Annotated in this window: 54 protein-coding genes and 1 riboswitch (2 of these 55 only partly in view); of the genes, 36 read left to right on the top strand and 18 right to left on the bottom strand. The window is 60.5% G+C overall.

Annotated elements, in window-relative coordinates:
- The 3 genes from pta to EDF70_RS16275 form a co-directional block, all read right to left on the bottom strand.
- Positions 1-1,329: the 5' portion of a phosphate acetyltransferase gene (gene pta, locus EDF70_RS16265; protein ID WP_132275506.1), read on the bottom strand. It extends 813 nt beyond the left edge of the window; only the first 1,329 of its 2,142 coding nucleotides appear in the window; it begins with the start codon at positions 1,327-1,329; its stop codon lies beyond the left edge, outside the window.
- Positions 1,330-1,446: 117 nt separating this feature from the next.
- Positions 1,447-2,661: an acetate/propionate family kinase gene (locus EDF70_RS16270; protein ID WP_132275509.1), complete on the bottom strand. Its 1,215-nt coding sequence runs from the start codon at positions 2,659-2,661 to the stop codon at positions 1,447-1,449.
- Positions 2,662-2,761: 100 nt separating this feature from the next.
- The gene (locus EDF70_RS16275) at positions 2,762-3,097 is read right to left on the bottom strand and encodes a hypothetical protein (protein WP_132275512.1); all 336 of its coding nucleotides are present in this window, start codon (positions 3,095-3,097) and stop codon (positions 2,762-2,764) included.
- A gap of 345 nt (positions 3,098-3,442) precedes the next feature.
- On the opposite strand from EDF70_RS16275, the gene EDF70_RS16280 reads away from it, so the two are divergent.
- On the top strand, positions 3,443-4,492 hold the full coding sequence (locus EDF70_RS16280; protein WP_132275515.1) for a P1 family peptidase: 1,050 nt from the start codon (positions 3,443-3,445) through the stop codon (positions 4,490-4,492).
- Between the two features lie 29 nt (positions 4,493-4,521).
- Positions 4,522-5,388, top strand: a complete 867-nt coding sequence (locus EDF70_RS16285; RefSeq protein ID WP_132275518.1) for a D-amino-acid transaminase — start codon at positions 4,522-4,524, stop codon at positions 5,386-5,388.
- A 56-nt stretch (positions 5,389-5,444) separates the two neighbouring features.
- Here the strand turns inward: EDF70_RS16285 and EDF70_RS16290 are convergent, their stop codons facing one another.
- The 7 genes from EDF70_RS16290 to EDF70_RS16320 form a co-directional block, all read right to left on the bottom strand.
- A complete protein-coding gene (locus tag EDF70_RS16290; protein ID WP_132275521.1) occupies positions 5,445-6,329 on the bottom strand; it encodes a LysR substrate-binding domain-containing protein in 885 nt (294 codons plus the stop codon).
- Between the two features lie 62 nt (positions 6,330-6,391).
- Positions 6,392-7,891, bottom strand: a complete 1,500-nt coding sequence (locus EDF70_RS16295) for a serine hydrolase domain-containing protein (protein ID WP_132275524.1) — start codon at positions 7,889-7,891, stop codon at positions 6,392-6,394.
- Between the two features lie 152 nt (positions 7,892-8,043).
- Entirely contained in the window at positions 8,044-8,787 is a 744-nt protein-coding gene (locus tag EDF70_RS16300) for an ABC transporter ATP-binding protein (protein WP_132275527.1), read from the bottom strand.
- Positions 8,784-9,611 carry an ABC transporter ATP-binding protein gene (locus tag EDF70_RS16305; RefSeq protein ID WP_132275530.1) on the bottom strand — a complete coding sequence of 276 codons (828 nt, stop codon included), beginning with the start codon at positions 9,609-9,611 and terminating at the stop codon, positions 8,784-8,786. Before EDF70_RS16305 ends, EDF70_RS16300 begins: the two co-directional genes overlap by 4 nt.
- Before the next feature lies 1 nt (position 9,612).
- Positions 9,613-10,515, bottom strand: a complete 903-nt coding sequence (gene nikC, locus EDF70_RS16310; RefSeq protein ID WP_132275917.1) for a nickel transporter permease — start codon at positions 10,513-10,515, stop codon at positions 9,613-9,615.
- Positions 10,512-11,525 carry an ABC transporter permease gene (locus EDF70_RS16315; protein ID WP_132275533.1) on the bottom strand — a complete coding sequence of 338 codons (1,014 nt, stop codon included), beginning with the start codon at positions 11,523-11,525 and terminating at the stop codon, positions 10,512-10,514. Before EDF70_RS16315 ends, nikC begins: the two co-directional genes overlap by 4 nt.
- Positions 11,522-13,120 (bottom strand): ABC transporter substrate-binding protein, encoded by a 1,599-nt coding sequence (locus EDF70_RS16320; protein ID WP_132275536.1) that lies wholly within the window; start codon positions 13,118-13,120, stop codon positions 11,522-11,524. The genes EDF70_RS16315 and EDF70_RS16320 overlap by 4 nt, the downstream gene beginning before the upstream one ends.
- Before the next feature lie 205 nt (positions 13,121-13,325).
- On the opposite strand from EDF70_RS16320, the gene EDF70_RS16325 reads away from it, so the two are divergent.
- Entirely contained in the window at positions 13,326-14,360 is a 1,035-nt protein-coding gene (locus tag EDF70_RS16325; protein ID WP_132275539.1) for a dipeptidase, read from the top strand.
- A gap of 6 nt (positions 14,361-14,366) precedes the next feature.
- On the opposite strand, the gene phnF is transcribed toward EDF70_RS16325, so the two are convergent.
- Complete coding sequence (gene phnF / locus EDF70_RS16330) at positions 14,367-15,095, bottom strand: phosphonate metabolism transcriptional regulator PhnF (RefSeq protein WP_132275542.1); 729 nt, start codon at positions 15,093-15,095, stop codon at positions 14,367-14,369.
- A 105-nt stretch (positions 15,096-15,200) separates the two neighbouring features.
- Between phnF and phnG the strand changes: the two genes are divergently transcribed.
- From phnG to EDF70_RS16410, 15 genes are all read left to right on the top strand, one after another.
- On the top strand, positions 15,201-15,659 hold the full coding sequence (gene phnG, locus EDF70_RS16335; protein ID WP_132275545.1) for a phosphonate C-P lyase system protein PhnG: 459 nt from the start codon (positions 15,201-15,203) through the stop codon (positions 15,657-15,659).
- A complete protein-coding gene (gene phnH / locus EDF70_RS16340; RefSeq protein ID WP_132275548.1) occupies positions 15,659-16,279 on the top strand; it encodes a phosphonate C-P lyase system protein PhnH in 621 nt (206 codons plus the stop codon). Before phnG ends, phnH begins: the two co-directional genes overlap by 1 nt.
- Before the next feature lies 1 nt (position 16,280).
- The gene (locus tag EDF70_RS16345; RefSeq protein WP_132275551.1) at positions 16,281-17,372 is read left to right on the top strand and encodes a carbon-phosphorus lyase complex subunit PhnI; all 1,092 of its coding nucleotides are present in this window, start codon (positions 16,281-16,283) and stop codon (positions 17,370-17,372) included.
- On the top strand, positions 17,369-18,262 hold the full coding sequence (locus EDF70_RS16350; RefSeq protein ID WP_132275554.1) for an alpha-D-ribose 1-methylphosphonate 5-phosphate C-P-lyase PhnJ: 894 nt from the start codon (positions 17,369-17,371) through the stop codon (positions 18,260-18,262). Before EDF70_RS16345 ends, EDF70_RS16350 begins: the two co-directional genes overlap by 4 nt.
- Positions 18,259-19,032: a phosphonate C-P lyase system protein PhnK gene (gene phnK / locus EDF70_RS16355; protein ID WP_132275557.1), complete on the top strand. Its 774-nt coding sequence runs from the start codon at positions 18,259-18,261 to the stop codon at positions 19,030-19,032. Before EDF70_RS16350 ends, phnK begins: the two co-directional genes overlap by 4 nt.
- Positions 19,033-19,034: 2 nt before the next feature.
- Positions 19,035-19,769: a phosphonate C-P lyase system protein PhnL gene (gene phnL / locus EDF70_RS16360; protein WP_132275560.1), complete on the top strand. Its 735-nt coding sequence runs from the start codon at positions 19,035-19,037 to the stop codon at positions 19,767-19,769.
- Positions 19,769-20,389 (top strand): DapH/DapD/GlmU-related protein, encoded by a 621-nt coding sequence (locus tag EDF70_RS16365; protein ID WP_132275919.1) that lies wholly within the window; start codon positions 19,769-19,771, stop codon positions 20,387-20,389. Before phnL ends, EDF70_RS16365 begins: the two co-directional genes overlap by 1 nt.
- An 85-nt stretch (positions 20,390-20,474) precedes the next feature.
- Entirely contained in the window at positions 20,475-21,317 is an 843-nt protein-coding gene (phnC, locus tag EDF70_RS16370; protein ID WP_132275563.1) for a phosphonate ABC transporter ATP-binding protein, read from the top strand.
- Between the two features lie 28 nt (positions 21,318-21,345).
- Positions 21,346-22,341: a phosphonate ABC transporter substrate-binding protein gene (gene phnD / locus EDF70_RS16375; RefSeq protein WP_132275566.1), complete on the top strand. Its 996-nt coding sequence runs from the start codon at positions 21,346-21,348 to the stop codon at positions 22,339-22,341.
- A gap of 242 nt (positions 22,342-22,583) precedes the next feature.
- A complete protein-coding gene (gene phnE, locus EDF70_RS16385; RefSeq protein ID WP_245519195.1) occupies positions 22,584-23,381 on the top strand; it encodes a phosphonate ABC transporter, permease protein PhnE in 798 nt (265 codons plus the stop codon).
- Positions 23,382-23,454: 73 nt separating this feature from the next.
- Positions 23,455-24,594 (top strand): alpha-D-ribose 1-methylphosphonate 5-triphosphate diphosphatase, encoded by a 1,140-nt coding sequence (locus EDF70_RS16390; RefSeq protein WP_132275574.1) that lies wholly within the window; start codon positions 23,455-23,457, stop codon positions 24,592-24,594.
- Entirely contained in the window at positions 24,584-25,159 is a 576-nt protein-coding gene (gene phnN, locus EDF70_RS16395; RefSeq protein WP_132275577.1) for a phosphonate metabolism protein/1,5-bisphosphokinase (PRPP-forming) PhnN, read from the top strand. Before EDF70_RS16390 ends, phnN begins: the two co-directional genes overlap by 11 nt.
- 99 nt (positions 25,160-25,258) lie before the next feature.
- The gene (locus EDF70_RS16400; RefSeq protein ID WP_132275580.1) at positions 25,259-26,293 is read left to right on the top strand and encodes an ABC transporter ATP-binding protein; all 1,035 of its coding nucleotides are present in this window, start codon (positions 25,259-25,261) and stop codon (positions 26,291-26,293) included.
- A gap of 140 nt (positions 26,294-26,433) precedes the next feature.
- A complete protein-coding gene (locus tag EDF70_RS16405; RefSeq protein WP_132275583.1) occupies positions 26,434-27,456 on the top strand; it encodes a Fe(3+) ABC transporter substrate-binding protein in 1,023 nt (340 codons plus the stop codon).
- A 202-nt stretch (positions 27,457-27,658) separates the two neighbouring features.
- Complete coding sequence (locus tag EDF70_RS16410; RefSeq protein ID WP_132275921.1) at positions 27,659-29,344, top strand: iron ABC transporter permease; 1,686 nt, start codon at positions 27,659-27,661, stop codon at positions 29,342-29,344.
- A 4-nt stretch (positions 29,345-29,348) separates the two neighbouring features.
- Here the strand turns inward: EDF70_RS16410 and EDF70_RS16415 are convergent, their stop codons facing one another.
- Positions 29,349-30,020 (bottom strand): FadR/GntR family transcriptional regulator, encoded by a 672-nt coding sequence (locus EDF70_RS16415; RefSeq protein WP_132275586.1) that lies wholly within the window; start codon positions 30,018-30,020, stop codon positions 29,349-29,351.
- 173 nt (positions 30,021-30,193) lie between these two features.
- Between EDF70_RS16415 and EDF70_RS16420 the strand changes: the two genes are divergently transcribed.
- From EDF70_RS16420 to EDF70_RS16475, 12 genes are all read left to right on the top strand, one after another.
- The gene (locus tag EDF70_RS16420) at positions 30,194-31,726 is read left to right on the top strand and encodes a sugar ABC transporter ATP-binding protein (protein WP_132275923.1); all 1,533 of its coding nucleotides are present in this window, start codon (positions 30,194-30,196) and stop codon (positions 31,724-31,726) included.
- Between the two features lie 8 nt (positions 31,727-31,734).
- The gene (locus tag EDF70_RS16425; protein WP_132275589.1) at positions 31,735-32,784 is read left to right on the top strand and encodes an ABC transporter permease; all 1,050 of its coding nucleotides are present in this window, start codon (positions 31,735-31,737) and stop codon (positions 32,782-32,784) included.
- Positions 32,785-32,893: 109 nt separating this feature from the next.
- Positions 32,894-33,838: an ABC transporter substrate-binding protein gene (locus EDF70_RS16430; RefSeq protein WP_132275592.1), complete on the top strand. Its 945-nt coding sequence runs from the start codon at positions 32,894-32,896 to the stop codon at positions 33,836-33,838.
- Positions 33,839-33,903: 65 nt separating this feature from the next.
- On the top strand, positions 33,904-34,911 hold the full coding sequence (locus EDF70_RS16435; RefSeq protein ID WP_132275595.1) for an aldo/keto reductase: 1,008 nt from the start codon (positions 33,904-33,906) through the stop codon (positions 34,909-34,911).
- 4 nt (positions 34,912-34,915) lie between these two features.
- On the top strand, positions 34,916-35,728 hold the full coding sequence (locus EDF70_RS16440; RefSeq protein WP_132275597.1) for an amidohydrolase family protein: 813 nt from the start codon (positions 34,916-34,918) through the stop codon (positions 35,726-35,728).
- Between the two features lie 11 nt (positions 35,729-35,739).
- The gene (locus EDF70_RS16445) at positions 35,740-36,069 is read left to right on the top strand and encodes an L-rhamnose mutarotase (protein WP_132275600.1); all 330 of its coding nucleotides are present in this window, start codon (positions 35,740-35,742) and stop codon (positions 36,067-36,069) included.
- Between the two features lie 13 nt (positions 36,070-36,082).
- A complete protein-coding gene (locus EDF70_RS16450) occupies positions 36,083-36,817 on the top strand; it encodes an SDR family oxidoreductase (RefSeq protein ID WP_132275603.1) in 735 nt (244 codons plus the stop codon).
- 48 nt (positions 36,818-36,865) lie between these two features.
- Positions 36,866-37,711 carry a fumarylacetoacetate hydrolase family protein gene (locus EDF70_RS16455; RefSeq protein ID WP_132275606.1) on the top strand — a complete coding sequence of 282 codons (846 nt, stop codon included), beginning with the start codon at positions 36,866-36,868 and terminating at the stop codon, positions 37,709-37,711.
- A gap of 39 nt (positions 37,712-37,750) precedes the next feature.
- Positions 37,751-39,040: an L-fuconate dehydratase gene (locus EDF70_RS16460; RefSeq protein WP_132275609.1), complete on the top strand. Its 1,290-nt coding sequence runs from the start codon at positions 37,751-37,753 to the stop codon at positions 39,038-39,040.
- 7 nt (positions 39,041-39,047) lie between these two features.
- Positions 39,048-40,217 (top strand): fumarylacetoacetate hydrolase family protein, encoded by a 1,170-nt coding sequence (locus EDF70_RS16465; RefSeq protein ID WP_132275612.1) that lies wholly within the window; start codon positions 39,048-39,050, stop codon positions 40,215-40,217.
- A 67-nt stretch (positions 40,218-40,284) separates the two neighbouring features.
- A complete protein-coding gene (locus tag EDF70_RS16470) occupies positions 40,285-40,530 on the top strand; it encodes a type II toxin-antitoxin system VapB family antitoxin (RefSeq protein ID WP_132275925.1) in 246 nt (81 codons plus the stop codon).
- On the top strand, positions 40,530-40,934 hold the full coding sequence (locus tag EDF70_RS16475; protein WP_132275615.1) for a type II toxin-antitoxin system VapC family toxin: 405 nt from the start codon (positions 40,530-40,532) through the stop codon (positions 40,932-40,934). The genes EDF70_RS16470 and EDF70_RS16475 overlap by 1 nt, the downstream gene beginning before the upstream one ends.
- 44 nt (positions 40,935-40,978) lie before the next feature.
- Here EDF70_RS16475 and EDF70_RS16480 read toward each other — a convergent pair whose 3' ends face one another.
- The 3 genes from EDF70_RS16480 to EDF70_RS16490 are packed head-to-tail and all read right to left on the bottom strand — an operon-like array spanning position 40,979 to position 44,644.
- Positions 40,979-42,505, bottom strand: a complete 1,527-nt coding sequence (locus EDF70_RS16480) for an altronate dehydratase family protein (RefSeq protein WP_132275927.1) — start codon at positions 42,503-42,505, stop codon at positions 40,979-40,981.
- A 13-nt stretch (positions 42,506-42,518) separates the two neighbouring features.
- Positions 42,519-43,529, bottom strand: coding sequence for a zinc-binding alcohol dehydrogenase family protein (locus EDF70_RS16485; protein WP_132275617.1), 1,011 nt, complete (start codon positions 43,527-43,529; stop codon positions 42,519-42,521).
- A complete protein-coding gene (locus EDF70_RS16490; protein WP_132275620.1) occupies positions 43,526-44,644 on the bottom strand; it encodes a mannitol dehydrogenase family protein in 1,119 nt (372 codons plus the stop codon). The genes EDF70_RS16485 and EDF70_RS16490 overlap by 4 nt, the downstream gene beginning before the upstream one ends.
- A 230-nt stretch (positions 44,645-44,874) precedes the next feature.
- Here EDF70_RS16490 and EDF70_RS16495 point away from each other — a divergent pair, with 230 nt between their 5' ends.
- From EDF70_RS16495 to EDF70_RS16515, 5 genes are all read left to right on the top strand, one after another.
- Positions 44,875-45,765, top strand: a complete 891-nt coding sequence (locus EDF70_RS16495; protein ID WP_132275623.1) for a GntR family transcriptional regulator — start codon at positions 44,875-44,877, stop codon at positions 45,763-45,765.
- Between the two features lie 85 nt (positions 45,766-45,850).
- A riboswitch (cobalamin riboswitch) is annotated at positions 45,851-46,082 on the top strand.
- A gap of 163 nt (positions 46,083-46,245) precedes the next feature.
- The gene (locus EDF70_RS16500) at positions 46,246-47,274 is read left to right on the top strand and encodes an ABC transporter substrate-binding protein (protein WP_132275626.1); all 1,029 of its coding nucleotides are present in this window, start codon (positions 46,246-46,248) and stop codon (positions 47,272-47,274) included.
- An 11-nt stretch (positions 47,275-47,285) separates the two neighbouring features.
- Positions 47,286-48,314: an iron ABC transporter permease gene (locus tag EDF70_RS16505; protein WP_132275628.1), complete on the top strand. Its 1,029-nt coding sequence runs from the start codon at positions 47,286-47,288 to the stop codon at positions 48,312-48,314.
- Positions 48,311-49,111, top strand: coding sequence for an ABC transporter ATP-binding protein (locus EDF70_RS16510; protein ID WP_132275631.1), 801 nt, complete (start codon positions 48,311-48,313; stop codon positions 49,109-49,111). The genes EDF70_RS16505 and EDF70_RS16510 overlap by 4 nt, the downstream gene beginning before the upstream one ends.
- Positions 49,108-49,560 carry a pseudoazurin gene (locus EDF70_RS16515; RefSeq protein WP_132275634.1) on the top strand — a complete coding sequence of 151 codons (453 nt, stop codon included), beginning with the start codon at positions 49,108-49,110 and terminating at the stop codon, positions 49,558-49,560. The genes EDF70_RS16510 and EDF70_RS16515 overlap by 4 nt, the downstream gene beginning before the upstream one ends.
- A 93-nt stretch (positions 49,561-49,653) precedes the next feature.
- Here the strand turns inward: EDF70_RS16515 and EDF70_RS16520 are convergent, their stop codons facing one another.
- Complete coding sequence (locus EDF70_RS16520; protein WP_132275637.1) at positions 49,654-53,565, bottom strand: hypothetical protein; 3,912 nt, start codon at positions 53,563-53,565, stop codon at positions 49,654-49,656.
- Positions 53,566-54,295: 730 nt separating this feature from the next.
- Between EDF70_RS16520 and EDF70_RS16525 the strand changes: the two genes are divergently transcribed.
- Positions 54,296-54,796, top strand: coding sequence for a cupin domain-containing protein (locus tag EDF70_RS16525; protein WP_132275640.1), 501 nt, complete (start codon positions 54,296-54,298; stop codon positions 54,794-54,796).
- 50 nt (positions 54,797-54,846) lie between these two features.
- On the opposite strand, the gene EDF70_RS16530 is transcribed toward EDF70_RS16525, so the two are convergent.
- Positions 54,847-55,878: an L-idonate 5-dehydrogenase gene (locus tag EDF70_RS16530; protein ID WP_132275643.1), complete on the bottom strand. Its 1,032-nt coding sequence runs from the start codon at positions 55,876-55,878 to the stop codon at positions 54,847-54,849.
- Between the two features lie 226 nt (positions 55,879-56,104).
- A protein-coding gene (gene dgoD, locus EDF70_RS16535; RefSeq protein WP_132275646.1) for a galactonate dehydratase crosses the window boundary here: on the bottom strand, positions 56,105-57,072 show its 3' portion. The gene runs 181 nt beyond the window's last position; only the last 968 of its 1,149 coding nucleotides appear in the window; the start codon falls outside the window, past its right edge; its stop codon occupies positions 56,105-56,107.

Consider the following 57,072-nt stretch of genomic DNA (forward strand, 5'->3'; position numbering starts at 1 on the left):
TTCCAGATCGTCCGGCAGGTCCAGCTTCTGGGCCTTGGCCATCGCATGAATGGTTTCGGGATTGCCGAGCAGCACGCAGCGAGCAATGCGCTTGCGGTGGCAAATGACGGCCGCCTGCAGGGTGCGGGGTTCCTCGCCTTCCGGCAGCACGATGCGCTTGTTGGCGCGGCGGGAGAACTCGATCAGCTGATTGCGGAAGCGCGGCGGCGACAGGCGCAATTCGGATGGTGAGCCGATCTTCTGACGCAGCGAACGGGTGTCGATATGTTCGGCAATGAACTCGATCACCTGTTCCATATGGCCGCCATCGTCGCGGCTGACATGGTAGCTCAGGTGCGACAGGCGTGATGCCGTGGCATAGGTGTCGTCCGGGGTCGACAGGATCGGCAACGTGGCCGGCCCGGAGGATGTGATCAGTTCGGCGACCGGCGGGGCGAGAAGCGCGCCGCAGGTCAAGAGCATGCCGGCGATCGGGATGCCGCGCATATGCGCCAGTGCCGTTGCCAGCGCGATATCGCTGCGGTCACCCGGCATCACCACCAGCGTCATAGGGCCAAGGCGATCGATGATATTTTCCACCGAGCGGGCGGCAACGACGATCTCGCCGACGCGGATGGCATCCAGATCGTCGCCCTGCTCGACCTTGAGGTCGAGCGAGGACACGATGTCCGACAGGCGTGGTGCGTTGAGGCTGGGGCGATAGGGGATCGCGCCGATCACCTCGCAATCGCCCATGTCGGCCGCGGCCAGCGCACCGGTGAGCGCCTGACGATTGGCGGTTTCAGGCAGCTTGTTGACGAGCAGACCTGCAAAATGGTGGTTCGCCTCACGCATGTACTGGCGGCGGGCAAGTGTGACGGCATCGGTGAGGCGCTTGCCGTCATTGTCGCTGCCGTTGACGACAGGCACGACTTCCGCGCCGAGGCTGCGGGCAATCTCGACATTGAGGCGCGGTGCAATCTGCAGGTCGGCGAAAGGGATCAGGCCCTCGACCACCACAACATCATGATCGGCGCGCAGCGCTTCCGTCATCGTGGCGACCTCTTCCAGCAGGAGGTCGAGTTCGCCCTTGCGCAGAAGGTCTTCCGCATAGGCGAAGGCAATCGGCTCCGGCGCTTCCGTCAGGCAAAGCGTGCGGGCGAAGTGGCTGGAGGTTTCCGTTGTTCGGAGCGTGGAGCCCGGATGTTCGCTTGCCGTCGGCTGCGCAATCGGCTTGACGAAGCCGACCTTCAGGCCGTCGCGCTGCAGGGCGCGTACGAAACCGAGTGCGACCGAGGTCAGGCCGACGTCTTGCGCCAGTGGCGCCAGGAAGATGACACGTGCCGTCATGAACTTTAGCCTTTCGATAAAATCTGTCTGTTCCGGCGAAGCCGGGGAAAATGCATTTTTTGCAGGCGCCCGATCCCGATATGAGCCGGGCGCCGTGATCGTATGGACGTGGGTCGCTCAGCCGGCCTTGCGGATTTCCTGGCCGATGTAGGGGCGCGCCTCGTTGGCGATTGCCCATTCCTCGTTGGTGGCGATGACGGCTGCGACGGCTGCGGAACCTGCAGCACTGATGACGCCGCAACGCCCGCCGAACATGCCGCCATTGGTGGTTTCGTCGAGCTTGATGCCAAGCGTTGCCAGACGCGCGATGGTCTTGGCACGCACGAAGGACGAATTCTCGCCGATGCCGCCGGTGAAGATCACGGCATCAAGGCGCGGCAGCGAGGTGGCGAGGCCACCGATATAACGGGCAAGGCGATGAACCATGACGTTCATGGCGAGGATCGCACCCTCATGACCTTCGCCCGCCGCACTTTCCAGCGTGCGGCAATCATTGGACAGGCTGGAAAGGCCGAGAAGACCGCTCTTGCGGTTCAGCAGTGCGTCGAGATCGTCGATCGACAGCTTGTCCTGACGGGCGATATGGAAAATTGCGCCGGGGTCGATGTCGCCGGAACGGGTGCCCATGACCAGACCTTCAAGCGGCGTCAGGCCCATGGAGGTGTCGACGCTTTCGCCGTTGAGAACCGCAGTCGCGGACGAGCCGTTGCCGAGATGGGCGATGACAAGGCCGTGGTTCTCGGGGTCGAGGCCCAGCAGTTCGACGGCTTCCTTGGCGACGAAACCGTGGCTGGTGCCGTGGAAACCGTAGCGACGAACGCCGGCCTCACGATATTCATGCGGGATCGCGTAAGTATGGGCGGCCTGGGGAATGGTCATGTGGAAGGATGTGTCGAACACCGCCACATGCGGTACCCAACCCAGCACTTCCATTGCAACCTTCACGCCAAGCACATTGGCCGGATTGTGCAGCGGGGCGAGGTAGGAGAGTGCTTCGATCTCGCCAAGAACCTCGGCATCGAGGCGGGTGGCTTGCACAAAACGCTCGCCACCATGGACGATGCGGTGGCCGACCGCGCCGATGGCATCCAGAAGACCGCGCTCCTTTAGTTCTGCCATCAGGCGGCGCAGCGCCGCATCGTGGCTGCCGCCATCGAGCGCAATGGTTATCTTGGCGTCATTTTCCTTGAGGATCAGCCGGCTTTCCGCCTGGCCGAGATTTTCCGCCAGACCCGACAGAATGGCGGAACGGTCGGTTCCGGCAAACAGACTGAACTTCAGCGACGAACTGCCGCAATTGATAACCAGTACATGCGTACGATCTTCGGCCATGCATAAATTTCCTTGTAAAATAGTCTCTTGGTCTGTGGAAACAACGAGGCGGCCTCGAAGGCTTTGAAATGTCGGCCGCCCGGCTTTTTTCAAGCGCTGGTCAGGCTGCGGACGGAATTCGCTCGCTATCGAAGGCGGCTGCGATCTGCCCGTCGATCAGGAAGCCATCGAATTCGACGAAATTCGAACTGTCATCGGCATCTGGTGACGTCGTCGCATGAAGCGCATCGAAAGCGGGCTGGTCGGCGGAACTGAAAGACTGGGCTGCAACCGCCTGCGTTGCGGGAATCGCCCATCGGCGCGCCAGAAAAACTTGCCCCGCGAGAGCTTTCGCAGCGTTTGTGTCAGGCGTTTCGCAACGGCCTGCATCGCTGTCGGGGATGTAACTCTGCAGCCGGGGCTGTGTCAGAGGAAACCGGTCGGAAAGGATGCCCATCTGTCTGTCTTTCTGTAAGGCACGTGGTCAAGGCTCCTCCTCCCCACGGCCCGACATCGAAACATCCGGCCGTGTGCTTCATTCGCGATCCTAAAGACGTCATCGGTGCAGGCATTGATCACGATCAACGGCCCGTCGCGGCGTCATGCCGCAATGATACCACCCGTTTGGTAATCGGCAAATTAATATGAGTTATATGATCAAGTATTGATGCGCTGGCAGGTTTTGCCTCTCCGCCGCAGCGCGGATGTTGCAAAGCCGGCATGAAACTATTCCGTTTTTGTTGTGCCCGCGGGCGCTGCACTCAAGTAGGCTTGCCGCAATTCGAGACTGGAACCTTACGCGATGACCTTGGAAAACCGCATGCGTCTGCGTGCGCTGGGCATGTCTATCGGCCATTACGAAACCGGCGCGTTGAACGCGATCACGGACGTTGCGGGCGTGGCTGTCGGTCATGTGACCTGCATTGAAGGAGACCGCACGCGAACCGGCGCGACGGCCATTTTGCCGCATGACGGCAATCTGTTTCAGGACAAGGTTCCGGCGGCGCTCGCCGTCTTCAACGGCTTTGGCAAATTCGCCGGTTCGACCCAGATTGCCGAACTGGGTGAGATCGAGACGCCGATCCTTCTGACCAACACGCTTGGGGTCGGGCGTGCCATCGAAGCCATCAATCGCCATACGCTGGCGCAGGTCGGCAATGAACGTGTCGTTTCACTGAATGCCGTCGTCGGCGAAACCAACGATTCCCGCCTGAACGATATTCGTGCTGCTCGTCCAACTGTCGATGAAATGTCGCAGGCACTTGCTGCTGCAAAGGTCGGCCCTGTGGAGGAGGGCGCCATCGGCGCCGGGACCGGCACGGTCGCCTTCGGTCTCAAGGGCGGCATCGGCAGCAGTTCGCGGGTCGTCTCCACCGCTGGCGAAACCTATACGATCGGCGTTCTCGTTCAGTCGAACTATGGCGGCAAGCTGATGGTGGCCGGTCAGCCTTATGAGGCAGACGGCGCACATGACAAGGACGGCTCGATCGTGATGATTGTCGCGACCGACGCGCCGTTGTGCTCGCGCAATCTCAAGCGTCTCGCGGAGCGCTGTTTTGGCGGCTTGGCGCGCACCGGGGCGGCGCTCAGCAACGGATCGGGTGATTACGCGCTGGCGTTTTCCACGGCCGAACAGGTTCGCCGCACGCCGGAGCGTCGCAAGGCGGTCGCCAGCTATCCGGTTCTTTCCAATGATGTCGTTTCGCCGCTGTTCGAAGCCGTCATCGAAGCCAGCGAGGAAGCCATCCTCAACTCGATGACCATGGCGACGACGACCCACGGCTACAATGCCGGCACGAACAAGCCTTCGACAATCCAAGCCATTTCGCTCGACGCTCTCAAGCGCCGTTGATCATATCTGAAAATTCGCACGGAGTTCCCATGCCTGCCGCAACGCCTCGCACCGTTTATCTCAACGGCGCCTTCCTGCCCGAAAACGAAGCGCATATCTCGATCTTTGATCGCGGTTTCCTGTTCGGCGACGGCATTTATGAAGTCACGGCGGTGCTGGACGGCAAGCTGATTGACAGCCCGCTGCATATGGCGCGCCTGGAGCGCAGTGTGCGGGAAATCGGTGGCCATCTGCCGATCACAACGGACGAGATCGTTGCCATCGAAAAGCGTCTGGTCGAAGACAACAAGCTGACCGAAGGCGTGATCTACCTGCAATACACGCGTGGCGCCGAAGACCGCAATTTCCTCTATTCGGAAAATCTCGAGCCGACGCTTCTGCTCTTCACGCAGGAAAAGACGCTGGAACATGTCGCGGCCGTTGAGAAGGGCCTGAAGGTCAAGGTCGTGCCGGACCAGCGCTGGGAACGTCGCGACATCAAGACCGTCTGCCTGCTGCCGCAGGTTCTGGCCAAGCGTATCGCCAAGGCCGAAGGCTGCGATGAAGCCTGGATGGTGGAAGACGGTTTTGTCACCGAAGGCGCGTCGTCGACGGCCTATATCATCACCCATGACGACAAGATCGTCACCCGTGGCAATGGCACGGCCATCCTGCCGGGCTGCACGCGTCTCGCCGTTCTCGATCTTGCCCGCGAACAGGGCCTGACCATCGAGGAGCGTCCGTTCACGGTGGAAGAAGCGATGGCGGCGCGCGAAGCCTGCCTCACCAGCGCATCCAACTTCATCGTGCCGATCACCTTTATCGACGGCAAGCCGGTCGGTGATGGCAAGGCCGGCCCGATGTTCCAGCGCCTGCGCACGCTTTACATGGACAATGCCCGCCGCACGGCGGTCTGATTTTCAGGAATTCGTATCGCTTCAGGAAACAATCCCCGTTTTGAAGCGGTACGAAATTAGCCGGCGGCCACAACATCCCAGATTTTTCTGACGATGGGTCGCCGGTTTTCTTTTGACCGGTAAAGCCGGATCTCCACCTCGATATCCCATTCGGTTTCTGCCGCGCGCACCAGCCGGCCATCCGCCAGTTCTGCGTTGATGAGGCTTTCCGGTATCCAGGCCAGTCCCCAACCCGATAGCGCCATGGCTTTCAGGCCGACCGAATGGCTGCCGACATGCACGCGGTTGTCCGTCGGCAGGCGTGAGGCAAATGCGCCGGCCACCAGCTGGCCGAAAAACGACGTCTTCTGATAACTGACATGGGAAAATCCCGGCTCCAGCTCGTGCTGTGGCCGGCCATCCGCATCCGGCACACTGACGGGAATGATGGTTTCGGCACCAAGCGTGTGATGTTCGAACTGCGGATCGAGCAGCATCGGCACATGCAGGTTCTGATAGGTCAGCAGAAAATCGGAATCGCCGTCGATCAGCGAATTGAGATTTTCGTCCATGCTGCCCGAGTCGGGGCGCATATGCGACACGAGCGGTCCCAGCTTGCCGCGCAGATCGCTCAGCCAATCGGGAAAGAAGGTGAAGGACAGCGTGTGCAGCGCCGTCAGTGTGACAGTTCGGGCATCATTGCCCTCTTCGTGCTGCAGGTTGCGGCGCGCCTGATAGAGACCTTGCAGCGTCTGTTCGGCGATCGGCACGAAACGTTTGCCGGCTTCGGTGAGGCGTGAGGGATAGGTGGCACGGTCGATCAGGCTGGTGCCGACCCAGGCTTCCAGCTGCCGGATGCGGCGGCTGAAGGCGGATTGGGTGACGTTGCGCTCGTCCGCTGCCTTGGAAAAGTTCAGCGTCTGGGCGAGCGCCAGAAAATCTTCAAGCCATTTGACTTCCACCGAACACTCCAAAACAAAACCGGCTGCGGTTTTTCATTGGTCCGATTGGTGGCAAAATGCAATCACGCGTCTCGGCTATATTCGATCATTCGTGCGCGAGACAGAACCAGTTCGACCTGGTTTTCGGCAAGAACGTGCAGGCAGACGCGCTTGGTCCAGGGGCCGTCCTTCAGCGTGAACAGGAAGCGTCCACCGCCCAAAACCGTGAGCGGCATGCGGTGACGAACCGGCCCGACGCCCATGACGACGGCATCGCCATCGATCTCGAAATAGGCGCCTTCATCGGAGAACCAGCGGCCGGCAAGCGTGGCTGGTACACCTGTGTCGACGGCGGGCAGGAACTTGCGTGGCGGATGGCCGATCTGGCCGACGATCGCATCGCCCTCCATCTTCAGGCGCATCGGCGACGAGGCGGAGAAGGACGAAACGTAACCGTCAACATCTTCATAAGCGGTATCGTCGGCGTCGAGCCAGGTGACGGTCGATCCCTTGACCTCGATCCAGAAGGGACCGGTTTCGGTGACGTAGAGACCATCGCTCAGGGCAGGGGCCGCGACGGGTAGGGCGAGATCGAACAGGGCAGCCATGGCTTCCTGTGCGATCTTGTTGCCATTGGTGTCTTCGCGGTTGGAGACGATGACGAAACCGCTTTTGCTTGTCTGGTCGATGAGGAAATAGGTCTTGTAACCCGGATGCGAACCGCCATGGCCGGTGAATTCGCGACCACCGAGGACGGTGCGGCGCAGGCCGAGGCCGTAACCGCTTTCGGAGCCGTCGGCCAAGGCACGTGGTGCCGCGAGATTGTCGAGAATACCGGCGAGCGATCCCTCGCCGAGAGTCAGGGCACGCACCCAATTGGCAAGGCTGGTGGCGCTGCCGGTCATGCTGCCGGAGGCGGAGATATGCAGACCGGCGGCCGAGAGTTGCCATTTTTCGCCGTCGTGCCAGTAACCGGGTACAAGGCCGGCAACGGCATCGTTCCAGACATCCGGGGCGTCGAGCGTGGCATCGGCTTTTGCGCCGGCATCGCGGATGAAATCGCGGAAGAACAGGCCCTTGCGCTCAAGTGCTGTTTCAACGAGGCGGTAGCCGGTGTTGGAATAGGAAACTTCGGTGCCGGCCTCGTAGTTCAGGCGCGTCTGGCGGGCCAGAAATTCCATCAACGGGCCGGCCTTGGTTTCGGTGTAGACCGAAAGACCGAGCAGGGAGAGGCATTCGCGCGTGTCCGGCAGACCGCCGCTCATGTCCAGCGCACGTCCGACGGTGACGCTTGCCATCGGCTCCTGCAATTCGGGCAGATGCTGGCCGAGCGTGTCTTCGAGGGAGATTGCTTCAGGATGCGACAAGACCATGGCGCAAAAAGCGTGTTTGGTGACGGAGGCGTAGCGCACCACCGTATCGGCGGAGAAGGGCGCCATGGTCGAGAGGTTCTCGACGCCACCGACTTCTGCGAAGCGGATGCCATTGGCATCGAAACCGATCACGGCGCCGCCGGGCTGGTCGCTGCCCCATGCGCCGGTAAACTTCCTGGCGGTTTCCTGTGCTTTTTCCCAGTTGGCCATCGATGTCTCACTTCTCCAATGACGAGAATTGAACCTCTCCCACGTCATCCTCGGGCTTGTCCCGAGGATCTAAGCCCTCGCCAGGCATTCGACGTGGTTGGATGCTCGGGACAGGCCCGAGCATGACGGCGGAAAGCGCAAAGGCCTTGTTGTCAGGCCGGTTCTTCGAGTTCCACGCTCAGGCTGCGCAGTTCGCGCGTGTGAGCGTGGCTGACATTGCCGAGCCTCAGATCCTCGGCGGTGACCTGTTCCACCATATGGCCATCGATCATCACACCCACTTCGGTGCACAGATGGGCGATGACGCTGAGATTGTGGCTGACCATCACATAGGTGAGGTTCCGCTCGGCTCGCAGGTCCGCAAGAAGGTTCAGGATTTCCGCCTGAACCGAGACGTCGAGCGCAGAGGTCGGCTCATCGAGCAGCAGCACTTCCGGTTCGGCGATCAGCGCGCGGGCAATCGCCACACGCTGGCGCTGGCCGCCGGACAGCTGGTGCGGATAGCGGAAGCGTGCCGTCTGCGGCAGGGCAACGGCAGCCAGCACCTTGGCGATGCGGTCGTCGATATTGTCCATGCCGTGCACGAGCGGCAGTTCCGACAGGATGCGGTCGATCGTCTGGCGTGGATGCAGGGAGCCGTATGGGTCCTGAAACACCATCTGCACCTTGCGGAAGAAGGCCGGCGGGCGAAACAGCGGGGCATCCTCGCCGGAAAAGGCGATGCGGCCCGACCATTCGTTGTTGAGGCCGGCCATGGCGCGCAGAACGGTGGATTTGCCCGAGCCGCTTTCGCCGACGATGCCGAAGCTGGCGCCCTTGGCGACGTTGAAGGACACGCCCTTGACGACTTCCTTGTCACCGAAGGCGATGCGCAGATTGTCGATCTCGATGGTCATTTCAGCCACTCCGGATCACGGGTAAGGACAGGCAGGCGCTCCTTGGGATGGATCAGCGAGGGCATGCAGTTGAGCAGCCCGCGCGTATAAGGATGCTGCGCGGACAAAAGTTCGGATGCCTTCAGTTCTTCCATCACACGGCCGGAATACATGACGGCGACGCGGTCGCAGAAATGCGAGACCAGCGGCAGATCGTGGCTGATGAGCAGCAGGCCCATGCCGCGTTCCGACACCAGTTCCTCGATCAGGCGCAGGATTTCCGCCTGCACCGTGGCGTCAAGCGCCGAGGTCGGTTCGTCGGCGATCAGCAGTTCCGGATCGGGTGCCAGCATCATGGCGATCATGACGCGCTGGCCCATGCCGCCCGAAACTTCGTGCGGATAGGCGCTTGCCACCTTGCGTGGATCGCGGATTTTCACCATTTCCAGCAGGTTGATGGCGGCTTCAAGGGCTGCACGCTTGCTGCCGCCCTTATGGGCGCGCCAGGATTCGGCCACCTGGCTGCCGATCGTTTTCACCGGGTTCAGCGAATATTTCGGGTCCTGAAGAATGAAGCCGGCCCGCTTGCCGCGGATCGTGCGCATCTGCTTTTCCGACGCCGACAGGATGTCGATGCCGTCGAATTCCAGCTTGTCGGCTTCGATCCGCGTCTGTTTGGGCAGAAGCTTCATAAGGGCGCGGGCGGTGAGGCTCTTGCCCGAGCCGCTTTCGCCGACGATGCCGAGCTTTTCGGTGCCGAGCGTCAGCGACACGCCCTTGACGGCGGGCGCAAAGCCGGTGCGGCTTTCAAAGCCGATATGCAGGTTCTTGATTTCAACGAGCATATCAGGCCGCCTTCGGATCAAGGACGTCGCGCAGCGCGTCGCCGAGGAAGTTGAAGGCCAGCGAAACCATGAAGATCGCGATGCCGGGAATGGCGGCAACCCACCACTGTTCGAAGATGAAGCGCTTGGCAGTCGCAATCATCGCACCCCATTCCGGCGACGGCGGCTGCGCGCCCATGCCGAGGAAGCCGAGCGAGGCGGCGGTGATGATGATCGAGGACATGTCGAGCGTGACGCGCACGATCAGCGTCGGCACGCAGAGCGGCATGATGTGGCGGAAGATGATGCGCCACGAAGAGCCACCGGTCAGGCGGTAAGCCGCGATGAAGTCGCTGCCGCGAACGGTCAGCGTTTCGGCGCGTGCCATGCGGGCATAAGGCGGCCATGCGGTCAGCGCGATGGCGAGCACGGCGCTTTCGACACCGGGCTGCAGGGCGGCCACGAAAGCGAGCGCCAGAACCAGACGCGGGAAGGCCAGAAAGATGTCGGTGATGCGCATCAGGATGGTATCGACGACGCCGCCGAAATAACCGGCGATGCAGCCGATGGCGAGCCCGATCGGAGCCACGAGAACCACGACGGCGATAACCATGCCGAGCGTGACGCGGCCGCCGTAGAACAGGCGCGAATAGATGTCGCGGCCGAGTTCGTCGGTGCCGAACCAGTGAGCGGCACTCGGCGCGGCCAGACGATTGGCAAGATCCTGCGCTGCCGGATCATGCGTTGCCAGCAGCGGCGCGAACAGGGCGATGCCGATGAAGATCAGGATGATGGTCAGGCCGATCATGCCGAGCGGATTGCCGCGCAGGTTCAGCCAGATGCGGTACCAGTTGCCCCAGGCGGCCTGGCGGCGCGAGGACGGATTTTCGTCCAGCGCCCAGTTTCGGAAGGTGGCGATCATTATTGTACCCGTGGATCGAGGACGCGGTAGAGAATGTCCGCAATCAGGTTGAGGCCGACATAGATGAGGCCGATCAGAAGCGTGGTGCCGATGACCGGGTTCATGTCCGCATTCATCAGCGAAACGGTCAGATATTGGCCGATGCCCGGCCACGAGAACACGGTCTCTGTGACAACGGCGCCTTCGAGAAGGCCGGCATAGGTCAGCGCGATGACGGTGACGAGCTGCACGGCAACCGTCGGGAAGGCGTGACCCCAGATAACCGTGGTCAGCGACAGACCCTTGGCGCGGGCGGTGATGACATACTCACCCTTCAGCGCGTCGATCATGAAGGCGCGCGTCATGCGGGCGATATAGGCCATCGAAAAATAGGCAAGGATGATGACCGGCTGCGCCATATGCGCCAGCGCGTCCCGGAAGGCATCGAAATCGCCGGCAATCAGCGTGTCGATGGTCAGGATGCCGGTGACCGTATCGATCATGCCGTCAAAGATGATGTCCTGCCGGCCGGGGCCGGGGGCGATATCGAGCCACGAATAGAAGATCAAAAGCGAGATCAGCGACAGCATGAACACCGGCACGGAATGGCCGGCAAGGCAGACGACGCGGATGGCCTGATCGGTCAACGAGCCCTGACGGACGGCCGCCCAGACGCCGAGCGGAATGCCGATCAGTGCCGCCAGCAGCAGGGCTGCGGTGGCAAGCTCGAACGTCGCCGGGAAAAAGCGGACGATATCGGTCGCGACCGGGTTCTTGGTCAGAACCGACATGCCGAAATCGCCATGGATCAGCTGGTTGAGATAATGCAGGAACTGCACCGGAATGGGCTGATCAAGGCCCATCTCAGTGCGTACGCGAAGAATGACATCCTCCGGTGCATTGTCGCCAACGGCGGCAATGACCGGATCGACCGGCATGACCCGGCCGATGAGGAAAGTCAGCACAGTCAAACCGAACAGCGTCAGGAGGACGCTGCTCAGTGTTGCTGCAAGGCTTTTGAAACGCTTGTTCACGCCTTGGAAGTCTCCAGATAAGAATTGCCTTCAGACAGAACGCCGAGCTGGAAGCCGGTGGTGTTCTTGCGGCAGGCAGCTGTCTTGGTGGTCTGGAACATGACGGCGAACGGGCTGTTTTCCATGAACTCGCGCTGCAGGGCTTCGTAAAGTTCCAGACGCTTTGCCGGGTCCTTCTCGTCGCGGGCAGCTTCTGCCTTGGCGGCCAGGTCATCGTTCTTGAAGCTGGAGCGCCATGCGAACGGCTTCTTCTTGGCGTCGTCCGAATTGTCCTTGTTGATGCAGAACACTTCGGCGTTCGAGTTCGGATCGAAATAGTCCGTGCCCCATGCCGACAGTGCCATTTCATGGCCGCGGGCGCGCATCTTGGTGAGAACCTGACGGTTTTCAGCCGACTGCAGCTTTACGCGGATGCCGATGGCGCCGAGGTTGGCCTGGATCGCCTGTGCGAGATCCGGGTAGGGCTGGGCCGCATAGTGGTCGAGGGTGATGTCGAAACCGTCTGCGAGACCGGCCTCGGCCATCAGTGCCTTGGCCTTTTCGACGTTCTGCTTGAACGGCGTGTCGGTGACGGTGCCCGGGAAACCGGCAGGCTCCATGCTCTGGTGAACGACGTGCGTCAGCGGCACGATGTTCTTCTGCATGCCTTCGTAATCGAGCGCCCACTTCACAGCCTGCCATACCTGCGGCTTGGCAAGGTTGGCATTGTTCTGGTTGAGCGAGATCAGCACCAGCGAAGCGATCTGCTTGCGCACCAGCGTGACGTTTTCGTCAGACTGCAGCGCCTTTAGCTGTTCCGAGGTCAGGTCGCGGGCAATATCGACGTCGCCCTTCTGGAGCATCAGCATCTGCGAGGACGGATCGACAACGTGGCGGATGATGACACGCTTCAGGTTGCCCTTGTAAGGACCGTGTTCGTTCAGCGTCAGCGCGATGCTTTCCGAAGCCTTCCAGGCCTGCAGCTTGAACGGGCCGGAACCGGCGCTGTTCTTCTGCAACCAGGCATTGCCGAGGTCGCCGTTCACTTCGTTTTCGAGAACGGTCTTCTTTTCGACGATGGCGCCGATGTTCGCCGACAGGCAGAACAGCAGGAAGGAGATCGCGGTGGGTGTTTCGGTCGTCAGCGTGACGGTCTTTGCGTCCTTGGCGACGATGCGGGCTTCAACATTGTCAGCCGTGAAGCCGAACTGGTTGATGATGAAGGCCGGGCTCTTGTTCATCTTGATGGCGCGCTGCAGCGAGAACGCAACGTCGTCGGCCGTGACGGCAGCGCCGGAGGCGAACTTGGCATCGGCCAGCTTGAAGGTGAAAACCTTGTTGTCGGCATCGGCTTCCCAGGAAGCGGCAATGACCGGGGTCACGGTGTCGGGGTTGTCGCTGTTGGCGCGTACCAGCTTCTGGTACATGTTGCTGATCATCTCGCCGCCGACGGCCTCAAAACCCTCATGCGGGTCAAGGCTGGTCATGTTGTCGAGCTGCTGTGCAACGACCAGAATATCCTTCGGCGTGGCCGCAAAAGCGGTTTCGGCCAGTTCGAGATAGGACAGGAACGGGACGGCTGCGCCGCCGATCAGAAAGTTGCGTCTTGATACCATTGCTATATTCCCCTTGATAAGCCGGCCCCTGGGATTTGAGGGGCAGGCAAGATTTTGCCGCAATTTTCGGCGGTCTTAACAGTGCGTTTAAAAACCGACCAATTCCATTTTTCGCATAGGTTATGCGCGGTTTGCATTTGCGACCGCGCCACCACCTACTTACGGATAACCGAAACCTCAATGCTCCGGCGGGACACTTCAGAAAATGTTGAACAATTTTCTTCCGATCTTCGATGGCCATAATGACGTGCTGCTTCGCCTGCGACGCGACGGCGGCGCTGATCCGGTAAAGCGTTTTCTCGAGGGAGAAGATGTCGGGCATATCGACTTGCCGCGCGCCAAGGCCGGCGGTCTGGCCGGTGGCCTCTGCGCTATCTACGTTCCTTCGCCAAGCATGACGAAGGACGCGAACGGTGATTACCCGACGCCGACGCAGCCGGATGCCATCAATGAAACGCTGGCGATGGCGCGGTTGTTGTTCGATATCGAGGCACGGTCGCAAGGTGGTGTGACGGTGTGCCGCACGGCCGATGATATCCGCCGCTCGATCGAAACCGGCAGCTTTGCCGCGGTCTTCCACATCGAGGGCGCGGAAGCGGTGGCCGCCGATCTTGATGCGCTTTACGTGCTGCATCAGGCAGGCCTGCGCACACTCGGCCCGGTCTGGAGCCGCCCGAACGTCTTTGCCTATGGTGTGCCGTTCCGTTACCCGTCGACGCCGGATATCGGCCCGGGCCTCACTGAGGCTGGCCGCGATCTCATCCGCGCCTGCAACGAGCTGAAAATCATGGTTGACCTGTCGCACATGAACGAGGCCGGCTTCTGGGAAATTGCCAAGCTTTCGAATGCGCCGCTGGTCGCCTCGCATTCCAACGTGCATGCGCTGTGCAACCACAGCCGCAACCTGACCGACCGCCAGCTCGACGCCATCCGCGATACGGACGGTCTCGTCGGCATCAATTTTGGCGTTCTGTTCTTGCGTGACGACGGCATTAAGGATGCCAATACCAGTCTCGACCTGCTGGTGCGCCATGTCGCCTATATTGCCGAGCGGATCGGCATCGACCGCGTGGCGCTCGGTTCCGACTTCGACGGCACTACGATCCCGAACGAAATCAAGGATGCAGCCGGACTGCCGCGTCTGGTCGAGGCGCTGCGCAAACATGGCTTCAACGACGCGGAATTGAAGAAGATCGGCCACGAGAACTGGATTTCCGTTCTCGAACGCACTTGGGCCTGAGAAGGTTCAGTCCACGTCCGGCTTGAACGAAAGCTCGAACCGGTCCGCGAGAAAGCGCGTGCGCACGCTCTGGACCGGTTTGTCCTCCATATCGACATCGACGGCATTGCTGATCAACACGATGGCGTCGGCTGCGCATTGCAGCAGTTCGGCGTCATGGGGTGACACGCGCTCGGCGGTGATGCGGGTTTCGCGGCGGCGGTAATCGCTGACGCCCGATTTTTGCAATGCCTGCGTGATCGAGCCGGTTTCCGCGTAAGCCGAAATGATGTCTGGAAAACGCTCCACCGAAAACAGCGAGGTGGAGCGCGACATCGGCATGCCATCCACCACGGCCAGCCGCTCCAGCCGGTGCAAAGGCGCGCCGACCGAGATATTCAGCAATGCCGCCTGCCGCGCATCGGCGGCCACACGCTCTGCGCCGATCAGCCGGCCTGACGGCTCGATCGACTGTTTCATCATGTTTTCGCGAAAACGCACGCGCTCGCCGATCGGATAGATGACGCGTGGCGGCTGGGCGTTGACAAATGTGCCGCGACCGCGCTCGGCGCGCAGCAATCCCTCGGTCGAGAGAGCCGCAATGGCGCGGCGCACCGTATGGCGGTTGACGCCATGACGTTCGGCAAGCTCGACCTCGGGCGGAAGCTGCTGTGCGATCACGCCGGAAGCGATGTCGGCGCGGATGGCGTCGGCGACGCGGCGCCAGCGGGAAATGCCGTCATCGAGGGCGTGCATGAGGGTAGTCCTTAAAAAATGCGAAATGTCATCAAGCTGTCACTGGTCAGGCTCTATAACCTCGATTAGATTAGTTGTCTACACAAATAGACAAATAGGTGCGACATGACAGCAGAAACAGCGAATGCGCGGAGAAAGCGGGCCCTGGATGCGATGGCGTCCATGCCGGCCAGTTTGCTCCATGAACTTTACAATCAGAATACAGCCGGCGCGCCCGGCGCCATTGCGGTTCGTGGTCCGGAAATCGGCGCCATCATGCTGCGCGGCCGGATCGGCGGCGGTGGTGCGCCGTTCAATCTCGGCGAGGCCAGCGTGACACGCGCCACGGTGCGGCTGGAGAGCGGTGAACTCGGCCATTCGATCGTGCTCGGTCGTGATGCCGACAAGGCGCGTATGGTCGCCCATCTCGATGCGCTGCGCCAGCTGCCGGACTGGGTGGCCCGCGTGGAAAAATCGATTGTCGAGCCGGCGCTGCAGCATGCCCGCGATCAGGCCGCAATTCAGGCTGAAGAGACGGAAGCGACGCGTGTCGACTTCTTCACCATGGTGCGGGGAGAAGACTGATGAGTGTTTCGATCAATGCGCGTTCGGAAGGCCATGTCTTTGAAGGTGGCTTTGCCAATCCGGTGATGGATAGTCAGGCCGTATTTCGTCGTGTGATGAATGCGCTGGCGCAGCCGGGCACCATTGCCGATCTCGCCGGCTTCGTTACCCCGCCGGCACCAATGTCGCAGGCAGCAGCCGCCATCCTGCTGACGCTTGCCGATTACGATACGCCCGTCTGGTTCGAAAAGCCGGAAAACAATGACGACGCCATCGGCTGGATGTCGTTTCACACCGGTGCGCCGCGCACGGCCGATGTTCTTCGCGCCGGTTTTGCCGTGCTGGAAAAGGCAAGTCCCGTTTCAGCATGGGCATCCTTCCCGATCGGCACCAGCGATTACCCGGATCGTTCCGCCACGCTGCTTCTGCCGGTCGAAAGCCTTGTCGGCGGTCAGCCTCTGACACTCACCGGCCCCGGCATCGAAACGCAAACGGTGATCGCACCTAGCGGCCTGCCGGAGGGATTTGTCGCCGTCATGGCGGAAAACCGCGCCGCTTATCCGCTCGGGCTGGATGTCGTGCTGGTTTGCGGCGGTGAGGCGATCGCGCTCCCCCGCACGACGCGGATCGAGGAGTTCTGACATGTATGTAGCCGTAAAAGGCGGGGAAGCCGCCATTGCCAATGCCCACCGTCTGCTGGCCGATCGTCGTCGTGGTGATCGTGATGTACCGGCGCTGACGCTGGAGCAGATTACCGGCCAACTGGCGCTCGCCGTCGATCGTGTCATGGCCGAAGGTTCGCTCTACGATCCAGATCTCGCCGCCATGGCCGTGCGCCAGTCGCGTGGCGACATGATCGAGGCGATCTTTCTGCTGCGTGCCTACCGCACCACGCTGGCGCGTTTCGGAAATTCGCGGCCGATCGATACCGCGAAGATGCGCATCGAACGCCGTGTCTCCGCCACCTATAAGGATATTCCGGGTGGCCAGCTTCTGGGGCCGACCTTCGATTACACCCACCGCCTGATCGATCCGGCCATGGCTGGAGACGCGCCGGTCGATGAACCGCTGCGCCGTGCCCGCGAGGATGAGCGCCGCGCACCTCGGGTGACCGACATTCTCAACGATGAAGGCCTGATCGAGCGCGATGTTCTGTCCGACGAAGAGCCGGGTGACCTTACCCGCGATCCGACCGCTTTTCCGGCCGATCGCGATGTGCGCCTTCAGGCTCTGGCGCGTGGCGACGAGGGTTTTCTCCTCTCGCTCGGGTATTCGACGCAGCGCGGTTACGGCCGCACCCATCCGTTTGTCGGTGAAATCCGCATCGGTCTGGTCGATGTCGAGATCGATGTGCCGGAACTCGGTTTTGCCGTCTCGCTCGGCAGCGTTCGGGTGACCGAATGCCAGATGGTGTCGCAGTTCACCGGCGGCAGCGAAGAGGGCGCAAAGTTCACCCGTGGTTACGGTCTGGTTTTCGGCCAGTCCGAACGCAAGGCGATGGCCATGAGCCTCGTTGACCGCGCCCTGCGCGCCGACGAATTCGATGAACAGCGGCTGGCGCCGGCGCAGGATGAGGAATTCGTGCTCGCCCATTGCGACAACGTGCAGGCGACAGGTTTCGTCGAACACCTGAAACTGCCGCATTACGTCGACTTCCAGGCCGAACTCGACCTGTTGCGCACGTTGAACACGGCCAAGGCCACTAACGACGAGATGAGGGAGGCCGCGGAATGACCCTTCCAGAGTACAATTTCGCCTATCTGGACGAACAGACAAAGCGGATGATCCGCCGCGCGATCCTGAAAGGCATCGCCATCCCCGGTTATCAGGTGCCGTTCGCCTCGCGCGAAATGCCGATGCCATATGGCTGGGGCACCGGCGGTGTGCAGGTGACGGCGGCGATCCTCGGGCCCGACGATGTACTGAAGGTTATCGATCAGGGCGCCGACGACACCACCAATGCAGTTTCCATCCGCGCCTTTTTCGCCAAGACTGCCAATGTGGCGACGACGACGAAAACAGCCGACGCAACGGTCATCCAGACGCGACACCGTATCCCGGAAGCGCCGCTCTCCGCCGGTCAGGTCATCGTCTATCAGGTGCCGATCCCGGAACCCCTACGTTTCCTCGAGCCGCGCGAGACCGAAACCCGTGTCATGCACGGGCTGGAGGAATACGGCCTCATCCATGTAAAACTCTACGAGGATATTGCCCAGCACGGTCATATCGCCACCACCTATGCCTATCCGGTCAAGGTCGAGGATCGGTATGTCATGGACCCATCGCCGATCCCGAAATTCGACAATCCAAAGATGAACGGTTCGCCGGCCTTGCAGTTGTTCGGTGCCGGTCGCGAAAAGCGCATTTACGCGCTGCCGCCCTTCACCCATGTCGTCAGCCTCGATTTCGAGGATCACCCGTTTCAGGTGCAGAAATTCAAGCAGCCCTGCGCGCTCTGTAACGCCACCGGCGTCTATCTCGACGAAGTGGTGACCGATGATCGCGGCGGCCGCATGTATGTCTGCTCCGATACCGACCATTGCGAAACGCGCCGTCAAGACGGCCATCACGGGACGGGCCTGCCGATTGCGGGCCAAGAGACCGTCAAGGAGGACGCGGCATGACCTCTCCCATCCTTTCCGTCCGAGACCTTGAGCGCCGTTACGGCGATTTCATCGGCTGCACGGATATCTCCTTCGATGTCTGGCCGGGCGAAGTGGTCGCTATCGTCGGTGAATCCGGCTCCGGCAAGACGACGCTGCTCAACTGCATTTCCGGTCGGCTGGAGCGTTCCAGCGGCAGCATCCAATACCATATGCGCGACGGTCGGTTTCCTGATTTGGCCGACCTGTCGGAAGCCGAGCGGCGCTTTCTGATGCGTACCGACTGGGGTTTTGTGCACCAGAACCCCGCCGATGGTCTTCGCATGCGGGTTTCCGCCGGTGCCAATGTCGGCGAACGCCTGATGGCGATCGGTGATCGCCATTATGGCGAGATCCGCGATACCGCCACCGAATGGCTCGGCCGCGTGGAAATCGCCGGTGACCGTATCGATGACAAGCCTGTCGCCTTTTCCGGCGGCATGCGTCAGCGCCTGCAGATCGCCCGCAATCTCGTCACCCGCCCGCGCCTGATCTTCATGGACGAGCCGACCGGTGGTCTGGACGTCTCGGTGCAGGCGCGTGTGCTCGATCTTTTGCGTGGTCTCGTCAGCGATCTCGGGCTTGCGGTGGTGATCGTCACCCACGATCTGGCAGTCGCCCGCCTTCTGTCGCAGCGGATGATCGTCATGAAGAATGGGCGCATCGTCGAAACCGGTCTCACCGACCGCGTGCTCGATGATCCGCATCATCCCTATACCCAGCTTCTCGTCGCCTCGATCCTGGAGTCGTGATCATGACCGTTGTAATCCAAGAGACAGGCAACGCGCTTCTTTCAGTGCGGCAGGTGGCAAAGTCCTTCACCATGCATCTGCGTGACGGCGTCATCCTGCCGGTCGTCAATGATGTGAATTTCGAACTGTTTGCCGGCGAATGTGTCGTGCTCGGCGGACCGTCGGGCGTCGGCAAGTCGTCGATCCTGCGTATGGTCTACGGCAATTACGCCATCGACAGCGGCGAAATCCTGATCCGCGACAGGACATCGGGCGAGGCTCGTGATCTCGGTGCCGGTGATCCGCGTCTTGTGCTCGATCTGCGGCGAGATTGCATCGGCTACGTCAGCCAGTTTTTGCGCGCAGTCCCCCGTGTCTCGGCGCTCGATATCGTCGCCGAACCGCTGGTGTCGCGTGGTGTCGACCGGGCTGTTGCTGCCGAAAAGGCAGCTGGCCTGCTCAACCGCCTGCATCTGCCGGAAGCGCTGTTCGACCTGCCACCCGCCACCTTCTCCGGTGGCGAAAAACAGCGCGTCAACATCGCTCGTGGTTTCATCACCGATCACCCGATCCTGCTGCTCGACGAGCCGACGGCGTCGCTCGATGCCGCCAATCGTGACGTGGTCATTTCGATGATCCAGGAAAAACTGGATGCCGGCACTGCCATCCTCGGCATCTTTCACGATCAACCGGTGCGTGATGCGGTGGCGACTCGCACCATCGATGTCTCCGCCTTCTCCGCACGAAAGGCCGCGTGATGCAAAAGCAGCTTTCCGCCACCGTTCCCTTTGTTGATCCGACCGCCGTCGTGACTGACAGCAAGCTCGGTCGTTACACTGAAGTGGCGGCCGGCTCGATCGTCACCGAAACCACAATGGGCGATTATTCCTATGTCAGGGAAAATTGCATGGTGTGGTGCGCGGAGATCGGCAAGTTCGTCAACATTGCCGCTGCCGTCCGCCTCAATGCCACCAATCACCCGACTGAACGCGCAACACTGCACCACTTCACCTACCGTGCCGGCGATTATTTCGACGGCGCCGAAAACGAGGCGGACTTCTTTGCAGCCCGCCGCGCGAAGCGCGTGATCATCGGCCATGATGTCTGGATCGGCCACGGCGTGACCGTGCTGCCCGGCGTGAAGGTCGGCAATGGTGCGGTGATCGGGGCAGGGGCCGTCGTCAGCCGGGATGTGGCGCCCTACACCATCGTCGGTGGCGTGCCGGCCAAGCTGATCCGCGAGCGTTTTTCCGCCGGTATCGGCGCGCGCATGGATGCACTTGCATGGTGGGATTGGCCTCACGAACAGTTGTTCGAAGCATTGCAGGATTTTCGTGACCTGTCTGCAGAAGACTTCCTGGGGAAATACGGCGTCTGACACAGAAGTTTCACGCAAATGTCGCCGAAACATCACCAAAACATCGTCAGAGTTTCTTGAAACCCGAACCGTTCAGGGGAAGAAAATGACAGCCATTACCGTCTCTAATCTGTCGAAGACTTTTGGACGCAACCGCGCCCTCGACAAGGTGAGCCTCACCGTCGAGCCCGGCGAGATGGTGGCCCTGATCGGCGCGTCGGGCTCCGGCAAGAGCACGTTGATCCGCCACATTGCCGGCCTCGAAACCGCCGATATCAAGGGTGGCCGTATCGATGTGCTGGGCGATCTGTGTCAGGACGGCGGGCGCATCAACCCGCGGCTGAAGCGCGGCCGCGTCTCGGTCATCTTCCAGCAGTTCAATCTGGTCGGCCGTCTGTCGGTGATGACCAATGTGCTGATCGGCCATCTGGGCCGCACGCCGCGCTGGCGCGGTACACTCGGTCTCTTCAATCGCGACGAAAAGCAGGTGGCGCACCGTGCTCTGGAGCGTGTCGGTATTCCGCAGGTGTTTGCCCAGCGGTCCTCGACGCTCTCGGGCGGCCAGCAGCAGCGCGCAGCGATTGCCCGCACGCTGGTGCAGGAAGCGGAAATTCTGATCGCCGACGAACCGATCTCGGCGCTGGACCCATCCTCTGCCCGCCGCGTCATGGACGTCCTGTCCAGCATCAATTCCGAAGACGGCATCACCGTCGTCGTGTCGCTGCATCAGGTGGAATATGCGCGCCGTTATTGCCCGCGCACCATCGCCATGCGTGACGGCGCGATCGTCTATGACGGACCGTCGACTGCGCTTTCCAACGAATTCCTGGCCGAACTTTACGGTGCGGCCTCGGAAGAACTGGTCCTGCCGGATGCCCCGGCCGGTCAAGCTGCTCCCAGCGTTGCCGCGGAGCGAGAACGTCCACGGGCCGAGCTGGAGCTCGCCTGATCACTCTTTGAAAACTCGGAGAAATACGATGAACGCTCTACTGAAAAGCATGGCGACGATGTCCGTCGTCTTCACCATGAGCTCCGCAGCCTTTGCGGCAGACACGATCAATTTTGGCATCATCTCGACCGAATCCCAGCAGAACCTGAAGACCAGCTGGCAGCCGCTGCTCGACGACATGAAGGAAAAGACCGGCCTCGACGTCAAGCCGTTCTTCGCCTCCGATTACGCCGGCATCATCGAAGGCATGCGCTTCAACAAGGTGCAGATGGCCTGGTACGGCAACAAGTCGGCGATGGAAGCCGTCGATCGCGCCGATGGCGAAGTATTCGTGCAGAGCGTCGCCGCCACCGGCGAGCCGGGCTACTGGTCCGTTGTCATCGTTCCGAAGGACAGCCCGATCCAGAACATCGATCAGGTCCTGAAATGCGACCAGTCGATCAACTTTGGCCTCGGTGACCCGAACTCCACCTCCGGCTTCCTCGTTCCGATGACCTTCGTGTTCTCCAAGAACAATATCGAGCCGAAGAAGTGCTTCAAGAACGTCACCAATGCCAACCACGAAACCAATGCCATGGCCGTTGCCAACAAGCAGGTTGATGCTGCTGCCAACAACACTGAGAGCATGGCGCTGATCAAGCAGAACAATCCGAAGGCTTACGACAACATCCGCGAAATCTGGCGCTCGCCGCTGATCCCGGCTGACCCGATCGTCTGGCGCAAGGATCTGTCGGAAGAAAACAAGGGCAAGATCCGCGAATTCTTCCTGACCTACGGCACCGACAAGTCGAAGGGCAATGTCGAGGAAGAAAAGAAGATCCTTGCTGGCCTGAAGTGGGCACCGTTCCGCGCCTCGAGCGACAACCAGCTTCTGCCGATCCGCGTCATGGAACTGACCAAGTCGATCAGCCAGACGCAGGGCGACGCCAAGCTGGACGCTGCCGCCAAGGAAGCCAAGATCAAGGATCTGACGGCCCAGAAGACCAAGTTCGAAGCCGAACTCGCCAAGGTCAGCACCAACTGATTTCAGTTGGTCTGAACGATCGCGGGGCAGGCTTTTGGGCCTGCCCCGGCTAACGCCGAAGGGCGCAAGTCTCTCCGCCGTCATCCTCGGGCCTGTCCCGAGGATCTGCAGCTGCCTGATATCAGGCACGTGGTTAGATCCTCGACACAAGGCCGAGGATGACGGAATTCAACTGGTCGGCTTGCCTCTTGGAGGGCTGGCCCTTCTTCCGGCACAACCCCCACACAATGAGCGACGCGACGATGACCTCCACCACCGCCACGACCAAGCCGCTGCCGAAACAACCCGGCAGTGCGCGCAATGGCCTGCTCCTGCTGACGGTGATTGCCGCGCTCGCCTATAGCTGGGGGCCGGCCGAAATGGGCCGCTGGACCTACCTCTTCACCGATGCCGGCAATATGGCCGAATATGCCAGCGGCTTCCTGAAACCCGATTTCAGCGAGTGGCGCTTTTATCTCGAGGAAATGGTCGTCACCGTGCAGATCGCACTCTGGGGCACATTTCTGGCCGTCGCTCTCTCCGTGCCGCTTGGCATTCTTTCGGCCAACAACATGGCGCCCTGGTGGATCAACCAGCCAGTCCGCCGCCTGATGGACATGTTCCGCGCCATCCATGAAGTGGTGTTTGCCGTTCTGTTCGTCGTCGCCGTCGGCCTTGGTCCGTTCGCGGGCGTCATGGCGCTGTTCATCCATACGACCGGCACGCTGTCAAAACTCTTTTCCGAAGCCGTCGAAGCCATCGATCCGCGCCCGGTCGAAGCGATCCGCACCACCGGTGCCTCGCGCGTTCAGCAGGTCCTGTTCGGCGTCATTCCGCAGGTTCTGCCGCTCTGGATCTCGCTGTCGCTTTATCGTCTGGAATCCAACATCCGCTCCGCCACCGTGCTCGGCGTCATCGGCGCCGGCGGCATTGGCCAGGTTCTGTTCGAAAGCATCCGTGGTTTTTATTACCCGCAGGCCTCGGCCATGCTCATCATCGTCATCATCACCGTCAGCCTGATGGACCTTCTGTCCCAGCAGTTGCGCAAACTGGTGATCTGACACTTTCCGCATTCTTTTCCTTGAGCGTATCGAAAACGCTCCGTAAGCTGTGAATCACACCATGACCCCAGACATGAAACAAGAAACCATCTTCACCAATTGCGCCATCGTGCTGGCCGACGAAATCGTCACCGGCAGCGTGCAGGTGCGCGACGGCAAGATCGCCGACATCTCCACCAGCCCTTCGGCCAATGGCATCGACCTGAATGGTGATTATCTGCTTCCCGGCTGCGTCGAACTGCATACCGACCATTTGGAAACCCATTTCCAGCCGCGCCCGAAGGTGCGCTGGAACATGGATGCGGCGCTTCAGGCGCATGACGGTCAGGTGGCAAGCTCCGGCATCACCACCGTCTTCGATGCGCTGCGTGTCGGCATCGACGACGATACCGATCTCGGCCCTGCCGACATGGCGGCGATGGCGTCGAAAATATCGCAGGCCAATGCCGCCGGTCGTTTGCGCGCCGAACATTTTATCCATCTGCGCTGCGAAGTCTCGATGGCGGATGTCGCCGAACAGTTTGCGATGATGGAAGGCAATGACCGTGTGCGGCTGGCCTCGCTGATGGATCACGCGCCGGGCCAGCGCCAGTTCGTCAGTCTGGAAGCCTATCGCATCTATTATCAGGGCAAGAAAAAGCTTTCGAATGCGGAGTTCGACGCGTTCAGCGCCCGCCGCATCGCCGAATCCGAAGCCAATTCCGACCGCAATCGCAAACGTATCGCCGAACTTTGCCATGAAGCCGGTATTTCGATTGCCTCGCATGACGATGCGACCGCCGCCCATGTGGCAGAAGGTGTCGAACTCGGCATCGCGCTTGCCGAATTCCCGACCACGATCGAAGCCGCCGTCCTGTCGCGTGAAGCCGGTTTGCAGGTGCTGATGGGTGCGCCGAATGTGGTGCGCGGCGGTTCGCATTCCGGCAATGTCTCGGCGCTCGACCTTCTCGAAAAAGGCGCGCTCGACATCCTGTCATCCGACTATATTCCGTTTTCGATGATGCAGGCGGCGTTCGTTCTGACCGATCGCGGCCTTGCCGACCTGCCGCAGGCCGTGCGTCTGATCTCCGACAATCCGGCCCGTGCCGCCGGTCTCAACGATCGTGGCCGTATCGAAGTCGGCCGCCGCGCCGATCTGGTGCGTGTGCGCGCCGAGCGCGACCTGCCGCCGGTCGTTTCCGGCGTCTGGCGGGAGGGCAATCGTGTCTGCTGAGAAAAAGGGCCTGTTTGTTGCCGTCGTCGGCCCGAGCGGTGCCGGCAAGGACACGTTGATGCGGGCCGTGGCAGCGCGTTTGAGCGATCGCCCGGATATCCGTTTCGCCCAGCGTGTCATTACCCGCGATGCTGATCCCGACAACGAGGATCACGAAGTTCTGTCGCGCTCGGAATTTGCCGATGCCCGCAAGGACGGTGCGTTCTGCCTCGATTGGGAAGCGCATGGCCTGTGTTATTCGCTGCGCCGCGAAGCCGCAGACCATGTCGCATCGGGTGGCACGATGGTCGCCAATCTGTCGCGTGCCGTTCTCTCCGAAGCGGCATCGCGTTTCACTCGCATGGATGTGTTGGAAATCACCGCACGCCCGGAAATCCGTGTCGAGCGTTTGCTCGCCCGCGGCCGCGAAACGGCTGACGACATCCGCAGCCGCGTTGCCCGCGAAATGCCGATTTCGGTGCCGAACCTGCCAGGTCGCATCGTCACCATCGACAATTCCGGACAGCTGGACGATGCCGTGGATGCCCTCGAAGCCTATCTTGCAGGGGCGAAATCAGCGTCCTGATCGGCGGTTTGCAGCAAATCTCCTGATCGTGATGCCGGCACTCTTCACCGGCGTGACGCTCTGTGGCAGGTTCCCGCCCGCAAGAGGAGATTGCCGCGCATGCAGGAAAATATCGCCGTCCGGCTGGAAAATGTCAGCCGTGTTTTCGGAACGACGGCGGCCGTCAACGGCATATCGCTGGATATAGCCAAGGGCGAAATCGTTTCGCTGGTCGGCCATTCCGGCTGCGGCAAGTCGACATTGCTGCGCATCATTTCAGGCGTCGAAACGGTCGATTCCGGCCGTGTTGTTCTCGATGGTCGCGAAGTCGACGGCAACACGTTTGTCGAGCCGGAAGTGCGTGGCGTCGGTTTCGTGTTTCAGGATTACGCGCTTTTCCCGCACTTGAGCGTGCGCGACAATATCCTATTCGGCCTCAAAAGCCGCGCCCGGACAGAAGCGGTCGCCATGGCCGAGGATGTCATCCGCCGTGTCGGCATCGACCATCTGGCCGAACGGTTTCCGCATACCCTGTCTGGCGGCGAGCAGCAGCGTGTGGCGTTGGCGCGGGCCTTGGCGCCGCAACCCGCCGTCATCCTGATGGACGAACCATTTTCCAATCTCGATCAGGGACTGCGCGACAAGGTGCGCACCGATACGCTGTCGCTGCTGCGCTCACTGGATGCCACTGTGATCATGGTCACGCATGACCCGCAGGAAGCACTATCGGTCGGTGACCGCGTCGTGTTGATGAGATCGGGCGAAATCGTGCAGGCCGGCACCGCTTATGATCTGCACGACCGGCCGGTGAACAGCTATGCCGCCGAGTTTTTCGGCAGCTTCAACAAGGTGCCCGGTTCCTGGCGCGATGGTCGTCTTGAAACGGCGCTTGGCAGTTTCTCAGGTGCGCAAGGCTCTGGCCCAGAGAGTGGCACGATTTTGTATCTGCGCCCGCAGGGGATTGTCGTGTCTGTCGATCGCGGCGATTTTTCCGCACGTATCGAACAGCGCATCTTTCAGGGCGACAGCGAGCAGGTCTTGTTGCGCGTCGATGGTCTAGATTTGCCCTTGAAGGTGATCACCCGCGAGCGCCTGCCATCCGGCACGGAGGCGGTGAAAATCAGCATTCTGCCTGAACGGACGATGGTGTTTTAATGGTGTACCATTGATTGCCGACGCATATAACGCATCGATAAAGTTTGCGTGAGGCCCTGCCATCTCAGGGAATTTAAACTTGACCAAACCGGTCAAGAACTGCTGCAAACCTCTCGTGTTTCTTTAACGGGGGAGTTATCATGAAACCTCATGCCATTCTGGCCTCCACGCTTCTCGCCGCTTCCATGCTGTCCGCACCGTCGCTTGCCGCGGCGGCTGAAATTAACGTCTACACGACGCGCGAACCGGCCCTGATCGCACCGCTTCTCGAAGCCTATACGAAATCCACCGGCACCAAGGTGAACACCGTCTTCATGAAAGATGGTTTGGCCGAGCGTGTTTCTTCGGAAGGCGCAAGCTCGCCGGCCGATATTCTGATGGCCGTCGATGCCGGCAATCTCGTCGATCTGGCGGAAAAGGGCGTGACCCAGTCGGTTGAGTCCTCCGTGCTGAATTCGGCCATCCCGGCCGAGCTGCGCGACGGCAAGGGCCATTGGTTCGGCCTGTCCTACCGCGCCCGCGTGCTTTACGCCGCCAAGGATCTCGATCTCGCCGCGTTCAACTACGAGGATCTTGCCGATCCGAAATGGAAGGGCAAGGTCTGCATCCGTTCTGGCCAGCATCCCTATAACACAGCGCTGTTTGCCGATTACATCGCCCATCACGGTGCGGAAGAAACCGAAAAGTGGCTGACCGGCGTCAAGGCCAACCTGGCGCGCAAGGCGGCCGGTGGTGACCGCGATGCGGCCAAGGATATCCTCGGCGGCATTTGCGATATCGGCATCGCCAACTCCTATTATGTCGGCCTGATGAAGTCCGGCAAGGGTGGCGAAGAGCAGGTCAAGTGGGCTGAAGCGATCAAGGTCATCCTGCCGACCTTCAAGGATGGCGGCACCCAGGTGAATATCAGCGGCGCGGCCGTTGCCAAAAATTCGCCGAACAAGGCCGAAGCCGTGAAATTCCTGGAATATCTCGTCTCCGACGAAGCCCAGAAGATCTATGCCGAAGCCAATTACGAATACCCGGTAAAGGCCGGTGCTGCTGTCGATCCGATCATCGCCTCTTTCGGCACGCTGAAGGTCGACAACAAGCCGCTGTCTGAAATCGTCAGCCATCGCAAGCAGGCGAGCGAACTGGTCGACAAGGTCGGTTTCGACAACTAACGGCTAGGGAAGGCGTCCCGTCGGGGCGCCTTCATCGTTTTCGTGAAAGGCCATCCGCCTTCCCTTTTTGTCATCCTCGGGCTTGTCCCGAGGATCTGCCAAGGTCTACTTGTCTCGGACTCAGCAGATCCTCGGGACAAGCCCGAGGATGACGTCGTTGAACTCGTCGTCGTGTGATGGGCGGTCTCCAGTGAGCATTGTGATGCACTCCAACCAACCGTTTGCCACGTCGTTAAATGCGAAGCGCGGTGCTCGTTCCGGCAGAAACTGGTTGCTGTTTTCCGTCATTGCAGCGCTGATCGTCACGCTGCCTATCCTCGGGCTGGCGCTGGAGGCGCTGAAAGGTTCGTCCGGGCTTTGGGCGCATCTTTTTTCCACCATCCTGCCCGTGGCGATGGTCGATACGGTGATCCTGCTTGCCGGGGTCGGGATCGTGACGGCTGTGATCGGCACAACGACGGCCTGGCTGGTGACGGCCTATGAATTTCCCGGCCGGCGGCTGCTGGAATGGGCACTTTTGCTGCCGCTTGCGGTGCCGACTTATATCATCGCCTATGCCTATCTCGATATCCTGCATCCGATCGGTTCGGTGCAGGGGGCGATCCGCTGGGTACTGGGTTATGAAAGCCCCAGACAATTCCGCCTGCCCGATATCCGCTCGATGACCGGCTGCATCCTGCTGCTCGGTTTCGTGCTTTATCCTTACGTCTACATCCCGACGCGGGCGATGTTTCTCACCCAGTCCGGCAACCTCATCGATGCCGCCCGCACGCTCGGTGTGTCCCGTCGCGCCGTGTTCTGGCGGGTGGCGCTGCCGCTGGCGCGTCCGGCTGTCGCCATCGGCGTGGCGCTGGCGCTGATGGAAACGCTCAACGATGTCGGTGCCGCCGAATTTCTCGGCGTGCGCACCATGACGGTATCGATCTACACGACATGGATCACGCGCACCGATCTGCCGGGCGCCTCGCAGATCGCACTGGCCCTGCTTTTGATCGTGGTGGCGCTTGTCGGCATCGAACGTTGGGCGCGACGAAAACAGCGATATGCCACCGATGCCCGCCGCAGCCGCGGGTTTTCGCCTCAGAAGATCGCGCCCTTGCCGGGTCTGCTGTTTCTGGGCATCGGCCTTGTTCCCGTTCTTCTGGGGTTTGTCGCGCCCGCCATCTATCTCACCACGGAAGCCTGGAAACGCTATCGTTTTGCCGGCCTGTCACCGCGCATTCTCGATGAGGCGGTCAACACAATCGTCATTGCCACGGTGGCGACGGTTGTCACCATTCTTCTCGGTCTTGTCGTTGCCTATGCGGCGCGCATTCGACCCGGCAAGAAATCCGCCGCGCTGCTGCGACTGTCGAGCATGGGTTATGCCGCGCCCGGCACTGTTGTCGCCATCGGCGTGCTGATCGTGCTGGCCGGTCTCGATCGGTTCATCGATCGCACCGCGCTCGACTGGTTCGGTGTTTCCACCGGCCTGCTGTTCATGGGCTCGGGTGCTGCCGTCGTTTATGCGCTGACGGTGCGGTTTCTGGCGATATCCGCCGGCGGCATCGAAGCGGGTCTGTCGCGCATCCCGATGTCGCTCGATCATGCGTCGCGCACGCTCGGGCAATCGGTCTCCGGCACGTTCCGGCATGTGCATCTGCCATTATCGAAAACGGCGATTTCGGCGGCGGCTCTTCTGGTCTTCGTCGATTGCGTCAAGGAACTGCCGGCAACACTGCTTTTGCGGCCCCTCAATGTCGAAACATTTGCCACGCATCTATATGGCGAGGCGGCACGCGGCACTTATGAGGAAGCTGCCATCGCTGCCCTTGCCATCGTCGCCATCGCCATCCTTCCGGTTTTGCTGTTGTCGCGGGTGGGCAGCACCCGGCCTGACGCAGGCTGAGCCGTCAGTTCTCCACCCATCGGCGGCCGGAGGCCGTCAGGTGTGCATGCATGGCCGCCTGCGCCGCCAGCGGATTTTTCGCCTCGAGTGCTGCCAGAATGGCCTCGTGTTCGCTTAAGGCAAATTGCCAGGTTTCCGGCGTCTCGAAGCGGCCACGCATGTGATCCGACATCGGGCTATGCCTCTCGTCGAACAGGCTGGCGACGATTTCCGAAAGAACCGAATTGCCGGCGCTTTCCGCAATGATCAGGTGAAACTGGCGATCCTGCTCCAGCGGCTTGCGACCCTCGTCGATCTCCGAGCGCATGGCGACAAGAATATCCCGAAGCGTGGCCAGCGTTTCGGTTGGCATGGCGGCGGTTGCCTGAACAATTACCGCGCTTTCGATGACGGCGCGTGCCTGCATCAATTCCGTCGGACTTTCTCCAAGCGAACGGCCGGTAACCGCTGGCCTCGCCGCGTTCAGCACATAAATTCCCGACCCCATGCGAATCTCGATCGTGCCGTCGATTTCCAGCGCGATCAGTGCTTCGCGCAGGGATGGGCGCGAAACACCCAGTTGTTGGGCCAGATCACGCTCCGCCGGCAGACGGGAACCGGGCGGGTATTGGCCATTGACGATCAGTTGTCGCACCTGATCGGCGATCTGCTGGTAAAGGCGACGTGCATCCGTCATCGTGGTCAGGCCAATCGATCCATATTGCATTCTGAAATTGAATAGATGGCCAAAATTGAGAAAATGCAAGTCAGCGGAGAATAATTGGCTTGACCAATATTAATTTCGCGGCCTAGTTTGCCCATCGAAAGCTCGGGAGGCTTTTGCGCGAGGAGGAGATCGCGATGGGAGGAATGCCGGCAACGGCAGGCAATGTCGATGCGCGGCCGGTCGTGCTGAAGCTCGATAATGTCTCGAAGGAATTTCCGGGCGTGAAGGCGCTGTCCGGCGTAAGCTTCGATCTGCGCGCCGGTGAGGTGCATGCGGTCTGCGGCGAAAACGGCGCCGGCAAATCGACGCTGATGAAGATCATCAGCGGTGTCTACCAGCCGAATGGCGGATCGGTCACCTACAAGGGCGAGCGGGTGCAGTTTGCCACGACCTTGCAGTCGGAAGCCGCCGGCATTGCCATCATTCATCAGGAACTCAATCTCGTCCCGCATCTGACGGTGGCGGAAAACATCTATCTCGCCCGCGAACCGCGTCGTGGCTGGCTGGTCGATCGCCGAAAACTGTTTGCCGATGCAAAACGCTGCCTCGATCGCCTCGGTGTCGATATCGATCCGAATGTGCAAGTGCGCACGCTCTCGGTCGCGCAATGCCAGATGGTCGAGATCGCCAAGGCACTGTCGCTGGATGCGACCGTGCTGATCATGGACGAACCGACGTCTTCGCTGACCGAGCAGGAAGCGCAGCTGCTGTTCAAGGTCATTCGCGACCTGAAAGCCCAGGGCACCGGCATCATCTATATTTCGCACCGTCTCGACGAGATGGCGGAGATCGTCGATCGCGTCACGGTTCTGCGCGACGGCCGCTATATCTCCACCGATGATTTCGCCGATCTCAGCATCGACGACATCGTGGCCCGCATGGTCGGTCGTTCGCTGGAGGACAAGTTTCCCGAGCCAACGCGTGTGCCGGGCACGGATGTCATTTTCTCCGTTTCGGCTCTGACGCGCGCCGGTGTTTTTTCCGACGTGAATTTCGAGATCCGCCGCGGCGAAATTTTAGGGTTTGCCGGGCTGATGGGGGCAGGTCGTACGGAGGTGGCGCGGGCCATTTTTGGCGCCGATCCTCTGGATGCGGGAACGATCACACTCGATGGCGATACGCTCAAAATCACCGATCCGCGCAGCGCCATTGAAGCCGGCATCGCCTACCTTTCGGAAGACCGCAAGGCGCAGGGGCTGGCGGTGAAAATGCCGGTCGATGCCAATCTGGTGATGGCGCGCATGCAGGCGGTCAGCAATTCGGCGGGCGTCATCGATCGCAGAAAACATCGCGAGGCAAGCCAGCGTTATGTCGATCTCCTGAATATCCGCACACCGAGCCTCAGCCAGCCGGTGCGGCTGCTTTCCGGCGGCAACCAGCAGAAGATCATCATCGGCAAGTGGCTATTTCGCGAGCCGCGCATCATGTTTTTCGACGAGCCGACGCGCGGCATCGATGTCGGCGCGAAATTCGCGATCTACCAGATCATGGACGAGCTTGCGGCAAACGGCATCGGCATCGTGCTGATCAGCTCGGAATTGCCGGAAGTGCTGGGCATGTCGGATCGCGTCGCGGTGTTCCACGGTGGGCGCATCACCGCCACGCTGAATACGCGCGACACCAATCAGGAAGAAATCATGCATTACGCGTCCGGCAGCGGCCGGCATGCGGAATAGGGGGCGTCATGGCCGATATTACCAATGAAAAGCCGGCGCCGCAGCCCGCCCAGCCGCCGCAGGGCCGACGTCTCAGTGACCGGCAAAAGGATATCATTCAGAAGTTTGCGGCACTCGGCAGTCTGGTCGTCCTGGCGGTGATCTTTTCGGCCACCAGCAGCGCCTTCATGTCTGTCGGCAACGGCATGACGATTGCCCTGCAGGTGACGTCCATCGCGCTTCTCGGCATTGGCGCAACCTACGTCATCATCACCGGCGGTATCGATCTGTCGGTCGGTTCGGTTCTGGCCTTGGCCGGGGTCGTCGCGGCGTTGGTGGTGAAGGAACTGCAAATGCCGATCTGGATCGGCATGCTGTGCGGCATCCTCACCGGCTCGGCCTGCGGGCTGATCAACGGCCTCATCGTCACGCAGCTGAAACTGCCGCCCTTCATCGCGACCTTGGGCATGATGCTGATCGCGCGCGGCGTCGCCTTGCAGATTACCGGCGCACGCGCCGTGTCCGGTCTCGGCGAAAGTTTTGGCGAACTCGGCAATGGCTCGCTGTTTCGCATCGAGAGCATTGATGAACTCGGTTTCCCCGTCGTCACTTTCCCCGGCATTCCCTATCCGGTCGTGCTGATGATCGTCATCGGTGTCATCGCGGCTTTTGTGCTGAACCGCACCGTGCTCGGTCGTTACATATATGCGATCGGCTCGAATGCCGATGCCGCGCGGCTGTCCGGCGTCAACGTTTCGCGCGTCACGGCCTTCACCTATGTGGTTTCCGGCACGCTGGCTGGTCTCACCGGTTGCGTGCTGATGTCGCGCCTTGTCACAGCCCAGCCGAATGAGGGCGTGGCTTACGAACTCGATGCCATTGCCAGCGCCGTCATCGGCGGCACCTCGCTGATTGGCGGGGTCGGTACGATTTCCGGCACGATCATCGGTGCCTTCGTCATCGGCATCCTGCGCAACGGCCTCAATATGAACGGCGTTTCCGCCTTCACCCAGCAGATCATCATCGGCCTCGTCATTCTGGTCACCGTGTGGATCGACCAGTTGCGCAACCGCCGCTGAAGAGACGGGAGCGGCTTGGCCGCTTTCCTGGACGTGCATGCCAAGGGAAGGAGAGGAGCCTTCCCCCGCCACGGCCCCGGCAGGGCCGGCTTATCGAGGAGGATAAGACATGCGTAAACTGACGATCGCCCTGATGGCCTCGGCCATCGCCCTGGCCGGCGCAACCGGCGCTTCGGCGGCGGAAATCGCCGTCATCGTGAAAACCGTCAATTCCACCTTCTGGCAGAACGTCCAGAAGGGCGCGGATGCGGCGATTGCCACCGCCAAGGGCAAACACACCATGACCTTCCAGGGCCCGGCGGCGGAATCCGCCATCGCCGATGAGGTCAACATGGTGGAAAACGCCGTCAACCGTAAGGTCGGCGCCATTCTGCTTGCCCCGTCCGATCCGGATGCGCTGGTGCCGGCCGTTAAGAAGGCCTGGGAAGCCCGCATTCCGGTCGTCATCATCGACAGCCAGCTCGCTGACGGTGCCGACAAATATTACCAGTCGTTCCTGGCCACGGACAACCGCAAGGCCGGCGAACTGGCCGCGCAGGCGATGATCGACAAGGTTGGCACGACCGGCAAGATCGCCGTCATGTCCTATGTCGCCGGTGCGGGCTCCGAAATCGGCCGCGTCGGTGGCTTTACCGATTACATCAAGAAAAACTCCAAGCTCGAAATCGTCGGCCCGTATTATTCGCAGTCGCAGATGGCGACGGCGCTGAACCAGACCACCGACGTGCTGGCTGCCAACAGCGACCTCAAGGGCATTTTTGGCGCCAACGAGCCGACCGCGATCGGCATGGGCCGCGCCATCAAGCAGGCCGGCAAGGCGGGCAAGATCGTCGCCATCGGCTTCGACGGCAATCAGGACCTTCAGGAATTCGTCAAGGACGGCACGCTGCATGCCACCGTCGTGCAGGGTTCCTACCAGATGGGCGACAAGGGCGTCGCAGCCCTGCTGCAGCTTCTCGACAAGCAGAAGGTCGAAAAGACCATCGATACCGGCGTCGTTGTCGTGACCAAGGACAATATCGACAAGCCGGAAGCCAAGAACGTTCTTTACTGAGCCAGACTTTTGACGCGCGGGCCTTTGTCCGCGCGTCTTATTCAAAGCGATCAGGATTTGAGAGTATGAAAGTTTCCGACAGGCGCAGGCTGCGCAACCGCGATGTCTCGTTCACCGTGATGGGTCTCGGCTGCGCCCAGATGGGCAATCTCTACCGGCTGACCAGCTATGCGGAATCGCTCTCCGCCTTCGATGCGGCCTGGGAGGCGGGCATCCGTTATTTCGATACGGCACCGTTTTATGGCTACACCCGTTCGGAACGCCGGCTCGGCACCATGTTGACTGATCATGAACGCCAGAAATATCTGCTCAGCACCAAGGTCGGCCGCATCATGGTGCCGGATGAGACTGTGGGTGCGGAAGAGGATGCCTATGTGGCGCCGCTGCCTTTTCGCCCGACCTATGATTACAGCTATGATGCGATCATGCGGTCTTTCGAGGCGAGCCGTCAGCGCCTAGGTATCTTCGCGCCCGATATTCTCTACGTCCACGATATCGGCCGCGCCACGCATGGTGATCGTCACCAGCATTATTGGGACCAGCTGACCAAGGGGGGCGGTTTCAAGGCGCTGGGCGAGTTGCGTTCGAGTGGTCTGATCAAGGCCGTAGGTCTCGGCGTCAATGAGTGGCAGGCGGTTTCCGAAGCCATGGATGAATTCGACATCGACGTTTCGATGCTGGCCGGCCGCTACACGCTGCTGGAACAGGATAGTCTGACCCTGCTCGACCGTTGCCACCGCGAAGGGGTGGGCATCGTTGTCGCGGGCGCCTTCAATTCCGGTCTGCTCGCTGGCAACAAGAAATTCAATTACGCCGAGGCGCCTGCCGACATTCTCGCTCGCGTGAACGAGATCGAAGCGGCCTGCGAAGCAGAAGGTGTTTCCATGCAGGCGGCGGCGCTGGCCTTTCCGACGCTGCATCCGGCCGTCGTCACGGTCGTTTCAGGTGCGCGCAATGGCGAGCAGATGAAAGCCAATGTCGGCTGGTTCGAACAGGATATTCCGGCATCCTTCTGGACGCGCCTCAAGGAAAAGGGCGTGATCTCGGGTGATGCTCCGATCGGGGACAAGTGACGCCATGGTCATCGATGCCCACCAGCATTTTTGGCTTTTGAAGGATCGCGGTGGCGGCTGGCCTCCACCGGATCTCGAAGCGATCTATCGTGATTTCCTGCCCGCCGACCTGGCACCGGAGATCAAGGCTGCCGGCGTGACCGGCACGGTTCTGGTGCAATCGCTGCCAAGCGTGGCCGATACCCGCTTCATGCTTGGTCTGGCTGATGTCAGCGACATCATTCTCGGTGTTGTCGGCTGGGCCGATCTGAAGGCGGCCGATGCGCCTGATATGATTGCAGACCTCGCCAAGGCAAAGAAGCTCAAGGGCCTGCGGCCAATGCTGCAGGATATCTGCGACGAGAACTGGATCGATGACGCGGCACTGGAACCGGCGGTCGATGCGATGATCGCGCATCAGCTTGTGTTCGATGCACTGGTGCTGGAACCGCATCTGCCGGCTTTGCATGCTTTTGCCCGCCGCCATCCCAGCCTGCCGATCATTATCGATCACGGCGCCAAGCCGCGTATCGCCAGCGGACATTTTACCGATTGGCGCCATGCCATGTTGCGGCTTGCCGAACTCGATAACGTCGCCTGCAAGCTTTCCGGTCTTTTGACCGAGGCCGGCGATCAGGATCCGCGCGCGCTGCGGCCCTATATCGAGACCATTCTGGACCTGTTCGGGCCCGAGCGGGTGATCTGGGGCAGCGACTGGCCGGTGATCAATCTCGCCGGCAGCTATGGCGCATGGATCGCACAATGCCGCGATATCGTGCCGACCGCCGACCACGAAGCCGTTTTCGGCGGCAATGCCCGCCGTCTCTATCGCCTGTGAGGATTTTGCGAATGCAGAGAATGGGAATGGTCATCGGCGTGCAGCCGGGCAAGGTCGAGACCTACAAGGAATTGCACGCCACTGTGTGGCCGGAAATCCTGGCGCTGATTTCGAGCTGCAACATCAAGAACTACACGATTTTTCTGAAAGAGCCGGAAAATCTTCTGTTCGGCTACTGGGAGTATCACGGCACCGATTTTGAAGCCGACATGGCGAAAATGGCAGCGAGCGAAAAGAACCGGGAATGGTGGTCGTTCTGTATTCCCTGCCAGAAACCGTTCGAAACCCGGAAAGAGGGCGAATGGTGGGCCATGATGGAAAACGTTTTCCACCTCGATTGATAAGGATGATGAAATGACCGGGAACATTCAGGGCAAGACGATTGTCGTTACCGCTGCCGGGCAGGGTATCGGCCGCGCCAGCGCGCTTGCCTTCGCCGCGGCTGGTGCAAAAGTCTGGGCGACCGACATTAATGACGCCGCGCTCTCCACGCTTGATGGTGAAGCCAATATCCAGGCCGCGCGTCTCGACGTGCTCGACAATGCCGCTGTGACGGCTTTCTTCGATCGCATAGGCGCCGTCGACGTGCTCTTTAATTGCGCCGGTTTCGTGCATGCCGGTTCGGTTCTGGACATGCCGGATAGCGATCTCGATTTCGCCTTCAATCTCAATGTCCGCGCCATGGTGCGCACCATCAAGGCGGTGCTGCCCGGCATGCTGGAACGTGGTGACGGCACGATCATCAACATGGCCTCGATCGCTTCCAGCTCCAAAGGCGTGCCGAACCGCGCGGCCTACGGCATCACCAAGGCTGCCGTCATCGGGCTCACCAAATCCGTTGCCGCCGATTACGTGGCGCAGGGCATCCGCTGCAATGCCATTTGCCCGGGTACGGTGGAAAGCCCGTCGCTGGAAGGGCGCATGCGCGCTCAAGGGAATTACGACGAAGCCCGCGCCGCCTTCATCGCCCGCCAGCCGATGGGCCGCCTTGGCACGCCGGAAGAGATTGCCGACCTTGCCGTCTATCTGGCCGGTGCGACCTACACGACCGGTCAGGCCGTCGGTATCGACGGCGGCTGGGGGATCTGATTTTCTGGCACCTGCCGATTTTGAAATATGCAATGAAAGGATACTGACATGAAGTTTCTCCGTTACGGCGCACCCGGTGCCGAAAAGCCGGCCATTCTCGATGCCGACGGCAAGATCCGTGATCTTTCCGCCCATGTTTCAGATCTTTCCGGTGCAGCCCTTGCGCCTGATGCGCTGGCAAAGCTTGGCGCGATCGATGTGAAAAGCCTGCCGCTGGTGGACGGTGATCCGCGCCTTGGCCCCTGCGTTGCCGGCACCGGCAAATTCATCTGCATCGGCCTGAACTATTCCGACCACGCCGCCGAGACCGGTGCGACCGTGCCGCCGGAACCGATCATCTTCATGAAGGCGTCTTCCGCCATCGTCGGCCCCAATGACAATGTTCTGATCCCGCGCGGTTCGGAAAAGACCGACTGGGAAGTCGAACTCGCCGTCGTCATCGGCAAGACTGCGAAATATGTGACAGAGGCCGAAGCACTGGATTATGTCGCCGGTTATTGCGTCACCAACGACGTCTCCGAGCGCGCCTTCCAGACGGAGCGTTCCGGCCAGTGGACCAAGGGAAAATCCTGCGACACGTTTGGCCCGATGGGCCCGTGGCTGGTCACCAAGGATGAGATCCCTGACCCGCAAAACCTTGCCATGTGGCTGAAGGTGAATGGCCAGCAGCAGCAGGACGGTTCGTCGAAGACCATGGTTTATGGCGTGGCTTTCCTCGTCTCCTATCTGTCGCAGTTCATGTCGCTGCATCCGGGCGATGTGATCTCCACCGGCACACCTCCCGGCGTCGGCATGGGCCTGAAGCCGCCGCGTTACCTGAAGGACGGTGATGTCGTCGAACTCGGCATCGAAGGCCTCGGCACACAGAAGCAGACTTTTGTCGCCGACCGCTAAACCAACATAACCTTCCATTCTGACAGACGAGGCCGCCTCATGACCCGTATCACCAATCTTCGTGTTTTCGACCTGCGTTTCCCGACCTCGCAAAGTCTGGACGGGTCCGACGCCATGAACCCGGATCCGGATTATTCGGCGGCCTATGTCATTCTCGAAACCGATCGCGAAGGCATTTCCGGCCACGGCCTGACGTTTACGATCGGTCGAGGCAACGACATCTGCTGCATGGCGATCGAAGCCATGCGGCATCTCGTTGTCGGCAAGGATCTGGCCGAAATGCGCGCCGCGCCGGGCAAATTCTGGCGGCACCTGACGGGTGACAGCCAGCTGCGCTGGATCGGCCCGGACAAGGGTGCGATGCACCTTGCCACAGGCGCCGTCGTCAACGCGCTCTGGGATGCGCTCGCCAAGGAAGCGGGCATGCCGGTGTGGAAACTCGTGTCCACCATGTCACCGGAGGAAATCGCCGATATCGTCGATTACCGGTATCTCACCGATGCGCTGACCCGCGATGAGGCGATCGACATCCTGCGCAAGGCCGAGGCCGGCAAGGCAGAGCGGATCTCGATCCTAGAGAAGGAAGGTTACGCCTGCTACACGACCTCGGCCGGCTGGCTGGGGTATCCGGACGACAAGCTGCGGCGACTGGCGCAGGAAGCGGTCGATGCCGGTTTCAACCATGTGAAGATGAAGGTGGGACGCGACCTCGAAGACGATATCCGCCGCCTGACCATCTGCCGCGAAGTGATCGGTCCCGACCGTTACATGATGATCGACGCCAATCAGGTCTGGGATGTCGATCAGGCGATCGACTGGGTGAAGGCGCTGGCCTTCGCCAAACCCTTCTTCATCGAGGAGCCGACCAGCCCGGATGATGTTGCCGGCCACAAGAAAATTCGCGAGGCGATAACACCGGTCAAGGTGGCGACCGGCGAAATGTGCCAGAACCGCATCATGTTCAAGCAGTTTATCGCCGAAGGTGCGATCGATATCGTGCAGATCGATGCCTGCCGCATGGGTGGCCTGAACGAGGTTCTGGCCGTACTACTGATCGCCGCGAAATTCGACAAAGCGGTATGGCCACATGCCGGTGGCGTGGGGCTTTGCGAATATGTGCAGCACCTGTCGATGATCGATTACATTGCGGTATCCGGCACAAAGGAGGGCAGAGTGATCGAATATGTCGACCATCTGCACGAACATTTTGTCGATCCCTGCGTCATCAAGGATGCGGCTTACATGCCGCCGTCGAAGCCCGGTTTTTCGATCGAAATGAAACCGCAATCGATTGCCGATTATACATTTGGCCGTCCGAAGGCTGCGTGAGGAATTGATGATGACGAACGATATTCTGGCTCTGACACTTTCCGCTGAAACCATTCTGCCGGGCGACGCCGACAAGGCGATCCTGATCGGCCGAGTCTGGTCGAATGCAGCTGGCGGCCCGTTGCCTGTGCTGTATCGCGGTGGCCAGTTGCACGACATTTCCGCAATCGCCTCGACCTCCAGCGCGCTTCTTGAAATCGACGGTATTGCCGCGCGTCTGGTCAACGAAGCCGGTCCAGCCATCGGCCCGCTCGAGAAATTTCTCGATGGCAGCCTCGGTGCGCTTCTGGCGCCGGTCGATCTGCAGGCGGTCAAGGCTGCCGGCGTCACCTTTGCCGGTTCGATGCTGGAACGGGTGATCGAAGAGTTTACGCGCGGCAATCCGGCCGAAGCGGCGAATGTTCGTGCGCGGCTTGCGCCGGTGCTCGGCGAAAAGCTCACCGGCTTGGTTCCGGGTTCTAAGGAAGCTGGGGAAGTGAAGGCGCTGCTGACCGAGATGAAACTGTGGTCGCAATATCTCGAAGTCGGTATTGGCCCGGATGCGGAGATCTTTACCAAGGCACAGCCGATGTCTTCGGTCGGGTCTGGCGCGCTCGCTGGCCTGCACCCCAAGTCGGAATGGAACAACCCGGAACCGGAAGTGGTGCTGGCCATCCGTTCCGATGGGCAGATCGTCGGCGCGACACTCGGCAATGACGTCAACCTTCGCGATATCGAAGGCCGTTCGGCTCTGCTGCTCGGCAAGGCCAAGGATAACAATGCCTCCTGCTCGATCGGCCCGTTCATCCGCCTATTCGATGACACGTTTACGCTGGATACGGTGCGCAATCTGGAAGTGTCGCTGAAAGTGACCGGCGAGGACGGTTTTGTGATGGACGGCGTCAGCCGCATGAACGCCATCAGCCGAGATCCCGCCGATCTGGCCGGGCAATTGCTCAATCCCAATCACCAATATCCCGATGGCGCGGTGCTGTTCCTCGGCACGATGTTCGCGCCGGTCAAGGATCGTCGCGGCCCCGGTCAGGGCTTTACCCATGAAGTGGGGGATCGGGTAGAAATCAGCGCGCCGGAACTGGGCCGTCTGGTCAACCGCATGGCACGCTGCGCCGACTGCCCGCCCTGGACGTTTGGGGTTGGCGCGCTGATGCGCGATCTGGCGGGAAGGGGGCTTTTGTAGGCGGCAATTGCCAATGGAGGCGACAGGATCTACATTGATCTTGTGGTTCGTCTACATGGAGGCAGCTTTGCCTATAAACGTCAACAATCGCGAAGCAGACGCATTGACACGCGAGTTCGCGAAGATGGCGGATGTGAGCATCACCGACGCCATCGTGATCGCCATGAAGGAGGCGATCGAACGGCGTCGCAAGATCGAGACGCCAATTGAAACCGCGGCACGTCTGCGTGAAAAATTCGGTATCACACTTTCTGAGCAGGCCAAGAAGCCTCTGCCGAAATCCGTATTCGATAGCATGTGGGATGAAGGCTGATGTATGTCGATGCCTGCGCCATCATTGCTATTGCATCGAATGAGCAGGAAGCCGAACGTATTTCGAATGCGTTGAGCGTCGCGAAAGCGCCGATTACATCGGTCGTTGCTGTCCTGGAAGCTGCATTGGCATTGGCGCGGCCTGATAAATTCAACCAACCCGTTTCGCAAGTGGAGCCGTTTTTGATGGCTTTTCTCAAGGAGCGGGGAATTGACCTGTGTGATCTGCCACCAGCGAGAACGGCATCGAGCCTGGTGCTGATGGCAGCAGACAAATTCGGACGCGGCCCGAACCGGCTTAACCTTGGTGATTGCCTGCATTATGCCTGCGCCGCCCACTATCAGGTGCCGATACTCGCCACCCATAATGAATTTCGGCAGACAGATCTAGAAACCGTACCGTGACTTGTGAGCCGTAGGGCCGCCCAAACACGACGGCCCATCCGCAATTACATCACCGCGCCGATCTGCCACGGCACGAATTCGTGCCGTCCATAACCCAGCAGTTCCGATTTCGACTTCTTGCCCGACGCAACGTCGAGGATGACCTCAAAAATCTCGCGGCCCTTGTCTTCGAGGCTCACACCATCGATGACGTCGCCGCAATTGATGTCCATGTCCTCGGTCATGCGGGCGTAAAGCTCGTTATTGGTGGCGAGCTTGATTGACGGCACCGGCTTGCCGCCATAAGCGGAGCCACGGCCTGTGGTGAAACAGAGAATGTTGGCGCCGCCTGCCACCTGCCCTGTCGCCGCCACCGGGTCGTAGCCGGGTGTGTCCATATAGACAAATCCCTTGCGGTCGATGCGCTCGGCGTAGCGATAGACGCCTCTGAGCGTGGAATTGCCGCCCTTGGCGACGGCGCCGAGTGATTTCTCCAGAATGGTGGTGAGTCCACCCGCCTTGTTGCCGGGGGAGGGGTTGTTGTTCATCTCGCCGCCATTGCGGGTCGTGTATTCGTCCCACCAGGCGATCAGGTCAACGATCTTCTGGCCGACCTCGACGCTTTCGGCGCGGCGGGTCAGCAGGTGTTCGGCGCCATAGATTTCCGGTGTTTCGGAAAGGATCGCCGTGCCGCCCTGCCGCACCAGCATGTCGGCAGCGACACCGAGCGCGGGATTGGCGGTCAGGCCGGAATAACCGTCGGAGCCGCCGCATTGCAGCGCCAACGACAGTTCGGAGGCCGAGATCGGCTCGCGCTTCGAGCGGGCGACGAAAGGCAGCATTTCCTTGATCCGCGCAACCCCTGCCTCGACCGCCTTGCGGGTGCCGCCGGTTTCCTGAATGGTCAGAGACTGAAAGTGCTCGCCCTCGGCAATCCCGTAGGTTTCCTTCATGCGCGGGATCTGAAACACTTCGCAGCCGAGGCCGACCAAGAGCGCTGCCGCAAAATTCGGATGGCTGGCGTAACCCCATTGCGTGCGCGACAGCACGTCGAACGCCTCGCCCTTGCCGGCCATGCCGCAGCCCTGGCTATGCGGCAGTGCCACGATGCCGTCGATATCCGGGTAATCGTTCAGAATGCCGGAGCGGTTGATCTCTTCGGCGATGTAATCCACCGCCGTGGCCGAACAGTTCACGGAAGACAGAATGCCGATAAAATTGCGCGTGCCGGCGCGGCCGTCGGCGCGGCGGAAACCGTTGAAGAATGCCGGTGCTTCGCCGGGCAGCAACGTCTCCTTTGGTTTGGCTTCGGCGGCGAAAGCATAATCGCGCTCGAAATCCTCGCCCATGGTGACGTTCTTTTCGTGCACCCATGCGCCGGGCATGATGTCCGTCGAGGCAAAGCCGATGATCTGACCGAATTTGCGGATCGGCTCACCCTTGGCGATCGGGCGCGTTGCCACCTTGTGGCTGCGCGGCACACGAGCGATAGCCACGACATCGCCTTCGATCGGCGTCCCGGTGGGCAGGTCGGCGGTCGCTACCACCACATTGTCCTGCGGGTTGAGGCGCAGCGTCTTTTTCGTGGTCATGTTCACAGTCATGTCAAACCTCCAGAATCGCCTTGATCACGCCGGCTTCCGGCTTCGACCATTCGGCGAGAAGCGTGGCGCCATCCTCAAGGCGTCCGCGATGGGTATTGAGTGCGCGGGTCGGCACCTTGCCGGCCTCGATCTGCCGCACCACTTCGGCGAAATCGTCCGGCTGGGCGTTGCGGCTGGCAATCAGGGTTGCCTCGCGCTTGTGGAATTCCGGATCGGAAAAGGTGATGTCCTGACGCACGACGGACAGAAGAACGTAACGAGCGCCATGGGCGAGAAAACCGAAGCCGCGCTGCATCGGCACGGCATTGCCGGTGGCGTCGATCACCACGTCATACCATTCGCCGCCGGTCTGGCGTTCGGCCTCTGCTTCGGCGTTTTCGTCGGCGAAGATTGTTTCATCCGCCCCGAGCTGGTCAACGGCGAATTTCAGCCTGTCCTCGCGCGTATCCATCACCGTCACATGCGCGCCGCGTGCCTTGGCAAAGATGATGGCCGACATACCGATTGGGCCGGAACCGGTCACCAGCACGCGATCTTCCGAGGTGATCATGCCGCGTTTGACGCCATGGGCGCCGATCGCCAGAAACTCGATCATCGCCGCGTCTTCGAGCGGAATATTGCCTGTAGGGATGACATTCTGCTCGGGCACGCAGAGATATTCCGCCATGCCGCCATCCTTGTGCACGCCCAGAACCTGAATGTTGCAGCAGGCATTGGACAGGCCCTTGCGGCAGGCCTTGCAGGTACCGCAGGAAAGATAGGGCACGATATAGACCGGATCGCCGGCCTTCAGTCTGCTATTCGCCGGCGCCTCCTCAACCGTTCCCGACAGTTCATGGCCCATGACCCGAGGATATTCGAGAAAAGGATGTTTGCCGGCAAAGATGTGAAAGTCGGTGCCGCAAATGCCGACATGGCGAATGCGGACCTTGATCTCGTTGTCGCCACGCACCGGTTGCGGGCGCGAGACGATCGAGAGGCGGCCGGGTTCATCGCAGACGAGTGCCTTCATGCGGTTTTCCTGTCGGTGGTATGGACGATGGCTTCGAGTGTCGGGGCAGGCGTGCCGGCCCAGTCGAGAAAGGCTTTTATCCGTCGCTCGATCTTCAGTTCATGATTGCCGGCAATGTCGGCGATGCGGTGTTCGAGATAGGGGTTGAGGAAGCGCCCCATCGTCGTTTCGACATAGGCCTTGGCTTCCTCGCCCATGCCGCGCGCCGCAAAGCCGGGAACGACCTCGTCGCGATAGACCGCATCCAGCCGCGCACGCACGGCAGGGTCGGCGAGGATTGCCTTCACCGTCTCGCCCTTCGGACGACCTTCCTTCAACCAGATGTCGGCGAGCGTGGTGTGGCCAAGGTTGAGAATGTGCAGTTTCAGGCGTTCGAAGGGCTCGAGCTTGTCGGTCAGCACGATCGACGGATGCGTGCAGGGCAGGTTGAGGCCGGGGCTGCGTTCGATCGCCCACAATGCGTATGGTTCTGCGACGGCGCCGACCGGTTCGATCGGCTCGGAGACGATGCGGTCCACCAGCGTATTCGCGAAAACCACCTTCTCTTCCAGCCATGCGAGGAACGCGGCATCCGCGCCGCTCTTTTGCACGAGATCGCGGATGATGCCCTTCAGCACGGGGCCATTGCCGTTGATCAGTTCGCAAGGGAGAATGATGATCGGCTTTGCTGTTCTGCCGAAGCGCGCGTGCAGAAGCTGGGCGAGTTTGCCGGGGAATGATGGGCGCGGTGACAGGACGTCCAGTTCGGTGCCTGTTGCCTCCGCCGATATGTCGTAACCGGAATCGCCGGTATTGGAGAGGATGAATTCCGCCTGTTCGCAGAACAGATTGACGACCTCAGCCCAATTGCCGGCAACGGACAGGCCGCGTTCGACGCTTTTGACCGCAACGGTGCGTTCGACAGCGTGTCCGTCTTCCAGCCCGCGAATGATGACCGGAAAACCGGCAGGGTCCGTGAAAGCGGCCAGCCGCCCGGCGCGCTCGGCAGAGCCCGATGTCTGCACGATAACCACCGGCAGAACATGCTGTCCTGCCTGTTTTGCCTCATGCAGGAAAAAATCCGCATGCGCCTGGAGAAAACGGCTGGTGCCGAATTGTAAAATGATGCCCGTCATGGACGCTCCGCCCTGATTTGGTAATTCTTTGAAATGATGACCAGTCGAGGCGTGACGAGCGCGCAGCATCGCAATTCGCGTGGCATGTCTTCCTCTCCCGTAACATGCAGTAAACTGTTCTTTTGGGATAAAAGACAATCGCCTTGCAGGCAATTTGTTTTTTATATAAAAAGAGCAGTTATAAAAAACAGCTTCTGCCAAGTGTCATTTCAAGGCGCCCTTTTCCGGTCATGAAAACCAACGCCCTCTTCAAACGCAGCTATAATCAGGCCCTCGACATGCTGGCCGCCACACAGGTGGAGGCCGCGCTGCCATCGGAGCCGGCCATGGCTGCGACACTTGGCATCAGTCGGACGACTGTGCGTGCGGTGCTGGCGGCGCTCGCCATGCGCGGCATCATCACCATAGACGGGCGTGCCAAGCAGCTGTTGCGCCTGCCGAAGCGTAACGACTACATTGCCGATGCCGATCTGGAGCCGCTGGCCGACATGGTGGAGCGCAAGTTCATGGCATGGCTGGTCGGGCCCGATTGCAGCCCCGGCCATACGATCAATGGTCTTGATCTTGCCCGGCAGTTCGGCGTGTCGACATCGGCCATTCGCGATTGCCTCGGAAAATTCAGCCATTTCGGCCTGTTGGAACGACAGAGCAACGGCCGCTGGCGCACGCTTGGCCTGACCGTCGATTTCGTCGCGGAACTGTTCGATATGCGCGAATTGATCGAGTTCCGGGCTGTCGATCGATTTGTGGCGCTGCCGAAGGATGATCCGCTCTGGGGCGATTTGTCTCTGCTCGCGGATGAACATCACGCCCTGCTCGACGATTTCGAGCGCCGCAATCGCGAGTTTTCCGATCTCGATCACCGGTTTCACAAGCTGGTCGACAGCGTCGTTCCCAACCGGTTTCTCGGCAATATCCAGGGCGTGATGTCGGTGATTTTTCACTATCACTACCAGTGGAACAAAAAGGACGAGAGCGCCCGCAATCATCGGGCTCTGGGGGAGCATCTGGCCTATATCGAGGGATTGCGGAGTGGGGACCTTTCCCAGGCGCGCGAAAGCTGCCGCCTGCATCTGCACACGGCCCGTTCAACTATGCTGGCTTCCATCAATCCCGGCTGATGGTATGGAAATCCTCAGTATACAACTTGACTGTAATGATATTACATAACATACACTATTGGCATTGACGGCGGGCGCATCTGCCAGCTAAGTCAGCGTCGACGGTTTCCAACGCCAAAAGCAATGGGATTAATAGGGAACACGGTGCGGACCTTGACCGGACCAATGCCGTGGCTGCCCCCGCAACTGTAAGCGGATCACCGTCCATCCTCGAGATGCCCGAAGGGTATCTGGCCACTGTGTCGTGATCGGCATGGGAAGGCAGGTGGACGTCATGTTCGTGAGCCAGGAGACCTGCCGTCAGGACAGAGCTATCGTTACGGGCGGGGATGCCCGGAAGAGGACCACGTTATGATGCTTCCGAGCGCTTATGCGCACTCCATGGTCTTTATCCCTCATCCGTCGATGTCGGCTGTCTGCCGGCAGGTGCTGTGACACGCCTTGCCGCTTCCCATCGATCACACCCTTCAAGGAGAGACCATGTTTCATTTTACGCGCCGGGCGTTGAGCGCTGGCCTTTTGGCTGCCGCTTCATTGTCATTGGCCACCACCGTGTCTGCTGCCGAAACGCAATATCCATTGACGATCAAGAATTGCGGCCTTGAGCTGACATTCAAGCAGGCGCCCTCGAAAACCGTTTCGGTTGGCCAGAGTGTCACGGAAGTTCTTTATCTGCTCGGTCTCTCCGACAAGGTGGTCGGTACTGCGCTCTGGGTCAGCCCGGTGCTGAAGGGTTTTGAAGAGGTCAATGCCAAGGTCGAGCGCCTTGCCGATAATGATCCGAGCTTTGAAGCAGTGATCGGCAAGAAACCTGATCTAGTTACCACCCAGTTCCAGTGGCAGATCGGCCCGGAAGGTGTGGTTGGTACCCCGGCACAGTTCGCCGAACTCGGCGTGCCGGTTTACACATCGCCGGCCGATTGTGTTGGCAAGGACAATTCCGGTGGTGGCGATGGCGTGCGCACCGGCGTCTTTTCGATGGAGCTGATCTATCAGGAAATCCGCGATCTGGCGGTCATCTACAATGTTCAGGATCGTGGTGAGGAAGTTGTAGCCGACCTGAAAAAACGTGAGGACGCCGCGCGCAAAAAGATCGCGTCGGCGGATGGCAAGCTTTCGGCTGTCTTCTGGTTCTCCAGCGCCGAACTCGATATCGATCCTTACGTTGCCGGCCGTCATGGCGCGCCGGGCTACATCATGTCGGCGCTCGGCATCAAGAATGTCATCGAAAGCGATGAGGAATGGCCAACCGTCGGCTGGGAAACCATCGCCAAGGCCAACCCGACCATCATCGTTGCCGGCAAGATGGATCGCCGTCGTTTCCCGGCCGATGATGTTGCCGTCAAGCACGCGTTCCTGAGGGAAGACCCGGTTGCCAGCCTGATGCCGGCCTTCAAGCAAGGCCATGTGGTTGAAATGGATGCGCAGGCCATGAACCCGACCATTCGCACGATCGAAGGTCTGGAAGTGCTGGCTGATGCGGTCGCCTCTGCCGGTCTGGCCAAATAAAGCCGATCGCAGTGAAACGCATTCCAGCAAAACTTGGAGGGACAGGCGCCGCAGTTGCGGCGCTCGTTCTTCTTCTGGTGGCGCTGATTGCCGGTGCGGCGATCGGCGAAACCTCCATTCCCTTCGATGTGGTGGTGAAAACGGTTGCCAATCGGATGCTCGGTGCGGGTTATCCGCTTGAGCCTCTCGATGAAGGCATCGTCTGGAGCTATCGCCTCAGCCGCGCCGTCGTTGCCGCCTGTTGCGGCGCGTCGCTGGCGCTGGCCGGTGCGGTGCTGCAGTCGCTTTTGCGCAATCCGTTGGCAGACCCCTACATCCTCGGTATTTCGGCCGGTGCCTCCACCGGTGCTGTCGCCGTTGCCCTTCTCGGTTTCGGGGCCGGCATGCTGACCATGCCGATGGGCGCGCTTGCGGGCGCTCTCGCCGCCTTCCTGCTCGTCAGCCTTCTGGCCGTGCGCGCCGGCAGCGGCAGCAATGCCATCATTCTCGCCGGTGTCGCCGGCTCGCAGATGTTCAACGCAATCACCTCCTTCGTCGTCACCAAGTCGGCGACGGCGGAACAGGCGCGCGGCATCATGTTCTGGCTGCTCGGCAACCTGTCCGGCGTGCGCTGGCCGGATGTCGGTCTGGCGCTGCCGGTCACCATCATTGGCCTGCTGATCTGCCTCTGGCATGTCCGCGCGCTCGATGCCTTCGCCTTCGGCAATCAGGCCGCCGCCTCGCTCGGCATCCGGGTGCGCCGGGTGCAGGTCGTGCTGATCTGTACGGCGGCGGCGATGACGGCAGCGATGGTGTCGCTGGTCGGCTCGATCGGCTTTATCGGTCTGGTCATCCCGCATGCGGCTCGGCTGATCGTCGGCGTCCGGCATGGTCGGCTGTTGCCGGTCACGGCTCTGGTCGGCGCTATTTTCATGATTGTCGCCGACATACTGTCGCGCACCATCATTTCCGGTCAGGTTCTGCCGATCGGTGTCATCACCGCATTGTTCGGCGCGCCGGCCTTCGCCTTCATCCTCGGGCAGAAGAGGGCGCGGCCATGAAGCTGTCCGCGCAAAATCTCTGCTGGTCCGCCGGCCGTCTGGAGATCGTCCGCGATGTCTCCTTCGAGGTCGCGTCAGGGGAATTTCTCGGGATCATCGGCCCCAATGGTTCTGGAAAAAGCACGTTGCTGTCGATGTTGGCCGGCATTCGCAAACCACTGTCCGGTCAGGTCATGCTGGGTGATATGCCCATGCGCTCCATCGGCAGCCGGGAGGTCGCCCAAAAGCTAGCCTTTGTCGAACAGCAGGCGGAAACGGCGGAGCGCATCACCGCCCGTCAGGCGGTTGAGCTGGGGCGCACGCCCTATCTCGGGCCGCTGTCCGGTTGGTCGGTCGAGGATGACACGATCGTCGATGCCGCGCTCGACAATGTCGATATGGCCGACAAGGCCGATCGCCAGTGGCATCACCTTTCCGGCGGAGAACGGCAGCGGCTTCATATCGGCCGCGCACTCGCACAGGAACCGCGTGTGCTGCTGCTTGACGAGCCAACCAACCATCTCGATATCGGCCACCAGATCGATCTGCTCGACCTCGTGCGCCGACAGGATCTGACGGTCGTGGCGGCCCTGCATGACCTCAACCACGCTGCCATGTTCTGCGATCGGATCGCGATCATGGACAATGGTCGGCTGACGGCGATCGGCAAGCCGCATGATGTCCTGACAGCCGCCACCATCAGTTCTGTCTTCGGCGTGGATGCCTCGGTTTCCCCCGATGAAGACGGTATCTGCCATGTGCGGTTTCGCGCCGGCGGCAGAAGACGAATTTCTCCCACGAAGGACGATTTTACATGATGAAAGTTCTCAGACCCATCCTCGCCTCGCTGGCACTGGCGGTTTTCTCCGGCAATGCGATGGCCGAGACTTTCGAAGTCAAGATGCTGAACCGGGGCGAAAAAGGCCCGATGGTATTCGAGCCGGATTATCTGGAAATCAAGCCCGGTGATCGGGTCGTGTTCGTTCCCACCCACAAGAGCCACAATGCCGCGACGATCGATGGCATGATCCCGGAAGGTGCGGAAGGTTTCAAAAGCCGTATCAACGACCAGTTCGAGACCGGTTTCGACAAGCCCGGCTTTTACGGGATCAAATGCTCACCGCATCTGGGCATGGGCATGGTCATGCTGATCAAGGTGGGGGAGGCAAAGCTTCCGGAAAGCTACAAGTTGATCTCGCTACCGGCCCGCGCCAAGCCGCGCATGGATGGATTGTTTTCGCAGGCGGAAAAAACGCCTGCTCAGTGAAATGCAAAAGGGCGGCACCTCGCAAAGGGCCGCCCTTTCTCTGTCTGCAATGACCGGCCGCCTGTATGCGGCCGATCTTGTCTTCATCTCGGATCAGGCTACCTGGTAGGCAGCGATGACGGCTTCGACCTGCTTGTTGTCCATTGCCGCAAGCTGCTTTTCCGTAAGCTCACCAAGGCGTGTCTTGCCGAGGCTTGCGATGTCCTCCACGGACAGACCGCCAATAGCCTTCGTGTTGATCGCGGCGATTTCGTCTGCCGTGAACTGCTTGATGGCATCGGTTGCCAGTCCGGCAATCTGGGCGGTGGACAATACGCCGATCTGACCGGTCGTCAGCTCTGCCACCTGGGTCAGCGTCATGTTGGCAATCTGGTCGGCGGTCAGGCCAACCACGGCCTTGTTGCTGAGCTTGGCGATATCGCCGGTGTCGAGCTCCTTGATCTGGTCGTTGCTCAATGCGCCAACCTGGTTGGCCGTGAGGGCGCCAAGCTGAGTGTCGTCCAAGGCCTTGATGGAGGCAGTGCTGAGGCTCTTGACCTGGTTGGTGCTGAGTGCGGCAACCTGACCAGCCGAAAGCTTTGCAATCTGAGTGGTGCCCAAACCGCCGACGACCGTATCGGAAAGGCCGGAAATTGCCTTGGTGCTGATCGCGCCGATCTGGTCGTCAGTCAGCTCCGCAGCGGTCTGGAAGCCACCGAGCTGTTTTGCCGTCAGCGTGGCGATCTGCGCGGTGGTGATGGCCTTTGTCTGCGTTTCGGACAGCGCGGAGATCTGTGCCGTCGTCAAGCCAGCCGTGGCCTTGGTGCTCAGCTTCTGGACGGAAAGCTTGGCAACCTGCTCGTCGGAAAGTACCGCCACCTGCGTGGAGGTCAGTGCCGCAAGCTGTGTGTCGCTCAGTTTTTCGATCTGCGCGTCTGTCAGGCTCTTGATCTGGTTTGTGCTCAGCGCCGAGACCTGAGCGGCCGTGAAGGCATCATCAATGTCGTCGGCAGCGATCTTGGAGATGATGTCGGTGGACAGGCCGGTGATTTCCTTGGCGCTGATCTTGGAGATCTGGGCTTCAGTCAGGTCACCGTCTGCAAAGGCGCCGATCTGCTTGCTGGTCAAGGAACCCATCAGCGTATCGGTGAGCGTGGCGAGCTGGGTTGCACCCATATTGCCGAACTGCTCCGCCGTCAGGCCGGGAATGGCCTTGGTCGAGAGCTTGGTCAGATCGACCTTGGCGAGCTGAGCATCGCTCAGGCCGGCCACCTGGGTGGAGGACAGGGCGCCCAGCTGTGTTTCGGTAAGCTTGCCGATCTGTGTGTCCGACAGGCCATCGATCTGTGCGTTGCTCAATGCGGTGATCTGGGCCGGCTTGAGGGCGCCCAGCTGGGTGTCGGTCAGCGCGGTGATCGCAGCAGGGAGGATGCTGGAAATCGCCTTGGCATCGATTGCGGCAATCTGGGTGTCGCCAAGCTTGCTGAACTGGTCAGCAGTGAGGCTACCGATCTGCTTGGCACTCATTGCGGTGATCTGAGCCGGCTGGAGTGCTGCAATCTGACCATCGTCGAGAGCGGCGACCGCTTCGAGCGACAGGCCGGAAATCGCCTTGGCGCTGATCGCGGTGATCTCGTCATCGGCAAACTTTCCGATGTCGGCACCTGTGAAGCCGGACAGCTGGTCTGCGGACAAGGAGGCGATCTGGCCTGCGGTCAGGTCTTCGACCTGATCGTCGGACAGTGCGCCGACCTGCGCCTTGCTGAGGCCTGCGACAGCCTTTGCGGAAAGTGCGGTAACGTCGATCTTGGCGAGCGCGGCTTCGCTGAATGCGCCGAGCTGTGTGGCAGAGAGCGCGCCGATCTGACCTGTGGTGAGCTTTTCTGCCTGCGCGTCTGTCAGGGCCTTGATCTGGTTTGCACCCAGAGCTGCGACCTGACCGTCCGTCAGGGCGGTCGGGATGCTGGCAGCGGCGATACCGGCAATAAATTCTGCGGTCAGGCCGGAGACAGCCTTGGTGCTGATCTTGGCAATGTTTGCAGCGTCCAGATCACCCGTTACGAAGCCGGCAACCTGCTTGGCTGTCAGGGCACCAAGCTGCGCGTCAACGAGGCTCTTGGTCTGCGTGTCGCTCATCGCGCCGATCTGCGTCGAGGTCAGGCCGGAGACGGCCTTTGCCGACAGCTTGGCAACGTCAAGCTTTTCGATCTGCGCGGTGGTCATGGCGGCAACCTGGGTCGAACCCAGAACGCCAACCTGGTCAGCGGAGAGTTCGTCAATCTGGTCGGCTGTCAGGGCCTTGACCTGGTTTGCACCAAGCGCGGCGACCTGGGCGGTCGACAGAACGGTTGCAACCTTGGTCTTGTCGATGGCCGCCAGAACGTCGGTGCCGAGGCCGGAAATCGCCTTTGCGCTGACGGCAGAAATCTGTGCTTCGGTCAGGTCGCCGCTGGCGAACCCGCCCAGCTGCTTTGCGTTAAGCAGGCCGATCTGTGTTGGTTCGAACTTCTTTGTCTCTGTGTCGGTCATTCCCGTCAGCTGACCGGCGGTCAGGCCGGTAATGGCCTTGGCACTGATCTTGGTGACATCAATCTTGGCGAGCTGTTCGTTGCTCAGAGCGCCGACCTGTGTGGCGGAGAGCGCGCCGATCTGTTCTGCAGACAGCTTTTCAGCCTGTGCCGCAGTCAGAGCCTTGATCTGGTTGGTACCCAGAGCTGCAACCTGGCCGGTCGACAGGGCCGTGGGGATATCGGCAGCAGTGATGCCGGCAATGAATTCTGCGGACAAGCCGGAGACTGCTTTGGTGCTGATCTTGGAAATGTTTGCAGAGTCGATGTCGCCTGCGGCAAAGCCGGCAACCTGCTTGGCTGTCAGGGCACCAAGCTGCGTGTCGACGAGGCTCTTGGTCTGCGTGTCGCTCATCGCGCCGATCTGCGCCGAGGTCAGCCCAGGGACGGCCTTTGCCGACAGCTTGGCAACATCGAGCTTTTCGATCTGCGCGGTGGTCATGGCGGCAACCTGGGTCGAACCCAGAACGCCAACCTGGTCAGCGGAGAGTTCGTCGATCTGGTCGGCCGTCAGGGCCTTGACCTGGTTTGCACCAAGCGCTGCGACCTGGGCGGTCGACAGAACGGTTGCAACCTTGGTCTTGTCGATGGCAGCCAGAACGTCGGTGCCGAGGCCGGAAATCGCCTTTGCGCTGACGGCAGAAATCTGTGCTTCGGTCAGGTCGCCGCTGGCGAACCCGCCTAGCTGCTTTGCGTTAAGCAGACCGATCTGCGTTGGTTCGAACTTCTTTGTCTCTGTGTCGGTCATTCCCGTCAGCTGACCGGCGGTCAGGCCGGTGATGGCCTTGGCACTGATCTTGGTGACATCAATCTTGGCGAGCTGTTCGTTGCTCAGTACCGAAACCTGCGATGACGTCAGTGCTGCCACCTGGCCGTCGCCAGTGAGCTTTTCAAACTGGGCGGCCGTCAGCGCCTTGACCTGGTTGAGGCTGAAGCTGGCAATCTGTGCCGGCTTGAGAGCAGCCAGATCATCGTCGCCGAGCGCGGCGACTGCGTCTGTTGCGAGGCCCGATATGGCCTTGGCGCTGATGGCGCCGATTTCGTCAGCCGTGAATTTTCCAATGTCGCCCGCGCTGAGGCCGCTGATCTGGGCTGCGCTAAGCGATGCGATCTGTGTGGCGTCGAGCGCGGTGACCTGATCTTCGCTCAATGCGCTCATCTGCGTAGACGATAGCGCAGCGATCTGTGCCGTCGAGAAGAGGGCAATCTTGCTGTCGTCGATGGCAGCAATCTGTTCTGCCTTGAGGCCGACAATCGACTTGGCCGAAATCGCCTTCAACTGTTCGTCGCTCAATACATCGACGTGGTCAGCACTGATGGCGCCGATCTGAGCCGAGCTCAAAACCTTCACCTGCGCTTCGGTCAGCGCTTTCACATCATCTTCTTTGAGGGTGGCGATGGTCGCAGTCGACAGCTTCTGGATCTGAGCCGTCGAAAAGGAAGAGATAATCGATGTCATTTTGCGGGCCTATACTTGTTTCTTCGACGTTGAACTTTACCGAAACAGAAACATCGATAGTGACGGCAGTAAAATGCGAAAGACACAGGCAGCCGTGCCCGCGTATCTGCATTCTGCTTGGTGTCGATGCATTGCGTTGCGAAGTTTCTGGCGGACGGAAGTAGATTGAAACATGGCTCGCCCGAGCCGAGGCGCTGGAAGGACATCATGTTCAGGCGTGTTGGACACCTGTTCCAGTCGCGTTCATGCAAAAGAATCCCACCAAACAATAGGGTTTGAATTCTTTTCCGGCATATTGTTTGTTCACACAGTTCAGCCGGTGATTCTGAAGATATTGGCCCTCAATTAATTTTGGATTAAAAGAAAAAGTGATTATTCGTCATGGGCGACGATGATGTTGTGTTTCATGACTGATCATGACAGCTAAAAACATGAATTTGTTATGCTATCGGTGCCAAGGATGGCCGAATGTGTTCTCCATCCGCCCGATATTAACCAAGTTAGACGTGTCTGAAGCGATTTTTAACGGATTTTATCAATATACCAATGGGCTATCCCGCTATCCATGCCGGGTATCTTAGTAAGCATTAATATATTATTTGATCTAAACTTCATTTTTATGCATTAACCAATGGGGCGCAAAAACGACAGGGTTAACATCGCTGTGCTCGTGGCTTAGAGGTGATTACTGCGGGACGTCGATATTCAAATGAGATGAAGGAGATGGCGCATGGCGGATGACCACCACCATCATCACGACGATGATCACTGGAAACACAATGGCGTGCGCGTCATCAAGGGTGATCAACTCGACGACAATACAGCGCAGACACCCGGCATGTACCGGCAGGCGGCGATCAACCATGCGCGTGTCGGCGCACAGAAGATCTGGGCTGGGAAGGTGGCGATCGAACCGAATGCCAAGACCGGCGTGCACCATCACGGCGCGCTGGAAAGCGTCATCTTTGTCGTACGCGGCAAGGCGCGTATGCGCTGGGGCGACAAGCTGGAATATGTCGCCGAGGCCGGCCCCGGTGACTTCATTTTCGTGCCACCCTATGTGCCGCATCAGGAAATCAATGCCGACCCGGACAACGTGCTGGAATGCGTGTTGGTGCGCTCCGACAACGAGGCGGTGGTCGTTAATATCACCGATGTGGATCCGGTCGAGAAACCGGAAGCGGTCTATTGGGTGGACCCGATCCACAAGCATCCGGGGGCGCCGGAGTAAAAGCATCCGCCGACAGGCCGCCCCGGACGGGCGGCCTTCGAGCGTGAAACTCAGAAGGTGAGGTGCACTTTCATCGATTTCGTGCGGTCGCTGGCAAGATCGAATGCCTCGACCGCGCGGTCCATCGGGATCTGGGCCGACAGGAGCGGCCGCACGTCGATGCGCCGGTCGGAAATCAGCTTTGCCGCAAGAGCGAATTCGGCATCGAAGCGAAACGTGCCGCGCACCACCAGTTCCTTGGTAACGATGGCACTGATGGGCAGAGTGACGTCATTGCCCATGCCGACGGCGACGATCGTTCCGCGCGGGCGAACCACCTTCAGCAGGCCTGCCAGAACCGGGCCGCTGCCCGAGCATTCGAAAGCAACGTGGATCTGGCCCTTGCCTTCAGCATAGGGTGTCAGCCCGTCCGGCTGTTCGGCGACATTGATGACCGTGTCGGCACCGATGGATTTTGCGATTGCTAGCGCGGAGTTGGAAATGTCGGTGGCGATGATCTCGCTGGCGCCGGCGAAACGGGCGGCCAGAATGGTCAGGCAGCCGATCGTGCCGGTGCCGGTGATCAGGACACGTTTGCCGACCAGCGATCCCGCCTGTTCGATGGCATGCAGGCACACTGCCAGCGGTTCGCAGCAGGCGGCCTCCTCGAATGGTGTGTCGGGGCCGACCGGCACGGCCTGATCGGCCTCGACGACGATTTCCTCGCGAAACAGGCCCTGCACATGCGGAAAACGCATGGCCGAACCGTTGAACCGCATTTCCATGGCGTGCTGCCGTTGGCCCTCGCGCATGAATTCGCAATCACCCTGCGGACGGCTGGGATTGATGGCAACGCGCTGCCCGACCGTCACATGGGTTACGCCTTCACCGACCGCCGCGATCTCGCCGGAAGCCTCGTGACCCAGGATCATCGGTTCGCGAACCCGCACCGTGCCAAATCCGGCATGATGATAATAATGCAGATCGGAGCCACAGATGCCGCCGGCCTTGAGGCGAATGCGGACTTCGCCGGGACCGGGTTCGCCGACATCGCGCTCCTCGATCCTGAGATCATGTTCCTTGTGAATGACGACGGCTTTCATGGACGATCCTTGAGAGGGTGGCGATGGGTGAGGGTGTCAGCGCGACGGGCCAAGGCCACGGGTCGGGAACAGTTTCCGGCGTCACGACAAAAGCGGCGTAACACATCCGCCGCATCAACATCCTTCATCGAACCCTCCCAAAGGTCTCGGCCAGACGGCCATTCCGTAAAATGCATATGTCGGCCAGCCTCCTCGCTGTCCGACAATGCCATGTTATGCCGTTATCTCACCATTCGGCAACACTGCCATCCTCATGGCGCCAGATCGGATTGCGCCAGCGATGGCCTTCCTTGGCGCGTTCGATCACATATTGCTCGTCCACCTCGATACCAAGCCCCGGCCCCTGCGGAATGCTGACAAAACCGTCGGCATAATGAAACACTTCCTTGTTGGAGATGTAATCGAGGATGTCGTTGCCCTTGTTGTAATGGATGCCGAGGCTCTGCTCCTGAATGAAGGCATTGTGGCTGACGGCATCGACCTGCAGGCAGGCGGCAAGCGCGATCGGCCCCAGCGGGCAATGCGGCGCAAGTGCCACGTCATAGGCCTCCGCCATCGCCGCGATCTTGCGGCATTCGGTGATGCCGCCGGCATGCGAAAGGTCAGGCTGGATGATATCGACATAACCGTCCGACAGAACCTGCTTGAAATCCCAGCGGGAGAAGAGGCGTTCGCCGAGCGCGATCGGTGTCGAGCAATGGTTGGCGATTTCCTTCAGCGTCTCGCGGTTTTCGGAAAGCACCGGCTCCTCGATGAACATCAGCTTGTATGGCTCGAGTTCCTTGGCGAGAACCTTGGCCATCGGCTTGTGCACCCGGCCGTGGAAATCGACGCCGATGCCGATATGCGGGCCGACAGCTTCGCGGATGATGGCGATGGTTTCGATGGCCTTGTCGACCTTTTCGTTGGTATCGACGATCTGCATTTCCTCGCAGCCGTTGAGCTTGATCGCCTTGAAGCCGCGCGCGACGACGTCCCTGGCATTGTTGGCGACGTCGGACGGCCGGTCGCCGCCGATCCACGAATAAACCTTGATGCGGTCGCGCACCTGACCGCCGAGCAGGGAATGGATCGGCTGGCCAAGCGCCTTGCCCTTGATATCCCACAGCGCCTGGTCGATGCCGGCGATAGCCGACATATGAACGGCGCCACCACGGTAAAAGCCGCCGCGATACATGACCTGCCAGTGGTCCT

The sequence above is a fragment of the Neorhizobium sp. JUb45 genome, from assembly GCF_004343585.1.
Classification (GTDB): domain Bacteria; phylum Pseudomonadota; class Alphaproteobacteria; order Rhizobiales; family Rhizobiaceae; genus Neorhizobium.

Excerpts from the sequence above, each read along its gene's own strand:
- EDF70_RS16295 (WP_132275524.1), bottom strand. The coding sequence starts at position 7,891 with ATGGCCAACTGGGAAAAAGCACAGGAAACCGCCAGGAAGTTTACCGGC.
- EDF70_RS16415 (WP_132275586.1), bottom strand. The coding sequence starts at position 30,020 with ATGACGGATGCACGTCGCCTTTACCAGCAGATCGCCGATCAGGTGCGA.
- EDF70_RS16510 (WP_132275631.1), top strand. The coding sequence starts at position 48,311 with ATGAAGCTGTCCGCGCAAAATCTCTGCTGGTCCGCCGGCCGTCTGGAG.
- EDF70_RS16480 (WP_132275927.1), bottom strand. The coding sequence starts at position 42,505 with ATGACCACGAAAAAGACGCTGCGCCTCAACCCGCAGGACAATGTGGTG.
- EDF70_RS16270 (WP_132275509.1), bottom strand. The coding sequence starts at position 2,661 with ATGGCCGAAGATCGTACGCATGTACTGGTTATCAATTGCGGCAGTTCG.
- EDF70_RS16525 (WP_132275640.1), top strand. The coding sequence starts at position 54,296 with ATGGCGGATGACCACCACCATCATCACGACGATGATCACTGGAAACAC.
- EDF70_RS16300 (WP_132275527.1), bottom strand. The coding sequence starts at position 8,787 with ATGACCATCGAGATCGACAATCTGCGCATCGCCTTCGGTGACAAGGAA.
- phnL (WP_132275560.1), top strand. The coding sequence starts at position 19,035 with ATGACCGTTGTAATCCAAGAGACAGGCAACGCGCTTCTTTCAGTGCGG.
- EDF70_RS16365 (WP_132275919.1), top strand. The coding sequence starts at position 19,769 with ATGCAAAAGCAGCTTTCCGCCACCGTTCCCTTTGTTGATCCGACCGCC.
- EDF70_RS16280 (WP_132275515.1), top strand. The coding sequence starts at position 3,443 with ATGACCTTGGAAAACCGCATGCGTCTGCGTGCGCTGGGCATGTCTATC.
- phnE (WP_245519195.1), top strand. The coding sequence starts at position 22,584 with ATGACCTCCACCACCGCCACGACCAAGCCGCTGCCGAAACAACCCGGC.
- EDF70_RS16530 (WP_132275643.1), bottom strand. The coding sequence starts at position 55,878 with ATGAAAGCCGTCGTCATTCACAAGGAACATGATCTCAGGATCGAGGAG.
- EDF70_RS16350 (WP_132275554.1), top strand. The coding sequence starts at position 17,369 with ATGACCCTTCCAGAGTACAATTTCGCCTATCTGGACGAACAGACAAAG.
- EDF70_RS16455 (WP_132275606.1), top strand. The coding sequence starts at position 36,866 with ATGAAGTTTCTCCGTTACGGCGCACCCGGTGCCGAAAAGCCGGCCATT.
- EDF70_RS16345 (WP_132275551.1), top strand. The coding sequence starts at position 16,281 with ATGTATGTAGCCGTAAAAGGCGGGGAAGCCGCCATTGCCAATGCCCAC.
- EDF70_RS16390 (WP_132275574.1), top strand. The coding sequence starts at position 23,455 with ATGAAACAAGAAACCATCTTCACCAATTGCGCCATCGTGCTGGCCGAC.
- EDF70_RS16465 (WP_132275612.1), top strand. The coding sequence starts at position 39,048 with ATGATGACGAACGATATTCTGGCTCTGACACTTTCCGCTGAAACCATT.
- EDF70_RS16275 (WP_132275512.1), bottom strand. The coding sequence starts at position 3,097 with ATGGGCATCCTTTCCGACCGGTTTCCTCTGACACAGCCCCGGCTGCAG.
- EDF70_RS16495 (WP_132275623.1), top strand. The coding sequence starts at position 44,875 with ATGAAAACCAACGCCCTCTTCAAACGCAGCTATAATCAGGCCCTCGAC.
- EDF70_RS16405 (WP_132275583.1), top strand. The coding sequence starts at position 26,434 with ATGAAACCTCATGCCATTCTGGCCTCCACGCTTCTCGCCGCTTCCATG.
- EDF70_RS16285 (WP_132275518.1), top strand. The coding sequence starts at position 4,522 with ATGCCTGCCGCAACGCCTCGCACCGTTTATCTCAACGGCGCCTTCCTG.
- EDF70_RS16460 (WP_132275609.1), top strand. The coding sequence starts at position 37,751 with ATGACCCGTATCACCAATCTTCGTGTTTTCGACCTGCGTTTCCCGACC.
- EDF70_RS16515 (WP_132275634.1), top strand. The coding sequence starts at position 49,108 with ATGATGAAAGTTCTCAGACCCATCCTCGCCTCGCTGGCACTGGCGGTT.
- EDF70_RS16430 (WP_132275592.1), top strand. The coding sequence starts at position 32,894 with ATGCGTAAACTGACGATCGCCCTGATGGCCTCGGCCATCGCCCTGGCC.
- EDF70_RS16440 (WP_132275597.1), top strand. The coding sequence starts at position 34,916 with ATGGTCATCGATGCCCACCAGCATTTTTGGCTTTTGAAGGATCGCGGT.
- EDF70_RS16435 (WP_132275595.1), top strand. The coding sequence starts at position 33,904 with ATGAAAGTTTCCGACAGGCGCAGGCTGCGCAACCGCGATGTCTCGTTC.
- EDF70_RS16500 (WP_132275626.1), top strand. The coding sequence starts at position 46,246 with ATGTTTCATTTTACGCGCCGGGCGTTGAGCGCTGGCCTTTTGGCTGCC.
- phnG (WP_132275545.1), top strand. The coding sequence starts at position 15,201 with ATGACAGCAGAAACAGCGAATGCGCGGAGAAAGCGGGCCCTGGATGCG.
- EDF70_RS16425 (WP_132275589.1), top strand. The coding sequence starts at position 31,735 with ATGGCCGATATTACCAATGAAAAGCCGGCGCCGCAGCCCGCCCAGCCG.
- EDF70_RS16475 (WP_132275615.1), top strand. The coding sequence starts at position 40,530 with ATGTATGTCGATGCCTGCGCCATCATTGCTATTGCATCGAATGAGCAG.
- EDF70_RS16450 (WP_132275603.1), top strand. The coding sequence starts at position 36,083 with ATGACCGGGAACATTCAGGGCAAGACGATTGTCGTTACCGCTGCCGGG.
- phnH (WP_132275548.1), top strand. The coding sequence starts at position 15,659 with ATGAGTGTTTCGATCAATGCGCGTTCGGAAGGCCATGTCTTTGAAGGT.
- EDF70_RS16445 (WP_132275600.1), top strand. The coding sequence starts at position 35,740 with ATGCAGAGAATGGGAATGGTCATCGGCGTGCAGCCGGGCAAGGTCGAG.
- EDF70_RS16325 (WP_132275539.1), top strand. The coding sequence starts at position 13,326 with ATGTTGAACAATTTTCTTCCGATCTTCGATGGCCATAATGACGTGCTG.
- EDF70_RS16420 (WP_132275923.1), top strand. The coding sequence starts at position 30,194 with ATGCCGGCAACGGCAGGCAATGTCGATGCGCGGCCGGTCGTGCTGAAG.
- EDF70_RS16490 (WP_132275620.1), bottom strand. The coding sequence starts at position 44,644 with ATGACGGGCATCATTTTACAATTCGGCACCAGCCGTTTTCTCCAGGCG.
- EDF70_RS16485 (WP_132275617.1), bottom strand. The coding sequence starts at position 43,529 with ATGAAGGCACTCGTCTGCGATGAACCCGGCCGCCTCTCGATCGTCTCG.
- phnF (WP_132275542.1), bottom strand. The coding sequence starts at position 15,095 with ATGCACGCCCTCGATGACGGCATTTCCCGCTGGCGCCGCGTCGCCGAC.
- EDF70_RS16520 (WP_132275637.1), bottom strand. The coding sequence starts at position 53,565 with ATGACATCGATTATCTCTTCCTTTTCGACGGCTCAGATCCAGAAGCTG.
- phnD (WP_132275566.1), top strand. The coding sequence starts at position 21,346 with ATGAACGCTCTACTGAAAAGCATGGCGACGATGTCCGTCGTCTTCACC.
- EDF70_RS16305 (WP_132275530.1), bottom strand. The coding sequence starts at position 9,611 with ATGCTCGTTGAAATCAAGAACCTGCATATCGGCTTTGAAAGCCGCACC.
- EDF70_RS16410 (WP_132275921.1), top strand. The coding sequence starts at position 27,659 with ATGCACTCCAACCAACCGTTTGCCACGTCGTTAAATGCGAAGCGCGGT.
- EDF70_RS16400 (WP_132275580.1), top strand. The coding sequence starts at position 25,259 with ATGCAGGAAAATATCGCCGTCCGGCTGGAAAATGTCAGCCGTGTTTTC.
- EDF70_RS16320 (WP_132275536.1), bottom strand. The coding sequence starts at position 13,120 with ATGGTATCAAGACGCAACTTTCTGATCGGCGGCGCAGCCGTCCCGTTC.
- phnC (WP_132275563.1), top strand. The coding sequence starts at position 20,475 with ATGACAGCCATTACCGTCTCTAATCTGTCGAAGACTTTTGGACGCAAC.
- phnK (WP_132275557.1), top strand. The coding sequence starts at position 18,259 with ATGACCTCTCCCATCCTTTCCGTCCGAGACCTTGAGCGCCGTTACGGC.